We start from the raw sequence: 56,372 nt of genomic DNA, 5'->3' as shown, positions 1-56,372 counted from the left end.
GGTATCGAAGATAACGACTGGATCGAAGTGTTCAACAGCAACGGCGCCCTGACGGCACGTGCGGTGGTGAGCCAGCGTGTACCGGCCGGGATGACCATGATGTACCACGCGCAGGAACGTATCGTTAACCTGCCGGGGTCTGAGATCACCGAGCAGCGCGGCGGTATTCACAACTCCGTGACCCGTATTACGCCGAAGCCGACCCACATGATCGGTGGTTATGCCCAGCTGGCCTACGGCTTTAACTACTACGGCACCGTAGGATCGAACCGCGATGAGTTCGTGGTGGTACGTAAGATGAAGAATATTAACTGGTTAGATGGCGAAGGTAATGACCAGGTACAGGAGAGCGTAAAATGAAAATTCGTTCACAAGTCGGCATGGTGCTGAATCTGGATAAATGCATCGGCTGTCATACCTGCTCAGTCACCTGTAAAAACGTCTGGACCAGCCGTGAAGGTATGGAGTACGCCTGGTTCAACAACGTGGAAAGTAAGCCGGGCACCGGCTTCCCGACCGACTGGGAAAACCAGGAGAAGTGGAAGGGCGGCTGGATCCGTAAAATCAACGGCAAACTGCAACCGCGCATGGGTAACCGTGCCATGTTGCTGGGAAAAATCTTCGCTAACCCGCATCTGCCGGGCATTGATGATTACTACGAGCCGTTTGATTACGACTACCAGAACCTGCACAACGCGCCGGAAAGCAAACACCAGCCGATCGCCCGTCCTCGCTCGCTGATCACCGGCCAGCGCATGGACAAAATTACCAGCGGTCCAAACTGGGAAGAGATTCTGGGCGGCGAGTTCGAAAAACGCGCCAAAGACCAGAACTTCGAGAACATGCAGAAGGCGATGTACGGCCAGTTCGAAAACACCTTCATGATGTACCTGCCGCGCCTGTGCGAACACTGCCTTAACCCGGCGTGCGTGGCGACCTGCCCAAGCGGCGCCATCTACAAGCGTGAAGAAGATGGCATTGTGCTGATCGACCAGGACAAGTGCCGCGGCTGGCGTATGTGCATCACCGGCTGCCCGTACAAAAAAATCTACTTCAACTGGAAGAGCGGTAAGTCTGAGAAGTGCATCTTCTGCTACCCGCGTATCGAAGCCGGTATGCCGACCGTCTGCTCAGAAAGCTGCGTAGGTCGTATCCGCTACCTCGGCGTGCTGCTGTACGACGCGGACGCGATTGAAAATGCCGCAAGCACCGAGAACGAGAAAGATCTGTATCAGCGTCAGCTGGACGTCTTCCTCGATCCAAACGATCCGAAGGTTATTGAGCAGGCGCTGAAAGACGGTATTCCGCAGAGCGTGATTGACGCCGCACAGCAGTCCCCGGTGTACAAAATGGCGATGGACTGGAAGCTGGCCCTGCCGCTGCACCCGGAATACCGCACGCTGCCGATGGTCTGGTACGTGCCGCCGCTGTCTCCGATTCAGTCTGCGGCGGACGCGGGTGAACTGGGCAGCAACGGCATTCTGCCGGACGTGGAAAGCCTGCGTATCCCGGTTCAGTATCTGGCCAACCTGCTCACCGCAGGGGATACCCAGCCGGTACTGCTGGCGCTGAAACGTATGCTGGCGATGCGTCACTTCAAACGTGCCGAAACCGTTGACGGCGTTAACGATACCCGCGCGCTGGAGGAGGTTGGTCTGACCGAAGCGCAGGCGCAGGAGATGTACCGCTATCTGGCAATCGCTAACTACGAAGATCGTTTCGTGGTGCCGAGCAGCCACCGTGAACTGGCTCGCGAGGCCTTCCCGGAGAAAAGTGGGTGTGGCTTTACCTTTGGCGACGGTTGCCACGGGTCAGACAGCAAATTCAACCTGTTCAACAGCCGCCGCATTGACGCGATGGATGTGACCAGCAAAACGGAGCCGCACCAATGATTGAACTCGTCATTGTTTCGCGTCTGCTCGAGTACCCTGATGCTGCGCTTGTGCAGCATCAACAGGAACTCTTTGATGCACTCGCGTCATCTGAAAACCTGGATAAAGTGGATGCCCAGAAGCTGGGCGTTTTCCTCCGCGATCTGCTGGCACGCGATCTTCTTGATGCGCAGGCGGACTACAGCCAGCTGTTTGACCGGGGCCGTGCCACGTCTCTGCTGCTGTTCGAACACGTTCACGGTGAATCCCGCGACCGTGGTCAGGCGATGGTGGATCTGATGGCCCAGTACGAGCAGCACGGTTTGCAACTCGACAGCCGCGAGCTGCCGGATCACCTGCCGCTGTATCTGGAATATCTGGCACAGTTGCCGAAAGAGGAAGCGCTGGGCGGGTTGCAGGACATTGCTCCTATTCTGGCGTTGCTCGGCGCGCGTCTCCAGCAACGTGAGAGCAGCTATGCAGTCCTGTTCGATCTGCTGGTGAAACTGGCTAACGCCTCGGTTGACAGTCAAAAAGTGGCGGAAAAAATTGCGGATGAAGCCCGTGACGATACCCCACAAGCACTGGATGCCGTCTGGGAAGAAGAGCAGGTGAAATTCTTTGCTGACCAGAGCTGTGGCGAATCTGAAATCTCCGCGCATCAGCGTCGTTTTGCCGGAGCGGTGGCTCCGCAATATTTGAATATCTCTAACGGAGGACAGCACTAATGCACTTCCTGAATATGTTCTTCTTTGACATTTACCCGTATATCGCGGGCACCGTGTTCCTGGTGGGAAGCTGGCTGCGTTATGACTATAGCCAGTACACCTGGCGTGCTGCCTCCAGCCAGATGCTGGATCGTAAAGGGATGAACCTGGCGTCAAACCTGTTCCACATCGGGATTTTGGGAATTTTCGCCGGCCACTTCCTGGGGATGCTGACCCCGCACTGGATGTACGAAGCGTGGCTGCCGATTGAAGTGAAGCAGAAGATGGCGATGATTGCCGGCGGCGCCTGTGGCGTGATGACCCTGGTGGGTGGTCTGCTGCTGCTGAAACGACGTCTGTTCAGCCCACGCGTGCGGGCTACCACGACCGGAGCGGACATCCTGATCCTCTCCCTGCTGATGGTGCAGTGTGCGCTTGGTCTGCTGACCATTCCATTCTCTGCGCAGCATATGGACGGCAGCGAGATGATGAAGCTGGTGGGATGGGCGCAGTCTGTCGTGACCTTCCGCGGGGGCGCTTCTGAGCATCTGGACGGCGTGGCGTTTATCTTCCGCGTTCACCTGGTGCTGGGTATGACCCTGTTTGTGCTGTTCCCATTCTCTCGCCTGGTGCACATCTGGAGTGCGCCGGTGGAGTACCTGACGCGCAAATATCAGGTTGTGCGTGCCCGTCGCTGATTCGCTGTATTAATACAACCCCGCATTTGCGGGGTTTTTTTTGTCCCCGATCCAGGGGGGCGTGCGGATGCCGGGTGGCGGCTGCGCCTTACCCGGCCTACAGACCCTATTCGTAGCCCCGGTAAGCGAAGCGCCACCGGGGAAAACAGGCAGGGAAGGATTACTCCCGGCATCGAGGAATATGGAGCATTGTGCTTGAGTGAGTGCTTAAGAATCTGGAAGTGATGGTGGTGGGGGAAGGATTCGAACCTTCGAAGTCGATGACGGCAGATTTACAGTCTGCTCCCTTTGGCCGCTCGGGAACCCCACCAGGGGTAATTCATATTTTGAGGTAAAGCTGGAGATGGTGGTGGGGGAAGGATTCGAACCTTCGAAGTCGATGACGGCAGATTTACAGTCTGCTCCCTTTGGCCGCTCGGGAACCCCACCACGGGGTAATGCTTTTAACTGGCCTGCTTCCTGTTGGAAGCGGGGCGCATCATATCAAATGAGACGCCCCTGTAAAGCATTCCTTTAGGAAAATGAAGCTGTTTGCCTGCTTTTTATTCGTAAAGGCGTAAAGCTAATCAATTCATTTTCCGAGGGATTAAAGAATAATCGTTCTGTTGCCGTACACAAAGACGCGCTGAGCAAGTACCTGATACAGCGCACGGCTCAGTACATTCTTCTCAACGTCACGGCCAGCACGCATCATATCTTCTGCTGTATAGGTGTGATCCACGTGAATCACGTCCTGCATGATGATTGGACCTTCGTCCAGATTGTCATTCACGTAGTGCGCGGTTGCGCCAATGATCTTCACCCCACGCTCGTATGCCTGGTGATACGGACGCGCGCCAATAAAGGCGGGCAGGAAGGAGTGGTGGATGTTGATAATCTTGTTCGGGAAGCGCGCCACGAAGGATGGCGTCAGCACGCGCATATATTTCGCCAGCACCACGTAGTCCGGGTTATGCGCTTCAATCGCAGCTGCCATCAGGTTGTCGTGCTCTTCACGGGTATGGCCTTCGTGACTGACCAGCTCAAACGGAATGTCAAAACGTTCAACCAGCGTACGCAGCGTCTCGTGGTTGCCAATGACGGCGGCAATTTCGACGTCCAGGCCACCGTAGTTGGCTTTCATCAGCAGATCGCCCAGGCAGTGTGCCTCTTTGGTGACCAGAATGACAATGCGGCGACGGCCCGCCGGGTTCAGCTCGCGCACCGAGCCTTCCGGCAGGGCGCTGTCCAGATCGGCAAGCAGGGTTGTGTCGTTGAAAATGCCTTCCAGTTCGGTACGCATAAAGAAGCGACCGGTACGGTGGTCAACGAACTCGTTGTTCTGCACGATATTCAGTTCATGCTTGTAGCAAATGTTGGTAATTCGTGCGATCAGCCCTTTTTGATCGGGACAGATAGTGCGCAGAACTTTACGTTGTAATGATTGCATCGCCGGGAAATCCTGTTTATGTATTTGCGAAGTCTGAGTTGTCAGGCATTACTGCCGCAACACTTTTTAAATTTTTTTCCTGAACCACAGGGGCAGGGATCGTTACGACCGAATTGCGGACGTGTGCCGTCAATATAATACCATTGCCCGCTGTCCTTTAAGAACCGTGAGCGTTCAATGATGGCGCCGGGCTTGTTTTGTTCGCTAAAGCGGGCGACAAAACTGACATAGCCCTCGTTGGCATCGCGGCCGGGAGCGGCTTCAAAGATGGTGAGGCCCAGCCAGACGGTGTTGGCAAATCCGGCTTCAATCTCTTGGCGAAAATCGGCAGCATGGCAGGACGGATGCCAGGTTTTAATCAGGTAGTCTGCGTTTTTGATCACAAAAGCAGTATACCGCGAGCGCATAAGGTGTGACGGCTCTGGTGCAACCTGCTCGCCAGAAAGATATCGCTGGCAACATAGGCTATACTCCAGAGCGCTACCACAGGGGCAGAGTTGAGACACGATTCTCTTCCTGGAACAAAAAATAAGGCGTTAAACGCTTAAGGTAGCAATATGTTAACTGAGCAGGTGCGTTGACGCTATGTCGGGAATCCAGGGGAAGTAAAACAGGGCTAATGAGAAAGGTAAAAATTGGACTGGCGTTGGGCTCAGGTGCAGCCCGGGGTTGGTCACATATTGGCGTTATCAATACCTTAAACCAGATGGGGATTGACGTTGATATTGTCGCAGGATGTTCTATCGGGTCGCTGGTCGGATCCGCGTACGCCTGCGGTAAGCTCCCGGAGCTTGAAAGCTGGGTGCGCTCCTTCAGTTACTGGGATGTGCTGCGCCTGATGGATCTCTCCTGGCAGCGTGGCGGCCTGCTGCGCGGCGAACGCGTGTTCAATCAGTTTCGTAAGATAATGCCCCTCGCTGACTTCAGCCACTGCCAAATGCCTTTCGGTGCCGTTGCAACCAACCTCAGTACGGGCAGGGAGTTATGGCTCACCGAAGGGGATATTCATCTCGCCGTTCGCGCATCCTGTAGCATGCCGGGGTTAATGGCGCCTGTGCCTCACAACGGCTACTGGCTCGTTGATGGGGGCGTAGTGAATCCTGTACCCATCTCTCTGACCCGCGCCATGGGGGCGGATATCGTTATTGCCGTGGATTTACAGCACGACGCACACCTTATGCAGCAAGATTTGATGCCAGTTAATCTTCAGAGCGATGATGCGGAAGAAGAGAAACTTGCCTGGCATGCGCGATTACGCGGCAGAATAGGGCGCCTGACCGCCCGTCGCGCGGTGACCGCGCCGAACGCCATTGAAATCATGACGACCTCTATTCAGATCCTTGAGAATCGCCTGAAGCGAAACCGTATGGCTGGCGATCCTCCGGATATTCTTATTCAACCCTATTGTCCACAAATTTCTACCCTTGATTTCCACCGGGCTGAGGCCGCCATAGCAGCGGGCTCGTTAGCCGTCGAAAAGAAAATAGATGAACTGTTGCCTTTTGTGCGTACAGCACGTTGAGCACTTTTTTGATTACTTCAGCAAAATCTGACAGGCGATAGTACCAATAGCATGCCACTATTGAGTAACTGTCAGCCAGGGGAGGAACCATGACACAGCCATTGGCCGGAAAACATATTTTGATAGTAGAAGACGAGCCCGTTTTCCGATCGCTACTGGATTCGTGGTTATCCTCACTGGGGGCAACCACGTCCCTTGCCGAAGATGGCGTCGAGGCACTGGAAAAAATGGCCAGCATGGCGCCTGATCTGATGATCTGCGACCTTGAGATGCCGCGCATGGACGGATTAATGCTGGTGGAAAACCTGCGTAATGAAGGTTATCAGACACCGATACTGGTGATCTCGGCCACCGAAAATATGGCGGATATTGCTAAGGCGTTGCGTTTAGGTGTGCAGGATATTCTGCTCAAACCGGTTAAAGATTTGAACCGTCTTCGTGAAACGGTGTTGGCCTGCCTGTATCCCAATATGTTTAATTCCCGGGTGGAAGAAGAAGAACGTCTTTTCCAGGACTGGGATGCTTTAGTCAGTAATCCGCTCGCGGCCGCGAAGCTGCTTCAGGAACTTCAGCCGCCGGTGCAGCAAAATATCTCTCATTGCAGAGTAAATTATCGCCAGCTGGTAGCGGCTGACCAGCCTGGACTGGTGCTGGATATTGCGCCGCTATCAGATTCTGACCTCGCTTTTTATTGCCTGGATGTTACCCGGGCGGGAGATAACGGCGTTCTGGCGGCCTTATTACTCCGTGCGCTGTTTAATGGATTGCTACAGGAACAATTATCCCATCAGGGGCAACGACTTCCTGAGTTAGGCAGTTTACTAAAACAGGTCAACCAACTTTTTCGCCAGGCCAATTTGCCGGGGCAGTTCCCGCTTCTGGTTGGCTATTATCACAGCGGGTTGAATAACCTTATTCTGGTCTCTGCGGGTTTAAATGCCACGCTGAATACTGGCGAACACCATATTCAGGTGAGCAACGGCGTGCCGTTGGGTACGCTGGGAAATACTTACCTTAATCAAATTAGCCATCGCTGCACCTCCTGGCAGTGCCAAATTTGGGGTGCCGGAGGGCGGTTACGCTTAATGTTGTCCACGGAGTAAGCAGTCAGATTTTATTTTTCAGATTGCTTTACCTGTGTTTTTGCTGGCAGTGCTACTATCGCTGCAAGTTTCATGCGTATTTGTCTTAATTGATCGGCAACGCGTTCTTTTCAGACCCGTATTAGTGGCTGAGACTGTATACTCAACGCGTTATTCAATGCATAAAAGTTCAAAACTTGAACAGTTCAGGAGAATTTCAATGGCTGCCCTTAATTCGAAAGTCAGAAAGGCCGTTATCCCGGTGGCGGGATTGGGTACCAGGATGTTGCCAGCGACGAAGGCAATCCCAAAAGAGATGCTGCCTCTGGTTGATAAGCCATTAATCCAGTATGTCGTGAATGAATGTATTGCAGCAGGTATCACCGAAATTGTGCTGGTGACGCATTCATCTAAAAACTCTATCGAAAACCATTTCGATACCAGTTTCGAACTCGAAGCAATGCTGGAAAAACGCGTTAAGCGCCAGCTGCTGGAGGAAGTGCAGTCTATTTGCCCTCCACACGTTACCATTATGCAGGTTCGTCAGGGCCTGGCGAAAGGCCTGGGGCACGCAGTATTGTGTGCACACCCGGTAGTGGGTGATGAGCCGGTCGCGGTTATTCTGCCTGACGTGATTCTTGATGAGTACGAGTCCGATCTTTCCCAGGAAAACCTGGCGGAAATGATTAAACGCTTCGACGAAACCGGCAGCAGCCAGATTATGGTTGAGCCAGTCGACGACGTGACCGCTTACGGCGTGGTTGACTGCAAAGGCGTTGACCTGCAACCTGGCGAAAGCGTACCGATGGTTGGCGTTGTTGAAAAACCTAAAGCGGACGTCGCGCCGTCTAACCTTGCTGTCGTTGGTCGTTACGTCCTGAGTGCTGAAATTTGGGCTCTGTTGGCGAAAACGCCTCCGGGTGCGGGCGATGAAATCCAGCTGACGGATGCTATCGATATGCTGATCGAGAAAGAGACCGTGGAAGCCTACCATATGAAAGGTAAGAGCCATGACTGCGGGAATAAGCTCGGTTATATGCAGGCATTCGTCGAATATGGTATTCGCCATAACAGCCTGGGTGAAGAATTTAAAGCCTGGCTCAAAGGTAGCGTGGGTATTAAGTAATAAACTCACAGCCCAGTGAACAAGACCGGTGGAGCGATGCCCACCGGTTTTTTTATGCCTGTCGCTCCGTAATTGGCGGGGGATTGTCAAGGACGTTAAATAGGGAGCCTTACAATATGACAGAATGTAAGGAGATGTTCGGGCGAATATTACAGGCATAAAAAATCCCGCATTAAGCGGGATTTTTCAGAATCTTTCCAGATTAATCCTTGATCAGGAAGTCATCCAGTTGTTTACCTTGTTCGTCCATTGCTTTCTTGATTACAGCAGGAGTACGGCCCTGGCCGGTCCAGGTTTTCTCTTCGCCGTTCTCATCGATGTAGCTATATTTAGCAGGACGTGCCGCGCGTTTTGCTTTGGTACCGGTTTTAGCCGCAGCCATGCTGTTCAGCAATTCGTTTGGATCGATACCATCGGCAATCAGCATTTCACGATACTGTTGCAGTTTACGTGTACGTTCTTCGATTTCAGCCGCAGCAGCGCTTTCTTCTTCACGACGTTCGTTAACTACAACTTCTAATTTTTCGAGCATTTCTTCAAGCGTCTCAAGGGTACATTCTCTTGCCTGCGCACGAAGAGTACGGATGTTGTTCAGAATTTTAAGTGCTTCGCTCATTGTAGTAATCTCAAACTTATAATGGGGGTGGGTTTGTTGTCCTAATAATAGAGCCTTAATTTCACTTGTGCAATAGGTGGGAATGTAAGGAATTCAAAAAATACAAAATAAACGACGCTATTATTAATTACGCTAACTTAAATTTCATTGTTTGTTGGGTCTGTGAGATATCGTTTCAAACGGCAAAAGCGCGTCATTTGCGTGTATGTTTTGTGACTTTTACCTCAGGAATTATAGTTGCGGTTGATAAATATCAGCCTTTTGTATTACCCCGAGTAAGCGCAGCGAAGACAAGAATAGTTAATAAATAGTGAATTTTAATGAACGAAGAAGACACTATAAAAAGAAGTGTTATCTCTGGTTGCGGACTCACCTTATTGTCAGTGTTTAATGCCTTTACTGCCTGTTTTAACGCATTATTTTGCGCCACTCGCGAAGGATTTACTGATGCATGGCAGGCTGGAGAGCGCAGCCCGCCGCTGATGACGGTACAAAATATGGTACAATGATCCATCGGGAATATTACACATTGATTAGGGTTCTTCGGCCAATGGCACAACTTTATTTCTACTATTCGGCAATGAATGCAGGGAAATCGACGGCGTTACTGCAATCCTCATACAATTATCAGGAGCGGGGGATGCGTACCGTTGTTTATACCGCCGAAATCGACGATCGCTTTGGGGCAGGGAAGGTGAGCTCAAGAATAGGGCTCTCGTCGCCTGCAAGGCTGTTTAACCCTGAAACGGACCTGCTGGAGGACATTCGTGCCGAGCATGCCTCTAAGCCTGTCCATTGCGTGCTGGTAGATGAAAGCCAGTTCCTGACCCGAGAGCAGGTCCACGCACTTTCAGAGGTCGTTGATGAGCTGGATATTCCCGTTCTTTGCTATGGATTACGTACCGATTTTCGTGGGGAGTTATTTGCCGGCAGTCAGTATCTGCTCGCCTGGTCGGATAAGCTGGTTGAACTGAAAACGATCTGCTTTTGTGGCCGCAAGGCAAGTATGGTTCTTCGCCTGGACCAGTCGGGTAAACCCTATGCTGATGGCGAGCAGGTGGTGATAGGAGGCAATGAACGTTATGTCTCGGTCTGCCGCAAGCATTATAAAGAGGCGCTGGCTGTAGGCTCGCTGACGGCGTTACAGGGCGACAATCGAAAATAATAAGAATGTTTTACGGATCCTCAGATATAAAAAAACCCGCCAGCGGCGGGTTTTTTTATCATACTGTCAATCAAGCATTTTTCTTCGCTTTCTTGTCAGCCTTTACAACTGCGGGGATTTCAACTTTTACGGCAGCGACATCGCTTTCAGTGAAGTTACGACCGTAATAAGTATCCAGCAGGATCTGTTTCAGTTCGGAAATCAGTGGGTAGCGCGGGTTAGCACCAGTACACTGGTCATCGAATGCATCTTCAGACAGCTTATCTACGTGAGCGAGGAAGTCAGCTTCCTGAACGCCTGCTTCGCGGATAGATTTAGGAATACCCAGTTCAGCCTTCAGGCTCTCCAGCCATGCCAGCAGTTTCTCAATCTTCGCGGCAGTACGGTCGCCCGGTGCGCTCAGACCCAGGTGATCTGCGATTTCAGCATAACGACGGCGCGCCTGTGGGCGGTCGTACTGGCTGAATGCAGTCTGCTTGGTTGGGTTGTCGTTGGCGTTATAGCGGATAACGTTGCTGATCAACAGGGCGTTCGCCAGACCGTGAGGAATGTGGAACTGTGAACCTAGCTTGTGCGCCATGGAGTGACAGACACCCAGGAAGGCGTTAGCAAACGCAATGCCCGCGATGGTTGCCGCACTGTGTACACGTTCACGCGCAACAGGGTTTTTCGAACCTTCGTTGTAAGAAGCTGGCAGGTTTTCTTTCAGCAGTTTCAGCGCCTGCAAAGCCTGACCGTCAGAGAACTCAGAAGCCAGTACGGAAACGTAAGCTTCCAGAGCGTGAGTTACCGCATCCAGACCACCGAACGCACACAGTGATTTCGGCATTTCCATGACCAGGTTGGCGTCAACGATAGCCATATCTGGCGTCAGTGCGTAGTCAGCCAGCGGGTATTTCTGACCAGTTGCGTCATCAGTCACAACGGCAAATGGCGTCACTTCTGAACCGGTACCGGAAGTGGTGGTGACGGCGATCATTTTCGCTTTCACGCCCATTTTCGGGAACTTGTAGATACGTTTACGGATATCCATAAAGCGCAGCGCCAGTTCTTCGAAGTGAGTTTCCGGATGCTCGTACATCACCCACATAATTTTCGCGGCGTCCATTGGGGAACCGCCACCCAGCGCGATGATCACATCAGGTTTGAAGGAGTTCGCCAGTTCAGCGCCTTTACGTACAACGCTCAGGGTTGGGTCAGCTTCAACTTCAAAGAAGACTTCAGTTTCGACGCCAGCCGCTTTCAGAACAGAGGTGATCTGGTCTGCATAGCCATTGTTGAACAGGAAACGGTCGGTCACGATGAGCGCACGTTTGTGGCCATCAGTAATCACTTCATCCAGCGCGATTGGCAGAGAGCCGCGGCGGAAGTAGATAGATTTCGGAAGTTTGTGCCACAACATGTTTTCAGCTCGCTTAGCAACGGTTTTCTTGTTGATCAGGTGTTTTGGACCAACGTTTTCAGAGATGGAGTTACCACCCCAGGAACCACAACCCAGAGTCAGGGAAGGTGCGAGTTTGAAGTTGTACAGGTCACCGATACCACCCTGAGAAGCAGGGGTGTTGATCAGGATACGTGCCGTCTTCATTTTCTGACCGAAGTAAGCAACACGCTCAGGCTGGTTATCCTGGTCGGTGTACAGGCAAGAGGTGTGGCCGATACCGCCCATCGCCACCAGCTTCTCTGCTTTATCTACCGCGTCATCGAAATCTTTCGCACGGTACATTGCCAGCGTCGGGGAGAGTTTCTCGTGAGCAAACGGCTCACTTTCATCAACGACTTTCACTTCACCAATCAGAATCTTGGTGGTAGCAGGGACGCTAAAGCCAGCGAGCTCAGCGATTTTATACGCAGGCTGACCTACGATAGCCGCGTTCAGCGCACCATTTTTCAGAATCACGTCCTGAACGGCTTTCAGTTCTTTACCTTGCAACAGGTAGCCGCCGTGGCTGGCGAAACGTTCACGAACGGCGTCGTATACCGAATCAACCACGACAACAGACTGTTCAGATGCACAGATAACGCCGTTATCGAAGGTTTTAGACATCAGCACAGAGGCAACAGCACGCTTGATATCAGCCGTTTCGTCGATCACCACAGGGGTATTACCTGCGCCTACGCCGATGGCTGGTTTACCGGAGCTGTACGCTGCTTTAACCATACCAGGACCACCGGTCGCCAGAATCAGGTTAATGTCCGGGTGATGCATCAGGGCGTTGGACAGTTCAACAGAAGGTTGGTCGATCCAGCCGATGAGATCTTTTGGTGCACCCGCCGCAATGGCAGCCTGAAGCACGATATCTGCTGCTTTGTTGGTGGCGTCCTTCGCACGTGGATGCGGGGAGAAAATGATTGCGTTACGTGTCTTCAGACTGATGAGAGATTTGAAGATGGCGGTAGAGGTTGGGTTAGTGGTTGGAACGATACCGCAAATGATGCCGATCGGTTCTGCGATGGTGATGGTGCCGAAAGTATCGTCTTCTGACAGCACACCGCAGGTTTTCTCATCTTTATAGGCGTTGTAGATATACTCTGAAGCAAAGTGGTTTTTGATCACTTTATCTTCAACGATACCCATGCCGGATTCGGCAACGGCCATTTTAGCGAGAGGGATTCGAGCATCAGCAGCAGCCAGAGCGGCCGCGCGGAAGATTTTATCAACCTGTTCTTGGGTGAAATTGGCATATTCACGCTGGGCTTTTTTTACGCGCTCGACGAGGGCGTTCAGTTCAGCGATATTGGTAACAGCCATAATGCTCTCCTGATAATGTTTAAACTCTTTTAGTAAACCAGCGCTCGATACGTCTGACAGTATAGTCAGAGCCGATCCCACTTGCGTAACACACAGTAAAACAAAGGATTACTCACTGCTCCAGCTCACTAATTTACTAAAAGAGCCTTACCTTAGCATCATACCTTTTTGATAGGTGATCTCCCTGGCGGCGTAACCAAGATTACTCACTTCTGAGTACGAAAATTATGATCGAGATCAATTTTGTCCTAAGCTGATACCTTTCAGCAGGGTTATTTTGTGCTAATTATTCTACTGTTAAATAATTAAGTAACTATTGGAAGCAGCGATATCATTGATTACACAAATGTTTAACATCATGAATTGATAACGTTTAAGAACAGATTTCTGGTGAAGTATGCGGCTAAAAAGCGTATCTTCAGCGCGGATTTATCATGACACGCAGTTTCTCCCTGGCCATGCTCAATTGCGGAGCTTAATGTGATTCAAACGCTCTTTGATTTCCCTACATATTTCAAGTTTTTTATCGGCTTGTTTGCTCTGGTTAACCCGGTAGGGATCATCCCTGTCTTCATTAGTATGACCAGCTATCAGACGGCTGCGGCACGAAATAAAACCAACCTGACGGCAAACCTGTCGGTGGCGATCATCCTACTTACGTCTCTTTATCTCGGGGACGCCATTCTTCAGGTCTTCGGCATCTCGATTGATTCGTTCCGTATAGCAGGCGGGATCCTGGTGGTGACGATTGCCATGTCGATGATCAGCGGCAAGCTGGGGGAGGATAAACAGAACAAGCAGGAAAAATCAGAGACAGCTATCCGAGAGAGCATCGGGGTCGTGCCACTGGCACTGCCGCTGATGGCGGGCCCGGGGGCGATCAGTTCCACTATTGTCTGGGGAACGCGCTACCACAGCCTGATGCACCTGATTGGCTTTTCCGTCGCTATTGCGCTGTTCGCGCTGTGCTGCTGGGGTGTATTTCGTATGGCGCCATGGCTGGTTCGCTTGCTGGGACAAACGGGCATCAACGTGATTACCCGTATCATGGGTCTGTTGTTAATGGCGTTGGGCATCGAATTTATCGTTACCGGTATTAAAAGTATATTCCCCGGGTTAGTACACTGACTTTCATTTGAAAGAGCGGAGCCAGCGGCTCCGTTTTTTTTACGTGATTATCTGCAAATCATATAAATAAAGTTGAAATAGGCGCCAGTCATAATAAGTTCTACTAATAATCCTCTTCTGTTGTTTTTCAAGGGGTTGTTTATTTTCATTTCCCCTTGCCGCGCATAAATCCCTCAAACCCTCTGTTATTTTACTCACATGATACTCTGGGGCTTGCTGACAGATAACCGAAATGATATTAGTAATTTCGACGCTGGCTCAGACGAATGTGCTAAATAATAATCAATTGTTAAATTATCGTGAAAAATCGTTCAGCCAAGCTTTGTCGTCGCGTTTGTAGCAACAAAATTTCTTATCTGTATGAATTACTTCTCTTTTTGTTGATTTCGGCGTAAGCCAGGGTTGGCACCACAGTTATGCCAGCCATCGTAAAAGAGAAATGCTTAACAAATTTGCAAAATGTATTGGCGAGAGTTGGCACCATTTGGTACTTTCCGGCCTTATATTTTGCAGCATTAAACAAGTTGATGAGAACTATTTTCATATAGCCCTCACATAAGATATCCAACGCATCTCTCTGACAGGGGAGAGGTGTAAAGAATCGACGCAAGACCGCCGTACGAGCGGTCAGTAATAATGAAGTCGGTGATAGCAAGAAGTAAAAAAAGAACCTGACAGTAGCAAAAAAAACTCCTGCGCTGTACAGGCCCCAACAGGGGATTACACAACTGGCGAAGGCCGGTCATTATAATGAGTGGAGTATCAACACAATGTCCATCATCACAAAAAAAAATCTGGTAGCGGCGGGGATTTTAACTGCGCTAATCGCGGGCAACGCTGCAATGGCTGCGGACGTTCCTGCTGGTGTTCAGCTGGCTGAGAAGCAAACGCTGGTACGTAATAACGGTGCGGAAGTGCAGTCTCTTGATCCGCACAAAATTGAAGGTGTTCCAGAGTCTAACGTTAACCGCGATCTGTTTGAAGGTCTGCTGGTGACTGACGTAGACGGCCACCCGGCTCCGGGCGTGGCGGAAAAATGGGACAACAAAGATTTTAAAGTCTGGACCTTCCATCTGCGTAAAGATGCGAAATGGTCTGACGGTACGCCGGTTACCGCCGAAGATTTCGTCTATAGCTGGCAGCGTCTGGCGGATCCGAATACCGCCTCCCCGTATGCGAGTTACCTCCAGTATGGCCATATTGCCAATATCGATGACATCATCACGGGTAAAAAGCCAGTTACCGACCTGGGCGTAAAAGCCATCGATGCCAACACCTTTGAAGTGACGTTGAGCGAACCTGTTCCGTACTTCTATAAGCTGCTGGTTCACCCGTCCGTCTCCCCGGTACCAAAATCCGCAGTAGAAAAATTTGGTGAAAAATGGACGCAGCCTGCGAATATCGTGACCAACGGTGCATATAAGCTGAAGGACTGGGTCGTTAACGAACGTATGGTGCTGGAGCGCAACCCGCAGTATTGGGATAATGCGAAGACCGTTATCAATCAGGTCACCTACCTGCCAATCTCTTCTGAAGTGACGGACGTAAACCGCTACCGCAGCGGTGAAATCGACATGACCTATAACAATATGCCGATTGAACTGTTCCAGAAGCTGAAAAAAGAGATCCCTAAAGAAGTTCACGTCGATCCGTATCTGTGCACCTACTATTACGAAATTAACAACCAGAAAGCACCGTTCACCGACGTACGTGTTCGTACCGCACTGAAGCTGGCTCTGGATCGCGACATTATCGTGAATAAAGTGAAGAATCAGGGCGACCTGCCGGCTTACAGCTACACCCCGCCTTACACCGACGGTATGAAGCTGGTTGAACCTGAATGGTTCAAATGGTCCCAGGAAAAACGTAACGAAGAAGCGAAAAAACTGCTGGCTGAAGCTGGCTATACCGCCAACAAGCCGCTGACCTTTAGCCTGTTGTACAACACCTCCGATCTGCATAAAAAGCTGGCTATTGCCGTCGCGTCAATCTGGAAGAAAAACCTCGGCGTGAACGTGAAGCTGGAAAACCAGGAATGGAAAACCTTCCTCGATACGCGCCACCAGGGAACCTTTGACGTGGCTCGTGCAGGATGGTGTGCGGACTATAACGAACCGACCTCATTCCTGAACACCATGCTGAGCGACAGTTCGAACAATACCGCACACTATAAGAGCCCGGCGTTTGATAAGCTGATTGGCGAAACCCTGAAGGTGGCAGATGACGCCCAGCGCGCCGATCTGTACGCGAAATCAGAACAACAGCTCGATAAAGACTCTGCGATCGTTCCGGTTTACTACTACGTTAACGCCCGCCTGGTGAAACCATGGGTAGGGGGTTATACCGGTAAAGACCCGTTGGATAATATTTCCGTTAAGAATCTTTATATTATCAAGCATTAATGGCAATACGTGGGGCGAGCGAGCTTGCCCCACTGTGTCTATTTTGTAACATTCATCAGGCACACGCCAGAAGGTACGGGCAATGTTGAAATTTATCCTGCGTCGCTGTCTTGAAGCGATTCCAACGTTATTTATTCTAATTACAATTTCCTTCTTCATGATGCGTCTTGCACCGGGCAGTCCTTTTACCGGTGAACGCACGCTTCCGCCAGAAGTTATGGCCAACATCGAAGCGAAATACCATTTAAACGATCCTATCACCACGCAGTACTTCAACTATCTGAAGCAGCTTGCACACGGTGATTTTGGTCCGTCATTTAAATATAAAGACTATTCCGTTAACGACCTGGTGGCGTCCAGCTTCCCGGTATCGGCTAAATTAGGGGCTGCTGCATTTATCCTGGCCGTTGTTCTCGGTGTCACTGCGGGCGTTATCGCTGCGCTAAAACAAAATACCCGATGGGATTACGCCGTAATGGGGGTCGCAATGACCGGGGTGGTTATCCCCAGCTTCGTTGTCGCGCCGTTGCTGGTCATGATATTCGCCATAACCCTGAAATGGCTCCCCGGGGGCGGCTGGAACGGCGGGGCGCTGAAGTTCATGATATTGCCGATGGTGGCATTATCTCTGGCCTACATCGCCAGCATCGCCCGTATTACCCGCGGTTCAATGATTGAGGTCCTGCACTCGAACTTCATCCGTACCGCCCGTGCGAAAGGGCTGCCGATGCGCCGGATTATTTTCCGTCATGCCCTCAAGCCTGCACTGTTACCGGTACTCTCCTATATGGGTCCGGCTTTCGTCGGCATTATCACCGGCTCAATGGTGATTGAAACCATTTATGGCCTGCCAGGTATCGGGCAGCTGTTTGTTAACGGGGCGCTTAACCGTGACTATTCGCTGGTGCTGAGCCTGACGATCCTCGTGGGCGCGCTGACCATTCTGTTTAATGCCGTTGTCGATGTGCTGTATGCCGTTATCGACCCGAAAATCCGTTACTAACTGGAGCACGCCATGATGTTGAGTAAGAAAAACAGCGAGGCGCTGGAAAACTTCAGTGAAAAGCTGGAGGTCGAAGGTCGTAGCCTTTGGCAGGACGCCCGCCGTCGTTTTATGCATAACCGTGCCGCCGTTGCCAGCCTGGTCGTGCTGGTGCTTATCGCGCTGTTTGTAACCCTGGCGCCAATGCTCTCTCAGTTCACTTATTTCGATACGGACTGGGGCATGATGTCCAGCGCGCCGGATATGGAATCCGGGCACTATTTCGGTACCGACTCCTCCGGGCGTGATTTGCTGGTGCGAGTGGCGATTGGCGGCCGTATCTCCCTGATGGTTGGCATCGCGGCGGCGCTGGTGGCGGTGATTGTCGGCACGCTTTACGGTTCGCTTTCCGGTTACCTCGGCGGGAAAGTGGACTCCGTGATGATGCGTCTGCTAGAAATCCTGAACTCCTTCCCGTTCATGTTCTTTGTCATTCTGCTGGTGACCTTCTTTGGTCAAAATATCCTGCTGATCTTCGTGGCGATCGGGATGGTGTCCTGGCTGGATATGGCGCGTATTGTGCGCGGCCAGACGCTGAGCCTCAAACGTAAGGAGTTTATCGAAGCCGCACAGGTTGGCGGCGTTTCTACCGCCAATATTGTGGTGCGTCATATCGTTCCTAACGTGCTGGGCGTGGTGGTGGTGTACGCCTCCCTGCTGGTGCCAAGTATGATCCTGTTTGAATCTTTCCTGAGCTTCCTGGGATTAGGTACGCAAGAGCCGTTGAGTAGCTGGGGCGCTCTGTTAAGTGATGGCGCAAACTCCATGGAAGTGTCACCGTGGTTACTGCTGTATCCGGCGGGCTTCCTGGTCGTCACCCTGTTCTGTTTCAACTTTATCGGCGATGGCCTGCGTGATGCCCTCGACCCGAAAGACCGTTAAGGAGCGCCGTCATGACCATTATTGAAACGGCAACCGCGCCACAGGCGCAACAGCGGACCAGTGCACTGCTGGACGTTAAAGACCTCCGCGTGACGTTTAAAACCCCTGACGGTGATGTTACTGCCGTTAACGATCTCAACTTCGACCTGCGTGCCGGTGAAACGCTGGGCATTGTGGGCGAATCCGGTTCCGGTAAATCCCAGACCGCATTCGCGCTGATGGGCCTGCTGGCGTCAAACGGCGTGATCGGCGGTTCGGCGACGTTTAACGGGAAAGAGATCCTGAATTTGCCGGAACATGAGCTGAACAAGCTGCGCGCCGAGCAGATTTCAATGATTTTCCAGGATCCGATGACGTCCCTGAACCCCTATATGCGGGTGGGCGAACAGCTGATGGAAGTGCTGATGCTCCACAAGGGGCTGGGCAAAGCCGAAGCGTTTGAAGAGTCCGTCAAAATGCTGGATGCGGTGAAAATGCCTGAGGCACGCAAGCGCATGCGCATGTATCCGCACGAATTCTCCGGCGGTATGCGCCAGCGCGTCATGATCGCGATGGCATTGCTTTGTCGGCCAAAACTGCTGATCGCTGATGAACCAACCACCGCCCTGGACGTGACCGTCCAGGCGCAGATCATGACGTTGCTGAACGAGCTGAAGCGCGAGTTCAACACCGCCATCATTATGATCACCCACGATTTAGGCGTCGTTGCCGGGATCTGCGACAAAGTGTTAGTCATGTATGCAGGCCGCACGATGGAATACGGTAATGCCCGCGATGTGTTCTATCAGCCAGCCCATCCGTACTCTATCGGGCTGTTGAATGCCGTTCCGCGTCTTGATGCGGAAGGGGAGTCGCTGCTGACTATCCCGGGTAACCCGCCAAACCTGCTGCGTCTGCCAAAAGGCTGCCCGTTCCAGCCGCGTTGTCCGCATGCGATGGAAATCTGTAACAGCGCACCGCCGCTGGAAGCGTTTGCCCCAGGCCGTCTGCGCGCCTGCTTTAAGCCGCTGGAGGAGCTGGTATGAACGCGATCGACGAAAAAAGAAATGTGCTGCTCGAAATCGCTGACCTGAAGGTCCATTTCGATATCAAAGACGGTAAACAGTGGTTCTGGCAGCCTGCCAAAACCCTGAAAGCGGTGGATGGCGTCACGCTACGCCTGTACGAAGGCGAGACCCTGGGCGTGGTAGGCGAATCCGGCTGCGGCAAATCGACGTTTGCGCGTGCGATCATCGGCCTGGTGAAGGCCACCGACGGGAAAGTGGCCTGGCTTGGCAAAGATCTGCTGGGGATGAAGCCGGATGAATGGCGCGACGTGCGCAGCGACATCCAGATGATTTTCCAGGATCCACTTGCGTCCCTGAACCCGCGTATGACCATTGGCGAAATCATTGCCGAGCCGCTGCGCACCTATCATCCGAAGATGCCGCGCCAGGAAATTCGCGATCGGGTGAAAGCGATGATGCTCAAGGTGGGTCTGCTGCCTAACCTCATCAACCGCTACCCACACGAGTTTTCCGGCGGTCAGTGCCAGCGTATCGGTATCGCACGCGCGTTGATCCTTGAACCAAAACTGATTATCTGTGATGAGCCGGTTTCGGCGCTGGACGTTTCCATCCAGGCCCAGGTGGTTAACCTGCTACAGAAACTGCAACGGGAAATGGGGCTGTCGCTGATCTTCATCGCCCACGATCTGGCGGTGGTAAAACACATTTCGGACCGTGTGCTGGTCATGTATCTGGGCCACGCCGTAGAGCTGGGCACGTATGATGAGGTGTACCACAATCCTCTGCACCCTTATACCAAAGCGCTGATGTCTGCGGTTCCCGTTCCGGACCCCGATCTGGAAAAAAATAAAACCATTCAGCTTCTGGAAGGTGAACTGCCTTCGCCAATCAACCCGCCTTCAGGCTGCGTATTCCGTACTCGATGCCCAATAGCCGGGCCGGAATGTGCAAAAACACGGCCGGTTCTGGAGGGCAGTTTCCGACATGCGGTTTCCTGCCTGAAAGTAGACCCGTTATAATCGCAAGGGCTGACATGATGTCAGCCCTTATTTTTCGAGGTTAATGTGTCGCGATTATTCACGTCGGCCCGCCAGCGGCTGTATCACCTTTTATTTGATCCTGAAACGGTTTCCGGTCGCCGCTTCGAAGGTCTGTGTGGTTTATTTGCGCTGATTAGCGTCATTATTATCTTTATCGAATCCGGCGCCGGAACGCAGTACCACATGACGTATGAGGAGTGGCACGTTTTCGTCTGGCTGGAATTGATTGTCACGCTGGTGTTTACTGCGGAATATGTGCTGAGGGTCATTAGCTGGCCAAATCCGGCGAAATACGTTTTCAGCTTCTGGGGATTTATTGATTTAGCCACCATCCTGCCGCTGTATGTCATGTGGCTGTGGCCTGAGATCAGCTTGAATTATGTGTTTGCCTGGCGTGCAATGCGGGCGATTCGTGTGTTACGGATTCTCAAACTGCTGCGCTTTATGCCGTCGCTGCGGGTTTTTTGGGTTGCCATTGTCAGCGCCCGCCACCAGCTGATTCTCTTCTATTCGTTTATTGCTATCGTGATGATCGTTTTTGGCTCCCTTATGTATTTAATCGAAGGGCCGAAATACGGGTTTACCACGCTTAATGCGTCTGTTTACTGGGCTATCGTCACGGTGACCACCGTGGGCTATGGCGATATTACCCCGCATACGCCGCTCGGACGTATTGTGGCATCGGTTCTTATCCTGATCGGCTATTCGGTGATAGCGATTCCGACGGGGTTAATTACCACCCATATGAGCAGCGCCTTCCAGAACAGTAAGCAGCAACGCAAATGTCCGAATTGTCAGCAGGGGAATCATGAACCCGGCGCGCGGTTTTGTCACCGCTGTGGAAATGCCTTACCGGATTAAATAAAAAGGCTGCGCGGGCAGCCTTTTTTATTATTCGCGCCAGAGGATATGGCACAGTTTGTGATCTTTCTCGCGGCACAGCAGGACGCGGGCAAAGATGTCGTTAATTTCTCCGCCGTCTTCATCTGCAAGGCCAATCACCACCTCGGCGAAGAAGTCCGGGTTGAGATCAAAATCGACATGTTCGGCCCAGTCTTCAGCCGGATCGAACAGCTCAGCACCGCCACGCTCTTCAAATTGTAGGTTGAAAAGAATGACGTCAGCAGGGTCGAGATTATCGACCGCCAGCTCGAGAAAAATATCGTAGGCCTGTTCGAGCGTTTCGTCTTCGGTCAGGCGATTGTTCAGATCCATTTCCATGATGACTACCTGTTAAACATCGTTGGGCACGTTTTACAGCAACGGACTAAAGAAGTAAAACAGTCGTTCGGCAATTCGCTGCCACAGCGGACGTTTCGCCCACAGTCTGGCGTCCAGCAGGCGTGAGCGGGAGATATAATCGTCCTGAACCGCCGCCAGATCGCCACCGAACCCGGCGTCATCAATGACCAGCGTAATTTCAAAATTCAGCCACAGACTGCGCATATCGAGGTTGACGGTACCCACCAGGCTCAGCTCTCCGTCCACCAGCACGCTCTTGGTGTGTAACAGGCCGCCTTCGAACTGATAAATTTTAACGCCTGCGGCCAGCAGCTCACTAAAGAACGCGCGGCTTGCCCATCCCACCAGCAGCGAATCGTTCTTGCGCGGCATAATAATGCTCACATCCACTCCGCGCTGTGCCGCTGTACAGATGGCATGCAGAAGGTCGTCGCTGGGAACGAAATAGGGCGTGGTCATGATCAGATATTCCCGCGCGGAGTACGCGGCGGTCAGCAGTGCCTGATGGATCAGATCTTCCGGGAAGCCAGGACCGGAGGCGATAGTGTGGATAGTGTGCCCGCTGGCTTCCTCAAACGGCATGATATTGCCATCCGGCGGCGGGGGAAGAATGCGTTTACCGGTTTCAATTTCCCAGTCGCAGGAGTAGACGATGCCCATTGAGGTCGCGATCGGTCCCTCCATCCGCGCCATCAGATCGATCCATTGCCCCACGCCGGAATCCTGCTTGAAGAAGCGGGGGTCAACCATGTTCATGCTGCCGGTGTAGGCAATGTAGTTATCGATCAGAACCATTTTCCGGTGCTGGCGGAGATCCATGCGGCGCAGAAAGACGCGGAAAAGATTCACTTTTAGCGCCTCGACCACCTCGATACCGGCGTTGCGCATCATGCCTGCCCACGGGCTACGGAAAAAGGCCACGCTGCCGGCGGAGTCCAGCATCAGGCGGCAGTGGATACCGCGACGTGCAGCGGCCATTAGCGATTCGGCGACCTGGTCCGCCATGCCGCCCGGCTGCCAGATATAAAACACCATCTCGATATTATGCCGGGCGAGCTGGATATCACGGATCAGCGCCTGCATCACATCATCAGAAGAGGTCATCAGTTGCAGCTGATTGCCTTTTACCCCAGCAATCCCCTGGCGGCGTTCGCACAGCTTGAACAGAGATGCGGCCACGCTACTGTTCTCTTCAGCGAAGATATGCTTGCAGGCTTTAAGGTCGGCAAGCCATTTCGCCGTGGAGGGCCACATGGCGCGGGCGCGTTCGGCGCGGCGTTTACCCAGATGAAGTTCACCGAAAGAGAGATAGGCGATGATGCCCACCAGCGGCAGAATGTAGATAATCAGAAGCCAGGCCATGGCGGAAGGTACCGCTCTGCGTTTCATCAGAATGCGCAACGTCACCCCGGCAATTAACAGCCAGTATCCTAAAATGACCAGCCAACTCACCACGGTGTAGAAGGTTGTCATAAATAAAAAATCCTTTTGAAAGCGTATTGTTATGAGTTTACGCATCAGGATTCATCTGGCAAATAAAAACGGCAGATAAAAGCGCTGGTTTGCCGCCTGCTTAGGCATATAATGGCATCTCTGTTAGAGAAAGAGTTGTAGACATGAAGCGCAGTAGAACTGAAGTTGGGCGCTGGCGCATGTTGCGACAGGTGAGTCGTCGTAAGGCTCGTTGGCTGGAAGCACAATCCCGCCGCAATATGCGTATCCACGCCATCAGAAAATGTGGCCTGAACAGACACCGTAACGCGCTGTTGTTCGCGGTCCAGGACATCTGAAAAGCATGAAGGGCACCGTAAAGGTGCCCATTAAACATCCAGGCTATCAATTTTTGCAGTCTCTTCCCATCTGCTTTCCGCGATATACTAAGTCCCCGTAACGTCATGATATTAAAAGATGAATCCTTATCTCTGGATTTTTATTGTACTTTTGGCGCTGGATGCGCTCAGGGAAGATTTAGGACTTTCGTCATTTTCCTCATTGGCAGATTATGTTTTCGCATGGGGAATACATTTTTATTAAAGGAAAAAAGGATGAACGGAAAAGTAATGGCAGCACTCTTTGGGATTGCGATATTAAGCGGTTGTGCCAGCAGCAAAACCTCACCCGAACGGCACGCGTTTTATTTCGTGTCGCATCAGTCCAGCTTTACTGGCGGCAATTACACCTCCAGCGTGCAGAAAAATTATCAGCTGAACGTGGCGCAGTTCCGCGAGCTTTATGCCCGGGGCAAAGCTGACCGCGCGGAAGGGCGGACTGAGGCTGAAGCCAGTGTATACGCGCAAAGCATTCGCGATCAGCTAAAAGAAAATGCGAAGTCGCAGGAATTGTTCGCAGGCAACGCGAAGGATAAATGGTCTTCGGACATGGACAGTAAAGACGCCCTATTATTTGGTAACGAACTGGCCGCGACTTATCTTGATGGCTATAACGGCGTACAATAGCGCAACTGATTCAGGGGATACCGTAATTACCGGTATCCCCGCTGTTTTTGAGCGAAAGGAGTGAGACGTGTTTGCGGAGTTTGGTGTACTGAATTTCTGGACCTATGTTGTCGGCGCATTTTTTATCGTGCTGGTTCCAGGACCGAACACCTTGTTTGTGCTGAAAACAGGGATTGGCCACGGCGTTAAGAAAGGCTATCTGGCAGCCACCGGTGTGTTTATTGGTGATGCCGTGCTGATGTTTCTGGCCTGGGCGGGCGTCGCCGCGTTGATCCAGACCACTCCGGTTTTATTTAATATTGTCCGCTATCTGGGCGCGTTTTATCTGCTGTGGCTGGGCGGAAAAATGCTCTGGTCCGTTATGACGCGTCAAAAAAATGCGCACGAAAGTAGCGCCGAACCGGCAAGCGCTATCCTTAAGCGTTCGCTGGTGCTGAGCCTGACGAACCCGAAAGCGATTCTCTTTTACGTGTCGTTCTTCGTGCAGTTCATTGATGTCAATGCGAAGAATACCGGCACGTCGTTCCTGATCCTCGCCACAACGCTTGAGCTGATCAGCTTCATGTACATGAGCTTCCTGATTTTCTCAGGCGCGTTTGTCACGCGTTACCTCAAAACCAAAAAGAAACTGGCGAAGCTGGGGAACGGGCTGATAGGTCTGCTGTTTGTCGGATTTGCGGCGAGGCTGGCGTCGCTGCACTGAATGAAGAAAAGGCTCCCGAGGGAGCCTTTCGTTTCAGAATACTTTTTTATACGGACGAACCGTGACTTTCTCGTACACGCCGGCTGCGACGTACGGGTCTGCTTCTGCCCAGGCCTGCGCGGCTTCCAGAGATTCAAACTCGGCAATCACCGTGGAGCCGGTAAAACCCGCCGCGCCCGGATCGTTGCTGTCAACGGCAGGCATCGGGCCTGCGGTCAGCAACCGACCTTCATCCTGTAGCAACTGTAAACGCGCCAGATGAGCAGGGCGAACGGAAAGACGTTTTTCCAGAGAATCAGGTACATCTTCAGCGTAAATCACGTAAAGCACGGCAAAGCTCCTTAACCGGTAAAAGTGACAATTACGTTATGTGAAAGCACAAATGACTGCAATGTAAAGATAATAACAATGTTAAAACCCTGATCTGGATGCCCCTTTTTTGCCCTCATGTACGCTTAAATTGCGCCAGGACAAAGTGTCTTATTGAATATGATTGCTATTTGCATTTAAAATCGAGGTTCGGTTTTTTAACGTTGATGATTATGACTTCGATGACCCTTGATTTACCTCGCCGCTTTCCATGGCCGACGCTGCTTTCCGTCGTTATTCACGGTGCTGTCGTGGCGGGTCTGCTCTATACCTCGGTTCATCAGGTTATTGAAATGCCGGCGCCAGCGCAGCCAATTTCTGTGACCATGGTATCGCCTGCGGATCTTGAGCCGCCGCAGGTTGCGCCGCCGCCGCCACAGCCCGTTGTTGAACCCGAGCCGGAGCCAGAGCCCGAGCCGGTTCCTGAACCGCCGAAAGAAGCGCCGGTAGTGATCCATAAGCCGGAGCCGAAACCTAAGCCGAAGCCAAAACCCAAGCCGGTCAAAAAGGTGGAAGAGCGTCCGAAACGCGAAGTGCGTCCGGTTGAGCCACGCGCCACGCAGCCGGTTGAAAATGCCGCCCCGTCACGTCCGCTGATGAATAACACCACGACCGCGACAAAACCGACGGTAACGGCGCCAGCAGGCCCGCGCGCGCTGAGCCGTAACCAGCCGCAGTACCCGGCACGTGCCCAGGCGTTACGTATTGAAGGGCGTGTACGGGTGAAATTCGACGTTACGGCCGATGGACGTGTCGATAACGTGGAAATCCTGTCCGCACAGCCGGCGAATATGTTTGAACGCGAAGTTAAATCGGCCATGCGCAGGTGGCGCTATGAAGCCGGTAAACCCGGCAATGGGTTGATTGTGAACATTGTCTTCCGCCTGAACGGCGGGGCACAGATGGAATAAAAGAAGCCTCCGCAAGGAGGCTTTTTTTTACCTGAGGATCAGCTCCGTGGGAGCTGGCGGGGCTTACCGTCGCTATCCACCGCCACATAGATGAATAATGCCTCCGTCGCCTTATAGCGCTGACCAATCGGCTCAGAAGAGACTTTTTTCACCCATACTTCAATGTTGATGGAGACAGACGTATTGCCGCGTTTTACGCAGCGTGCGTAACAGCACACCACGTCCCCCACCGCGACAGGGCGCAGAAAGGTCATGCCATCGACCCGGACTGTCACCACGCGCCCGTGTGCAATCTCTTTTGCCAGGATTGCACCGCCCATATCCATCTGCGACATCAACCAGCCGCCAAAAATATCGCCATTGGCATTCGTATCCGCAGGCATTGCCAGTGTGCGTAAAACCAGTTCGCCCTGTGGGGCGTCATTTGTTGTCATTGTTTTTAAACTCGTAACTGAAGACTTCAGGCGGGATGCTACTATGATTTCTGGCTGGAGAGAATAGGGTTAGCGCCCGCAGAGCAGGCGCCAGCGGGTCAGAAGGACAGGGTCACGCCTGCGTAATACGCACGGCCTGGTTCGTTATAGGTCGATGCACCGTCATTTTCTCGGTAAATTTGCTTATCAAAGAGGTTGCTGATCCCGGCATTCAGGCGGAGATCTTTTGTCAGTTGATAGTTACTACCGATCCCAACGATGGAATAGGCGCTAATCTCTTTATCTGACATCGCATTCTGCTCTTTGCGGATTTCAGCATTTTCTCTTGGCTTCTGGCGGCCATACATCGTCCAGCTAAGGTTCGCTGAAAGTTTGCTGTTAACCTGCCAGTCGAGCATCGTGTTGACGGTATATTTTGGGATAATCGACAGAGGGTTGCCGGTGTCCTTACTTTCAGACTGAATCATATACGTCGCATTGGTACGCCAGGTTAGCGTGTCGCGAATAACCGGGACGGTGAGGTTGCCTTCCAGCCCCTCAACAACAGCCTTTCCTCCGTTCTGCCACTGAAGGATATTTGCGCCGCTGCTTGTCTGGCCCAGCACATCCGTTCCTGAAACAATCTTGTTTTTGTAATCGTTGCGGAACCAGGTTATGCCAGCCTCGTAGCCTTCCAGCGCGAAGGCCAGGCCAATCTCTTTGTTCACGCTGATTTCAGGATCCAGATCCGGATTACCTAACAGGTAACAGCTTCCTTCGGAAACGTTGTTCGGGCAGCCATTGCCGCGGGTGGAAAGCAGATAGCCTTCGCTGGATTGATACAGGTTTGGCGCTTTAAATACCCGAGCGATACCCGCTTTAACCTTGAACATGTCACCCAAATCCTGAGAGAGGTTCAGGCTAGGACTCCAGTTGCTGCCAAACTGATTGTGATAATCAAAGCGGAGCCCTGGGATCAGGTTGGTGCCCTGGCGCGCTTCAATATTGTCCTCAAGATAGATGCCAGTGAGGTCAGCGCTGTTTTTGCTGTTGCGCTCAGAAGCCGTACCGGGAACGCCGTTAATCACTTCTCCCGACACATTTGTCGCCTGCATTGAGGCCGGATCGTTCAGTTCATCACGGTTCCATTCTGCACCGACGGTTAGCGTCTGTTCGACCAGCCAGAAGAAAGGAATGTTCAGTTCACCCGTTGAACGGTATGACTCCAGCCGGCTGGTATCGTATTTATCGCTATTGATCATCCCCTCAACTTTGCCCGTAGAGCCTTCTTCCAGGCGGGTGTTGTTGGTCTTTTCATAATAAACACCGAACTTAGACTGACCCCAGTCCCAGATGCCGTTGTGCGTAATGCCATAGGACTGGCGGTACATTCGGTTCGTTTCGTGTCCATACAGGGACGACACCAGACCGTCAGGGCTGACGTTGCTGTTGCTGTATTGAGTATCACCCGCGTAGATATTGCCCTGGCGGCTGTAGCTGTAGTCGAAATCGATAATCTGCTGTGGCGTGAGTTTCCAGGAGAGCAGGGCATTAATGTCCTTGTTGCGCACGCCTTCACGTCCGGCGGCGTAAGAGCCGTTTTGCGCGGTGTTGATGTCCTGAGCATCTGCGTCAGTTTTGTTGATATTCCCGTACAGGCGCATCGTTAACGCATCGCCCGCAAGGGGGCCGCTCAGATCAAAATTAGCGCGTTTCGTCGCTCCCTCTTTATCATTTTCAGGCTGGTTAGTGTACAGGGAGAGCGAGCCGTGCCAGTCGTTAGTCGGGCGTTTGGTAATGATGTTGACGACGCCGCCGGCCGCCCCCGAACCATAGCGGGCGGCAGCAGGTCCCCGGAGCACTTCAATGCGCTCAACCATCTCTGGCGGAACCCAGTTGGTATCCCCGCGGGTGTCGCGCTCCCCGCGCCAGCTGTAGCGCACCGAGTTACGTGACGTCACCGGCACACCGTCAATCAGAATCAGCGTGTTCTCCGGCCCCATACCGCGGATGTCGATCTGGCGGTTGTTACCGCGGCTGCCTGTCGCGCTGTTTCCGGTGAGGTTAACCCCGGGCATTTTGCGAATAATTTCAGAAAGATCGTTAACCGGTGGATCCTTTTCTATGTCCTTTGCCGTGATGATGGAAACCCCCGGCTGTTGCTTCAGCGCCTCTTCAGCGGTGGCCTGAACAACCATTGTTTCACCATCGGCGAGAGGATCTTCCGCTGCGTGTGCGCTCTGGTATAACGTTGAAAGAATGGCGAGCGTAAGTGTAGCCGGGGCAAATCTTATTATGTTATTCATCAACTCATTTCCATTTGTTAAAAATGCGATGACGAATATTAATGATAGTCATTCTCATTACAATAAAGTGACAGCAATCTCCATAAAATCTTCATGATTCAGACATTTTCGCAGGGAGGATGTAGAGAAAAGAGAAGGCGGGAAAAGAGGCCAGACCGCGTGGCGATCTGGCCAGAAGGATCAGTGCTTGTCATCCTGCGGCATGTGGCGATAAATATAAACGCCGCTGAGCAGGGTGAAGATAAGAGTCAGCGCCGTCAGGCCAAACACCTTGAAGTTGACCCAGATATTCTGCGGCAGCCAGAATGCGATATAGATATTCGCCAGACCACACAGAATAAAAAATAGTGCCCAGGCGATATTCAGACGCCCCCACACAGCCTGCGGCAGGGTCAGTTCTTTCCCCAGCATGCGCTGGATCAGCGGCTTCTTCATCACCCACTGGCTGATGAGGAGTGCGCCCGCAAACAGGCCGTAAATCACCGTGACCTTCCATTTGATAAATTCATCATTGTGGAAGAACAACGTCAGACCACCAAACACCGCCACCATCAGGAAGGTGATGAGCGCCATCTTTTCAACTTTGCGATAGCGAACCCAGCTGTAAATCAGCACCACAGCCGTTGCCACAATCAGCGCCAGCGTGCCGGCATAAATGTCGTACAGCTTATAAAAAGCGAAAAATACGATCAGCGGTAAAAAATCAAGAAACTGCTTCATTCTGCGATCCCAGTTACTGACGAATTAACATGTACAGGCGGAACAAATAGACCAGCAGCACGGCTGAAATCAGATTGCTCAGCGTATTGGCGACAACCGCTCCGACGTTTGGCGTTAACACCGCAAAATTCGGCGCAAACAGCAACAGCAGAGTTTTGGCCAGCAGCCAGCTGATAACGGCCGGGGCGACCAGTCGCATATTGGCCCATGCGAGCCTGATGCTGCTGCGCATGGCGGTGAAAATGCCCATTTTGTCCTGCACAACCATTACTGGCGCGAATGAAAGCACGATAGCCAGCAGCACGCCCGGAACGACAACCAACATTATCCCCATCTGGACCAGCAGCGTGGTCAGGAAGATGAGGATAAACAGTTTTGGCAGCACCGGAGCGCTGGCCCCGATTGCACGTAACGCGCTGACGCGTTGGCCGGCAGACACCAGCTGGATCATCAGCAACACGCCACCCGCCAGAATGGCGTTGCCAATCAGGCCCGAGAAGGTAGATGCCGCAGATGCGCGCAGTAAGATTTGCTGTTGCTCTGGCGTCATATTCTGCACAAGGTCAAACAACCCTGCGCTGCCTGCAAGATTTTCCCCCTGGCTCAGCGTGGCAATCTGTTCATCACTGGGTGAGAACGCATGACCCAGCACCACCGTAATAAAGGCGCACAACAACGCGATCAGCAAAAAGGTAATGAACTGATTGCGGAAAAAATTTCCCGTGTCACGGTAGACAGACTTCGCCGTGATAGACATGCACTCTCCTTGAGTATTGCAGGTGTTAATTAGCCGGCAATTGTACACCGGATAACACGCTGGTGGCAGCATCAAGGCTTGTATGGAAAAGCATATCTTTGTAAAGCGGCGGTAATCCATAGCGGGCGCGGGCGCGATTGCATGCCTCATTGACCTGCCCATCCTCTCCCGACATCGCGAAAGTGCGACACGGGCTGGGGCGATCCGCGTAAATGGAACAGCGGGTGGATACCCCAGGTTCACCTTCCAGTGCCACACAGCGGCTCTGTTTTTGGTTGGTGCCGCGCATACAGCGCAGAAAAGGGGTCAAGGGTTCAGTGAGATCAACCGGAACGGTGCCGCCGCCATCGCTGGCTTCAGCCCAGTAAAAAGAGACTCGAAAATACGCACAACAGGCTCCGCACGTCATGCACGGGTTATGATCACTCATGGCACACCTGCAAAAGTAGAACGCATCAAATCACATTGTGAGAGCGATAAATTATCCAGCCGCTACAGGAAGCGCAAGAGAGGGAAAACAGAAAATTTTGTAACCATGAAATGCCAAAAATTGACGCGGTAACAACTTATTGCTTTATGAGGCGTCACCAAAAATTAACCTAGATCAATGAATGTTAACTTACTGGTTTTAATGTGATCTGTGTTAGATCACTTATTACTCATATGTGAGTATATTCTCCTCCGCAATTAAAACCACAACGATGGAGCGGATATGAAAAAATTAGCGGTGGCAGCCCTTATCTTAAGCAGTCTCTCTGGCGGCGCGTACGCGCATGAAGCAGGCGAATTCTTTATTCGTGCCGGTTCGGCAACGGTGCGTCCAACGGAAGGGTCCGATAATGTACTGGGTATGGGCGGGTTTAACGTCAGCAATAACACCCAGTTAGGCCTGACGTTCACGTATATGGCAACGGATAACGTTGGCGTCGAGCTTTTAGCCGCCACGCCATTCCGTCACCGCGTCGGTTTAGGACCGACCGGGGACATTGCCACGGTGCACCATTTACCACCAACGCTGATGGCGCAGTGGTACTTCGGCGATTCCAGCAGCAAGGTGCGCCCATATATTGGTGCAGGCGTTAACTACACCACCTTCTTTGATGAGAAATTTAACGATACCGGTAAAGAGGCCGGGCTCTCCGATCTCAGCCTGAAAGACTCGTGGGGCATGGCGGGGCAGGTTGGTCTGGATTATCTGATTAACCGTGACTGGCTGATCAACGCCTCGGTCTGGTATATGGACATTGATACGGACGTGCGCTTTAAAGCGGGCGGCCAGCAGCAAAGTATCAATACCCGTCTGGATCCGTGGGTATTTATGTTCTCAGCCGGCTATCGTTTCTGACAGAAGATATATCCCCTGCCAGTCGGTGATTGCTGTATGGTGGTTGTTCCACACACCTGGCTGGAGGGGATATCCCCAACATCAAATTTGAGTGTCCGGTTTGTGCAGGTAAACAGTTTCAGTTCACGACGTTCAGCCCAGCACATAGCCTACCTCACGGTGCTATCTGTTCCGTTTGCGGAACACGTCTCACCATTCATTCATGCCTGCCGAAGCTCAGACGACGGCGATGGCCAAAGCCAGTAAACTAGAAAAGGCCTCAGAGAGGCCTTTTTCGATCGTGAAATCACTTCTGAATTAAATAACGAATGGTTGGTCCGTCCTGCTGGATATCCAGCACGGTATAGCCGTGATTTTTGGCATCAAGCGGAATGTTATTGATCGACTGGGGGCAATCGCTCACCACTTCCAGAATTTCGCCTTTCTTTAACTGCGGTAGCGCTTCAAGCGTGGCGACGGCCGGGTAAGGACAAGGTTCACCCACCATATCGAGACGATAATCAGGCACGATCTCTTTCATGCGGCATTCTCCTGAGTTTCAGTTTTGGCGGTGGCGCGTCGGAAAAAGCGCTTCTCTTGTGCAACAACCAGTAAGAAGGCGATGAGCAGCAGGGCGTAGGTCACCAGGAGTCCCCCGAGTGGACCAAAGGTTTTCAGCAGGTTGACCTTGTCCCAGTTTGTTGCCAGTACCGGCGAGACGTCATCCCAGTAGTAGGCCAGAATTGTAGAGCCAATCACGTTACCCAGACCCACCCACCAGTAATGCACCTGGCCTTCCACGGCGCGATACATCCAGCCGGTTTCACACCCGCCCGCCAGCACAATGCCAAAACCAAACAGCAGTCCGCCAATGACGGCATTTGGGCCCGCCCACATGATTTTCGGCTCCACGCCGAGCTGAACATAGCTGAAGATGCCAATTGCGCTCACGGCCATACCAGCAATGATCGCCTTCGCCATCATGGTGCGTCCGGTGATCCACATATCGCGAAATGCGGAGGTAAAGCAGATCTGTGCACGTTCAATCAGCAAACCAAAGCCGACGCCGAACAGCATGGCCAGGCCGAGTTTGGGCTGATTCATTGCCGTGCAAATCGCCCAGGCAACCATGGCAAAAAAGACCAGCATACCGAGGCGGAAGCGACGACGCGCCTGATCGGGTTTTTGCGTTAACGGAGAGGCAGCGCTAACTTTCGTCATTTTCACCGGAATGCGGAACAGCGGCAGCAGGGTGAATTTAGCACCGAAGTAGGAGCCGATGGCGGTGGCGGCGGCAAAGAACCAGGCATGCAGCGAGAACTGCGGAATACCGGTAAAGAACGCGGCCAGATTACAGCCCATCGCCAGGCGGGCGCCAAACCCGGCAATGATGCCGCCGACCACGGCCTGCATAATGCGGATGCGGCTTTTCGGCATGCGCAACTTAACGTTGTTGGCCCACAGCGCGGCCGCAAAACAGCCGCCGAACATGCCAATGATCATCATCCCGTCGATGCGGGTCAGCGGTGTGCCCTCAAGATGGATCAGTTTGAAGTAGCCCCACTCTTCGGCATGGACGCCTGCCAGCTGTAATAGCTGCCCACCCCAGCGGGTAAACTCGCCCGTAACAGCCCAGAAGGTGCCGGTAATACCGAAATAATAAGTAGAGAGAATGCCTGCCGCGATAACGGCCGGAACAGGTGACCAGAACTTAACCAGGTAAGTCTGTTTGAAGGAATGCCATGACATGAATAACCTCTGAACTCAGAAGGGTAACGCTAAAAAGAGCCCAGATCATACGCTTACGCGAAAGTTTGGAAAGTCATTCACACCGAAAATATCGACAGGATCAATTTTGACCTGCTTCTTTCAGGAAGAGAGAAGGGAAAACCGCCTGACGCCGGGGCCAGACGGTGTTAACGGTTACGCCTTGCGCGTGGCCGCTTTCATGGATGTGACGAATGCGTGTAACTCAGCCAGCATCTGCTCTGGCTTATCCACGTTCTTCTCGATAATTTTCACGATAGCCGAACCCGAAATGGCTCCGGCGGCTTTCGCGTCAATCGCCGCAGTAACCTGATCCGGTGAAGAAATGCCAAAGCCCTGAAGCGGCGGTGCAGCATGGTATTCTGCCAGCTTCTCCACCAGATGATGCAGCGGCAGCGCGGCTTTGTTTTCCGCACCGGTGACGCCCGCACGGGAGAGCAGGTAGGTGTAACCTCGTCCGTAAGAGGCAATCTGGCGCAACAGATCGTCATCGGCATTCGGTGGACAGATGAAAATCGGCGCGACGTTGTGGCGCATTGCCGCCTGACGGAATGGCGCAGACTCTTCAACGGGCACGTCAGCCACCAGCACGGAGTCAACGCCCACGCGGGCGCACTCTGCGTAAAACGCATCAATACCGCGGCTGAACACCAGGTTGGCGTACATCAGCAGGCCGATCGGAATGGTCGGGTGCTTCTGACGGATCGCCGCCAGCATTTCAAAGCACTGGCTCGGCGTCACGCCCGCGGCAAACGCGCGTAGCGTTGCGTTCTGAATGGTCGGGCCATCCGCCAGCGGATCGGAGAACGGAATACCGAGCTCCAGCGCGTCGGCACCGGCATCAATCAGGGTGTCGATAATCTTCAGCGACTGCTCCGGGCCGGGGTCGCCCAGCGTCACGAAGGGAACGAAGGCGCCTTCCTGGCGAGCTTTCAGTTGTGCAAATGCGTTGTCGTAGCGTTCCATCAGATTTCCCCTCGTGCTTTCAGAATATCGTGAACGGTGAAGATATCTTTGTCACCGCGCCCGGAAAGGTTTACCACCAGCAGCTGCTCTTTTTCCGGGTTTTCCTTCATCATTTTCAGCGCGTGCGCCAGCGCGTGGGAAGACTCCAGCGCCGGGATGATCCCTTCATTGCGGCACAGCGTTTTGAAGGCCTCCAGCGCTTCGTCATCGGTGATGGAGACATAATCCGCGCGGCCGGTGCTGTTCAGGAACGCGTGCTGCGGCCCTACGGACGGGAAATCCAGCCCGGCAGAGATTGAGTAAGACTCCTCAATCTGCCCTTCATCGGTCTGCATCATCGGGGCCTTCATGCCGAAGTAGATCCCCACGCGGCCATGCTTCAGCGGCGCACCATGCTCGCCCGTTTCAATGCCGTGGCCGGCAGGCTCAACGCCAATCAGCCCAACGCTGGTTTCGTCGATAAAATCGGCAAACATGCCGATGGCGTTAGATCCGCCGCCAACGCAGGCGATCACCGCATCCGGCAGGCGACCCTCTTTTTCGAGGATCTGCGCTTTAGTCTCTTCGCCGATCATGCGCTGGAATTCACGCACGATGGTCGGGAACGGGTGCGGGCCCGCGGCGGTACCGAGCATGTAGTGGGCGGTTTCGTAGCTGCCAGACCAGTCGCGAAGCGCTTCATTACAGGCATCTTTCAGCGTGGCAGAACCGCTGTGCACCGGGATCACTTCCGCCCCCATAAGACGCATACGGAACACGTTTGGCGACTGGCGCTCAACGTCCTTCGCCCCCATGTAAATGCGGCATTTCAGACCGAGCAGGGCGCTGGCGAGCGCTGAGGCCACTCCGTGCTGTCCCGCGCCGGTTTCGGCGATGATTTCGGTTTTACCCATCCGCTTCGCGAGCAGCGCCTGGCCAAGCACCTGGTTAGTTTTATGCGCGCCACCGTGCAGCAGATCTTCACGCTTAAGATACAGCGTAGTTTTAGTGCCTTCGGTCAGGTTGCGGCACTTTGTCAGCGCCGTCGGACGACCGGCGTAGTTTTTCAGCAGGTCGGTAAACTCCGCCTGAAACGCCGGATCTTTCTGTGCGCTCACGAACGCTTCTTCCAGCTGGCGCAGCGCGGGCATCAGGATTTGTGGGACATACATCCCACCGAACTCACCAAAATACGGGTTAAGTAATGTCGTCATCTTCTCTTCCTTAATATGCACGCAGAGTTTTAAATACCGATGCCAGCTTGCTGGCGTCTTTAATGCCCGGTTGGGACTCTACGCCTGAATTGAAATCGAGGCCTGCGCAGCCGGTTTTGGCCGCTTCCACACAGTTATCGGGGCTTAATCCCCCCGCCAGCAGGACATTGTCCAGCACTTCGCCACGCAGCAGTGACCAGTCAAAACGCTGCCCCGTGCCGCCCTGGCCGTTGTCGAGCACGTATTTATCAACATGCTTCAGGTTACGCGCGGGCAGGGTGGCGCCAACGCTTTGCGCTTTCCAGATCTGAACCTGAGGCGCCAGAACATGTCGCAGAGCATCGATGTACGCCTGATCTTCATCGCCGTGCAGCTGGACCGCGCTCAGGGATAACGCGTCCGCTTTTGCCGCAACGTCGTTAATATCCGCATTGCGGAACACGCCCACGTAGCTCAGAGGCGCAGCCGCCATCACCTTGTGCGCCTGTTCCTCATTAACGGCGCGAGGAGAGGACTCAACAAAGATCAGACCACCATAGATCGCGCCCGCTTCATATGCGGCCTGCGCATCCTGTTCACGGGTCAGGCCGCAGACTTTGTTCTCACCCAACAGCACGCGGCGCACGGCCGCATTAAGATCGTCGTGTTCCATCATCGCGGAGCCGATCAGGAAACCGTTGGCAAAGTGGCTGAGTTCGCGCACCTGAGCGTAGCTGTTAATCCCGGATTCGCTGATCACCGTGACGCCCGCGCCCAGACGCGGCGCAAGCTGGCGCGTACGGTTGAGGTCAATCGACAGGTCGCGCAGGTCGCGGTTGTTAATGCCGACCACTTTGGCTTCCAGCGCGATGGCGCGCTCCAGCTCCTCTTCGTTGCTCACTTCGGTCAGCACGCCCATATTCAGGCTGTGCGCGACGGCGGAGAGCTGGCGATACTGCTCGTCATTCAGCACGGAGAGCATCAGCAGGCAGGCATCGGCCTGGTAAAAGCGCGCCAGCCAGATCTGATATGGGTCGATAATAAAGTCTTTGCACAGAATCGGCTGCGGCGCGATGCCGCTGACAACGGGCAGAAAATCAAAGCTGCCCTGAAAATATTTCTCATCCGTCAGCACAGAAATGGCAGACGCATGATGCTTGTAAATACCGGCAATACGCGCCGGGTCGAAATCGTCGCGGATCACGCCTTTGGACGGAGACGCTTTTTTACACTCCAGAATAAACGCAGTACGCGCGCCCTGGAGCGCATCATAAAAACGACGGCTGCTCGGAACGACGTCATTCTGAAAACTGGCGAGCGGCTGCTGTTGCTTACGGGCTTCCACCCAGATGGCCTTATCGGCGACGATTTTCGCTAAAACGGTCTGCATTATTTACCCTCTTGCCGCAAGTGCGGTAACGCGATCGTAAGCTGCACCGGAGCGCAGCACGTCCAGAACTTTTTGGGCGTTGGCTTTCAGATCTTCCTCGCCATGTAAACGCATCAGCATGGCTACGTTGGCCGCCACGGCGGCCTCATGGGCGGCCTCACCTTTACCTTGTAATAAGCGCGTGAGAATGTCACGGTTTTCTTCCGGCGTGCCGCCCGCCAGGGCGTCCTGATGGTACGGGGTCAACCCGAAGTCAGCGGCCTCAAGCTGATAGTTCAGCACTTCACCGTTATTCAGTTCCGCCACCAGCGTGGGCGCATGCAGGGATACTTCATCCATCCCGCCGCTGTGTACCACGGCGGCGCGTTGGTAACCGAGGACGCGCAGCGTCTCCGCAATCGGCAGGACCAGCTCCGGGCTGTAAACGCCAATCAGCGCCAGCGGCGGGTGCGCCGGGTTAATGAGTGGACCGAGCACGTTAAACAGCGTGCGGGTTTTGAGCTGCTGGCGAACCGGCATCGCGTGGCGGAAACCGGTGTGATACTTCGGCGCGAACAGGAAACAGACGCCCAGATCATCCAGCGCTTCACGGGAACGCTCGGCGTTCATGTCCAGGTTGATACCGAAAGCCGCCAGCAGGTCGGACGATCCGGAACGGCTGGACACGCTGCGGTTGCCGTGTTTCGCCACTTTCAGACCGCATGCCGCGGCCACAAAGGCGCTGGCAGTGGAAATATTGATACTGTTACTGCCGTCGCCACCGGTCCCGACAATATCGGCAAACGGATAGTCCGGGCGCGGGAACGGGGCGGCATTTTCCAGTAGCGCGGTTGCCGCACCGGCGATCTCCTGTGGGCTTTCGCCGCGTACCTTCATGCTCACCAGCGCAGCGGCCAGCTGCTCAGGCTTCAGCTCACCGCGCACGACGGCGGAGAACAGCTGGTGGCTCTCCTGCTGGCTCAGGGTCTGGGCCTGATACAGTTTTTCCAGAATCGGTTGCAGGGTGTTGGTCTGCTCCAGCTTTTGCAGCGCCCAGTCGAGCGTTTGCTCCAGCAGGCGCGCGCCGCTGGACGTCAGGATAGATTCCGGGTGGAACTGCATTCCGCAGACGCGATCCGCATCGTGACGCACCGCCATCACCATCCCTTCAAACGAGGCGTTAATGGTCAGCCCGGCCGGAATATTGCTGCCGACCAGCGAGTGGTAACGCGCTACCGGAAGCGGGTTCGGCAGCCCGGCAAACATCGCCTGACCGTCATGTTCAATACTTGACGCTTTACCATGCAGGATCTCCCCCGCCTGACCCACGTAGCCGCCGTAGGCTTCGACAATCGCCTGATGGCCGAGGCAGATGCCGATAATCGGCAGCTTGCCGCGCATACGGGTCAACAGCTCAGGCATACAGCCCGCTTCGCTCGGCGCGCCTGGTCCCGGGGAGAGCATCAGCACCGGGTTTTGCATGGTCGCCAGACGGTCAATCAACGTCTGGGCCGGAACGTGGTTGCGATAGATAACGACGTTATGACCATTCGCACGCAGCTGATCTGCCAGGTTGTAGGTAAAGGAGTCGATATTATCGAGCAGCAGAATGTCAGCCATCAGAAAATCTCCTGTGCATGGTGTGCGGTAGCAATAGCGCGCAGTACCGCGCGCGCTTTACTGCGGGTTTCGTCGGCTTCCGACTGCGGAACAGAATCCAGCACAATACCGGCCCCGGCCTGGACGGTAGCAATGCCGTCTTCAACGTAGGCGGAGCGGATCACGATGCAGGTATCGAGGTCACCGTGAGCGGTGAAATAGCCCACCGCACCACCGTAGCTGCCGCGACGGCGTCCTTCCGCTTCGGCGATCAGCTGCATGGCGCGGACTTTCGGCGCGCCGCTCAGGGTGCCCATGTTCATGCAGGCGCGGTAGGCGTGCAGAACGTCGAGGTCGTGGCGCAGTTCACCCACCACGCGGGAGACCAGGTGCATGACGAAGGAGTAGCGGTCGACTTTGGTCAGGTCCGCCACGTAGCGGCTGCCTGGCGTGCAAATGCGTGCCAGATCGTTACGCGCCAGGTCAACCAGCATCAGGTGTTCGGAGAGCTCTTTATGGTCGGTACGCATTTCCAGTTCGATGCGGCTGTCGAGATCGCGATCCAGGGAGCCATCGGCACGACGGCCGCGTGGACGGGTTCCCGCTATCGGGTAGATCTCAATCTGGCGGCTGGTGGCGTCGTACTTGAGGGAGCTTTCCGGCGACGCGCCAAACAGGGTGAAATCATTGTCCTGCATAAAGAACATGTACGGGCTTGGGTTGCTCTTTTTCAGCACATCGTAAGCCGCCAGCGGCGACGGGCAGGGCAGTGAAAAGCGACGGGACGGCACCACCTGGAAAATCTCCCCGGCACGAATCGCTTTTTGCATCTGACGCACCACTGCGCCGTACTGGTCGTCGGTCTGACTCACCTCGCAGGTCATCTTTTCAACACGCTGCACCGGGAGCGCGGGCGGTGCTTCTGACATCTGCTGTTGCAGTTGGGCGATGCGCTGCGCGAGGCGATTTTTCTCAGACTCAGACGGCGTGAAAAGGCTGGCCTGGATGCGGGTATATTTTTTCTGATGGTCGATCACCAGCAGGGTTTCGGCCAGGTAGAAACAGTAGTCCGGGCAGCGGTTTCCCTGCTCGGTTTCCGGTAAATTTTCAAAGCCAGCAACCAGGTCGTAAGCAAACAGCCCGCCAAAGAACATTGCTTCGCGCTCATCTTCCGGCACGGCCACCAGATTTTGCAGCAGGCGGAAGGCGTCAAAAACGGAGAGCGAGCAGAGGCGGGCGTCCTCATCCAGCAGCTGGCTTACCGGTGGGAAATGCAGAATTCGCAGGTCCGGATGACGCTCATTTTCAATGCCTGAAGGCAGCGCCGCATCCAGCAGCGGCAGGAGCGACGCGCCATTGTCAGACAACGCCCTGATAGTGACGGTGTCACCTAACGCGGTAATGCGCAGCGCGCTGTCAACCAGCAGCAGGCTTTTGAGGTCGTCCTTACTGTCGATATCAGCTGACTCCAGCAGCAGCGTCGCGGGACGTGCGCCGCACACCTGATGAAACAGCGCGGTAGGGTTATGGCGATAGGCCGCCTCGCAGGTCAGCAGTTCGAGATGAGGTTTGGCTGTTTGCATGTTGTTGTTCTCATATTCTGTTCAAAAAAAAGCCCGCTGGGTAGCGGGCCGGGTATCTGTTTGCATTTCGCAGACGCGTGACACTGCCCGAAGATCAGGAAGTACGCCACCAACCGTGCAGAGCGAAATGTGCTGTCATTTTCAGATACCTTTCTCGTGTGAACTTGCGTACTAGTTAACTAGTTCGATGGCGTGTTGTCAACCCCTGATTTCAGTATTTCACGGTTAGTCGGTATCATAGGGGCTTCGGATGTCTCCAACCTGTTATGGGAAGTGCTTTGAGCGATACCACCTACGCCGTAATTTATGATTTACATAGCCATACGCAGGCTTCAGATGGCCTGCTGACACCCGAAGCTCTGGTCCATCGCGCCGTTGAAATGCGTGTCGGCACGCTGGCAATAACCGATCACGATACCACTGACGGCATTCCCGCCGCGCGCGCCGAGATTGCCCGCAGCGGACTGGCGCTGGATCTGGTGGCCGGGGTTGAGATCTCGACGGTCTGGGAAAACCACGAAATTCATATCGTTGGCCTGAATATCGATACAGAACATCCGGCCATGCGTGCTTTTTTGCAAGAACAAAAAACACGCCGCAATCAACGCGCGGAGATGATTGGCGAACGTCTGGAAAAAGCGCATATTCCCGGTGCGCTGGAAGGCGCGCGAACGCTGGCGAACGGTGGGGCGGTGACGCGCGGCCATTTCGCCCGTTTTCTGGTGGACGCCGGTAAGGCGACGACCATGGCGAATGTCTTTAAAAAGTATCTGGCGCGCGGGAAAACCGGATACGTTCCCCCACAGTGGTGTACAATAAAACAAGCTATTGATGTGATTCATCATTCTGGCGGTAAGGCCGTGCTGGCCCATCCGGGGCGGTATAATCTTTCTGCTAAATGGCTGAAAAGACTGCTGGCACACTTTGCCGACTGCGGCGGTGAGGCGATGGAAGTTGCCCAGTGTCAGCAGGCACCCAATGAGCGTTTGCAGCTCGCGACCTACGCCCGTCAGTTTGGTCTGCTTGGGTCACAGGGTTCAGATTTCCATCAGCCCTGCGCGTGGATTGAACTGGGGCGCAAGCTCTGGTTACCCGCGGGCGTTGAGCCTGTCTGGCAGCTCTGGGAACAGCCACAGCAAATTGAAGAGAGGGAAGTATGAGTCAGTTTTTCTATATCCATCCGGATAACCCCCAGCCACGTCTGATTAATCAGGCCGTGGAGATCGTCCGCAAAGGCGGCGTTATTGTCTACCCAACCGATTCTGGCTACGCGCTGGGCTGTAAAATTGAGGATAAAGGGGCGATGGAGCGCATCTGTCGCATCCGCCAGCTGCCGGATGGCCACAACTTCACCCTGATGTGTCGCGATCTCTCTGAGCTGTCGACCTATGCTTATGTTGATAACGTGGCCTTTCGTCTGATTAAAAACAACACGCCGGGTAACTACACCTTCATTCTGAAGGGGACAAAAGAGGTGCCGCGTCGTCTGTTGCAGGAAAAACGTAAAACCATCGGCATGCGCGTGCCGTCGAACCCGATTGCCCAGGCGCTACTGGAAACCCTCGGCGAGCCGATGCTCTCCACATCGCTGATGCTGCCGGGCAGTGAGTTTACCGAGTCCGACCCGGAAGAGATCAAAGATCGTCTGGAGAAGGTGGTGGAGCTGATTATTCATGGCGGCTATCTTGGCCAGCAGCCGACCACCGTGGTGGATCTCACCGAAGACGCGCCAGAAGTGATTCGTGAAGGCGTGGGCGATGTTAAGCCTTTCTTGTAAGGGTGTAAGCAGATATACTACGCGGCCATCAAAGCAGGGCGCCGCCCTGTTTTTGACCTGATTCGACGCCTGTGAAGGCGACACCTGAGGAAGCTCAATGAGCGAGAAGTTACAGAAAGTGCTGGCGCGCGCCGGCCACGGTTCGCGCCGTGAAATCGAAGCCATTATTGAAGCAGGCCGCGTGAGTGTGGACGGTAAAATCGCCACGCTCGGTGACCGCGTTGAAATCGTACCGGGGCTGAAGATCCGCATTGACGGCCATCTTATCTCCGTGAAAGAGTCTGCTGAACAGATCTGCCGCGTACTGGCTTACTACAAGCCGGAAGGCGAACTGTGTACCCGCAACGACCCGGAAGGTCGCCCGACGGTGTTTGACCGTCTGCCAAAATTGCGTGGCGCCCGCTGGATTGCCGTAGGGCGTCTGGACGTGAACACCTGCGGCCTGCTGCTGTTCACCACCGATGGTGAACTGGCAAACCGTCTGATGCACCCGAGTCGTGAAGTGGAACGTGAATACGCCGTTCGTGTTTTCGGCCAGGTTGATGAGAACAAACTGCGCGACCTGTCGCGTGGTGTTCAGCTGGAGGACGGCCCTGCGGCGTTCAAAACCATCAACTTTACCGGTGGTGAAGGCATTAACCAGTGGTACAACGTTACCCTGACAGAGGGACGTAACCGCGAGGTGCGTCGACTGTGGGAAGCGGTCGGTGTCCAGGTGAGTCGCTTGATTCGCGTCCGCTATGGCGACATTCTGCTGCCGAAAGGCCTGCCACGTGGCGGCTATACCGAACTGGATCTGACGCAAACCAACTACCTGCGCGATCTGGTTGGCCTGACGCCAGAAACCACGTCGAAAGTGGCGGTAGAGAAAGATCGTCGTCGCATGAAGGCGAATCAAATCCGCCGTGCGGTGAAACGTCATAGCCAGGTCAGCAGCAATCGTCGCTCTGGCAGCCGTAATAACAACGGTTAATTGAAAAGCCCGGTGAATATACCGGGCTTTTTTTTCAGTAATCAATCCCAATTTGCGCTTTGATACCCGCATCGAACGCATGCTTAACCGGACGCAGCTCGCTGACGGTATCGGCCAGCTCCAGAATGTCCCGATGACACCCGCGCCCCGTGACGATCGCCGTCTGGTGTGCAGGGCGGTTCGTGAGGGCCTCCAGCACGGCTTCCAGCGGCAGGTAGTCATACGCCACCATATAGGTGATCTCATCCAGCAACACCATGTTCAGCGACGGGTCTGAAAGCATTCTTTTGGCATGCTCCCAGACGGCGAGGCAGGCTGCGGTATCGGTTTCCCGGTTCTGGGTATCCCAGGTAAAACCGGTTGCCATTACCTGAAACTCAACGCCATGCGGCTCGAGCAGATTACGCTCGCCGTTGGGCCATTCACCCTTGATAAACTGGATCACGCCCACTTTCTGCCCATGCCCGACTGCGCGGGTGGCGGTCCCAAATGCGGCGGTGGTTTTGCCTTTGCCGTTGCCGGTGAACACGATTAGGATACCGCGCTCGTCCTGAGCGGCCGCCACGCGTGCATCAACCTGTTCTTTCAGACGCTGCTGGCGCTGCTGATGACGATCATCACTCATTGCGATATCCCCGGTTTGCGGCCTGGCTGGGCATCGAAGGTCAATCCGGTTTTGCGACGGCTGTCGTCACCCATCAGCCACAGGTAAAGGGGCATGATATCGGCCGGGGTTTTAAGCTTCTGCGGATCTTCTGTCGGGAAGGCGCTGGCGCGCATTTTGGTGCGCGTACCGCCTGGATTAATACAGTTAACCCGCAGGTGGCGGCTTTGGTACTCTTCGGCCAGCACCTGCATCATTCCTTCGGTGGCAAATTTTGAGACGGCGTAAGCCCCCCAGTTCGCACGCCCCTGACGCCCCACGCTGGAGGAGGTAAATACCAGCGAGCCGGAATCGGAGTTGAGTAATAAAGGAAGCAAGGCCTGGGTCAGGAAAAACGTCCCGTTGACGTTAACCTGCATCACCTGTTGCCAAATTTCCGGATCCTGTTCATCCATCGGGCGCACTTCGCCCAGTAACCCCGCGTTGTGCAGTACGCCGTCCAGACGCGGATAATGTGTGCTGATCCGCTGGGCAAGGGCCTGACATGACGCTGGCGTGCAGGTCAGCAGATCGAGCGTATACCAGGGCGTGGGGGTACCGCCGGCGTTTTCGATTTCACGGGCGACGGCCTTGAGCTTTTCTTCATTACGTCCCAGCAGAATAAGGCTCGCACCGTATTCAGAATAGGTCAGCGCCGCTTCGCGACCAATCCCGTCGCTGGCACCGGTAACCAGAATGATGCGGTTCTGTAGAAGGTTTTTTTGTGGCTGATAATGCACGGTGGCTCCTCAGGCGCATTGGGCGTGACTTGCACCTTTATTTATGACTTTTCGGCTTTATGCCCGAAACAGCGTCAGAATTCAATCAGTCTACAGGACAGAACGCTGGGAAATTAACAATTTGCAAAGATTTAAACCAGAAGCGGGGGATTCCTGAAGCCGCCTCGCAGAGGTAATGTCCAGAGCGAGACGCCTGCGCAGGGCTGTTGTACACTGGCGTGAAAGATTCGTGGTTAAATCAAGGTGGAACGCGTGGAATTACTTTTTCAGTATGGGTTGTTTTTGGCCAAAATCGCGACGGTGGTTATTGCTGTCGCGGTGATTGCCGTCCTGATTGTCAACCTGACGCAGCGTAAGCGTCAGCGTGGTGAGTTACGCATTACCCGCCTGAGCGAGCAGTATAATGAGATGCAGGAGGAGATGTCTCTGGCGCTGCTTGACGATCATCAACAGAAGCTGTGGCTAAAAGCCCAGAAGAAAAAACATAAGCAGGACGCCAAAGCCGCGAAGGCGAAAGCTAAGCTCGCCACGCCACAGGCTGACGCAAAACCGCGCGTCTATGTGCTCGATTTTAAAGGTAGCATGGATGCGCATGAAGTCTCCTCTCTGCGTGAAGAAGTGACGGCGGTGCTGGCCGTGGCGACAGCCCAGGATCAGGTGGTGGTACGCCTTGAAAGCCCGGGCGGCGTAGTGCATGGGTATGGACTGGCGGCTTCGCAGTTACAACGTCTGCGGGATAAACAGATCCCACTCACCGTTGCGGTAGATAAGGTCGCGGCGAGTGGCGGCTATATGATGGCGTGCGTGGCGGATAAAATCGTCGCGGCACCGTTCTCCATTATCGGCTCGATTGGGGTGGTCGCGCAGATCCCTAACTTCAATCGTTTCCTGAAAAATAAAGAGATCGACATCGAACTGCATACGGCGGGTCAGTACAAACGTACGCTGACGCTGCTCGGCGAAAATACCGAAGAGGGACGGCAGAAATTCCGGGAAGATCTGAACGAAACCCACCATCTGTTCAAAGATTTCGTGCACCGCATGCGCCCAACGCTGGACATTGAGCAGGTGGCTACGGGCGAACACTGGTACGGCACGCAGGCGCAGGAGAAAGGGCTGGTGGATGAAGTGGGTACCAGCGACGACCTCCTGCTCAACCTGATGGAAGGCCGTGAGCTGGTGGGGGTGCGCTTCACCCGACGTAAGCGCCTGCTCGACCGTTTTACCAATAGCGCGGCAGAAAGCGCGGATCGCCTGCTGCTACGCTGGTTGCAGCGCGGCCAAAAGCCGCTGCTGTAAAGAAAAACGCGAGGCAGATGCCTCGCGTTTTCGTTTTAATCGACCAGGTGGTACTTCTCTGAGAGGGTATGCGCCAGGTATTTAAACATGTTAAACACGGCGGTGCTTTTCGGGGTGGGTAGCCCTTGTTCATCAAGGAAGTATTCACCGCTGAACACCAGCACGCCATTACGTTGTTCCACGCCAGTCGCTTCAATTCCCGCCAGGGTGTCTTCATGGTCGCGAATGAGTTTGTTTGCTTCGATAAGCAATGAAGCTCGGTCAATGGGTTGGGTCGTATTCTGCATATTCCACTCCTTAAACAGTGACAATAGTCTACGCCTGGGTCGCTTCGGGGGCAAATTTTCCCTGTTATCCGAGGGGATAAGAAACAGGGGCTGGCTGGCGGGATTTGCTTTTGCATGCTAATAAAGTTGCGTAACGAATTTTATCAGGTACAGTGTGCGCTTTCGTCATTCTGGCAACAGAATTGCTTGACATTCGACCGGGAATTCGTCACGAATGAACTTTGATGTGAGAAAAATACCCGAAAACTCAATGACCTGGATGTCGCCATTCTGACGTTCGGTAACACATAGGGGTTGATATCCCCTGACGATGTCGCAATATCAATGGCTCGTCGTCAGCGGAAGGGAAATCAACGTGCGGCGTATTCCTGGAAGAATTAAATTAGGTAAAGGTGAATATGGGTAAAGCTCTCGTCATCGTTGAGTCCCCGGCAAAAGCCAAAACGATCAATAAATATCTGGGCAATGACTACGTGGTTAAGTCCAGCGTTGGTCACATTCGCGATTTGCCGACCAGTGGCTCAGCCAGCAAAAAGAGCGCAGACTCTACCTCCACCAAAGGGGCTAAAAAGCCTAAAAAGGATGAACGTAGCGCGCTTGTCAACCGCATGGGTGTTAACCCATGGCACAACTGGGATGCACATTACGAAGTGCTGCCAGGCAAAGAAAAAGTCGTTAACGAGCTGAAACAGCTTGCTGAAAAAGCAGACCACATTTATCTCGCAACCGACCTTGACCGCGAAGGGGAGGCCATTGCATGGCACCTGCGGGAAGTGATCGGGGGTGATGACAAACGCTACAGCCGTGTAGTGTTCAACGAAATTACAAAGAATGCGATTCGTCAGGCGTTTGAAAAGCCGGGTGAACTGAATATCGACCGTGTTAACGCTCAGCAGGCGCGTCGCTTTATGGACCGCGTTGTAGGCTACATGGTCTCGCCGTTGCTGTGGAAAAAGGTCGCTCGCGGCCTGTCTGCGGGGCGTGTGCAGTCTGTGGCTGTTCGTCTTGTTGTTGAGCGTGAACGCGAGATCAAAGCGTTCGTCCCGGAAGAGTTCTGGGAAGTGGATGCGAATGTCACCACGCCGGGCGGCGATGCGCTGCCGTTGCAGGTGAGCCACCACAACGACAAACCGTTCCGTCCTGAAAATCGCGATCAGACCATGGCCGCCGTGGCGCTGCTGGAAAAAGCGCGTTATCAGGTTCTGGATCGTGAAGACAAACCGACCAGCAGCAAGCCTGGCGCACCGTTTATCACGTCAACTCTCCAGCAGGCGGCGAGTACGCGTCTGGGTTACGGCGTGAAGAAAACCATGATGATGGCCCAGCGTTTGTATGAAGCGGGTTACATCACCTACATGCGTACTGACTCCACCAACCTGAGCCAGGACGCTGTCAACATGGTGCGCGGCTATATCGAGGACAACTTCGGTAAGAAATACCTGCCGGACAGCCCTAATCAGTACGCCAGCAAAGAGAATTCTCAGGAAGCGCACGAAGCGATTCGTCCTTCTGACGTTTCCGTTCTGGCAGAATCGCTGAAAGATATGGAAGCGGACGCCCAGAAGCTGTATCAGCTGATCTGGCGCCAGTTCGTAGCCTGCCAGATGACGCCAGCGAAATACGACTCCACCACGCTGACGGTCGGCGCGGGTGATTTCCGCCTGAAAGCGCGCGGCCGCATTCTGCGCTTCGACGGCTGGACAAAAGTGATGCCAGCGTTACGTAAAGGTGATGAAGACAGAACGCTGCCTTCAGTCAACAAAGGTGACGAGCTGTCGCTGGTTGATCTGGTCCCGGCTCAGCACTTCACCAAGCCACCTGCGCGCTTCAGCGAAGCATCGCTGGTGAAAGAGCTGGAAAAACGCGGCATCGGTCGCCCGTCCACCTATGCGTCAATCATTTCGACCATTCAGGATCGTGGATACGTTCGCGTCGAGAACCGTCGTTTCTATGCTGAAAAAATGGGTGAGATTGTCACCGACCGTCTGGAAGCGAACTTCCGTGAGTTGATGAACTATGACTTCACCGCGCAGATGGAAGACAGCCTCGATGAGGTTGCCAGCCATAAGGCAGAATGGAAGAAAGTTCTCGACAGCTTCTTCAGCGATTTTACCAATCAGCTTGAGAAAGCCGAGAAAGATCCTGAAGAGGGCGGCATGCTGCCTAACCAGATGGTACTGACGAGCATCGACTGCCCAACCTGCGGCCGTAAAATGGGGATCCGTACCGCGACCACGGGCGTGTTCCTCGGTTGCTCTGGCTATGCACTGTCGCCGAAAGAGCGTTGCAAAACCACCATCAACCTCGTGCCGGAGAACGAAGTTCTCAACGTGCTGGAAGGTGACGATGCGGAGACCAACGCACTGCGCGCCAAACGCCGCTGTAAGAAATGCGGCACGGCGATGGACAGCTACCTGATCGATCCAAAACGCAAACTGCACGTTTGTGGCAATAACCCGACCTGCGATGGTTATGAGATCGAAGAAGGTGAGTTCCGTATTAAGGGCTATGACGGTCCAATCGTTGAGTGTGAGAAATGTGGTTCCGAAATGCACCTGAAAATGGGACGCTTCGGTAAGTACATGGCATGCACCAACGACGACTGTAAAAACACGCGTAAGATCCTGCGTAACGGTGAAGTTGCGCCGCCGAAGGAAGATCCGGTTCCGCTTCCTGAGCTGCCGTGCGAGAAGTCAGACGCGTATTTCGTGCTGCGTGACGGTGCTGCTGGGGTATTCCTGGCGGCCAACACCTTCCCGAAATCGCGCGAAACCCGTGCGCCGCTGGTAGAAGAGCTGTACCGCTTCCGCGACCGTCTGCCGGAGAAACTGCGTTACCTGGCCGATGCGCCACAGCAGGATCCGGAAGGCAACAAAACCGTGGTGCGCTTCAGCCGTAAAACGAAGCAGCAGTACGTGGCGGCAGAGAAAGAGGGCAAAGCGACCGGATGGTCAGCCTTCTTTGTCGACGGGAAATGGGTTGAAGGCAAGAAATAATCTTCCCTTACCGTAACTTACCTGTAAAAGGGCCGGACTTCCGGCCCTTTTTTATTACGTAGTTATTATTTTTTGTTCCGTACTATACAGCCTGGCTATAAATGATATAGTGGTTATAGTTAACCCGTTTCTTATTATCAAATCGTCTTAAGCGATTGACGCATGCGCTAAATCGGATGGTCTGGCATGAAATTACAGCAGCTTCGCTATATCGTTGAGGTCGTCAATCATAACCTCAATGTCTCTTCCACCGCAGAAGGTCTTTATACCTCTCAGCCCGGCATCAGTAAGCAGGTGCGTATGCTGGAGGATGAGTTAGGTATTCAGATATTTGCCCGCAGCGGTAAGCACCTGACTCAGGTCACGCCGGCAGGACAGGAAATCATACGCATCGCACGGGAAGTGCTCTCCAAAGTCGACGCCATTAAATCCGTCGCCGGGGAACATACCTGGCCGGATAAAGGCTCTCTGTATATTGCCACCACGCATACACAGGCGCGTTATGCGCTTCCCGGGGTGATCAAAGGCTTCATAGAACGCTATCCCCGCGTTTCCCTGCATATGCATCAGGGCTCACCGACGCAAATCGCAGAGGCCGTGTCTAAAGGCAATGCAGACTTCGCTATCGCGACGGAAGCGCTCCATCTGTACGATGATCTGGTCATGCTCCCGTGCTACCACTGGAACCGCTCTATTGTCGTGACCCCGGATCACCCGCTGGCGGGGAAGGGCGAAGTGACAATCGAAGAACTGGCGCAATACCCGCTGGTGACCTATACGTTCGGCTTTACGGGCCGGTCTGAACTGGACACCGCGTTTAACCGCGCCGGATTAACGCCAAGGATTGTCTTTACGGCGACGGATGCGGACGTCATAAAAACGTATGTGCGTCTGGGCCTGGGCGTTGGGGTTATTGCCAGCATGGCGGTGGATCCTGTCTCAGACCCGGATCTGGTGCGTCTGGATGCGCATGATATTTTCAGTCACAGCACCACCAAGATAGGTTTTCGTCGCAGCACGTTCCTGCGCAGCTATATGTATGATTTTATTCAACGCTTTGCGCCACATTTAACGCGCGATGTGGTGGATACAGCTGTGGCGTTACGCTCCAATGAAGACATCGAAGAGATGTTTAAAGACATTAAACTTCCCGCCAAATAATCACTCCCGGTATCTTTCTCTTGCGGAAAGATACCGTCATTCCGCTTTAAACCTGAATTAGAATTATCATCATCTACGCCCACTGTCATATATCGTCATAACCCATTTGATGACTATGGTTTTACTGTCGCAAATTTGCGACAAAAGTAGAAACTAATTTACAGCTGTGCAAATTATTCTTTTCAATTATTTATTTCGGGTCAAAAGATTGAATTTTCCCGGGCTCGGATACGTAAATTCACTGGCTTTTCGGCTAAAGTTTCTTTAGGATTTATCTCATCGGATGATTACTTGTGCCAATTGTTTGGTCTCTAAATGATAAGCGATATCGATTGTATGAGGTTAGCAATGCCGTCAGGAAGTGAAGAACCGCAAAGGGATCCCGCGCTTAAGCGTAAAGCCTGGCTGGCGGTCTTTCTTGGCTCTGCCCTGTTCTGGGTGGTGGTTGCTCTTCTTGTCTGGAATTACTGGGGTTGATTATGGTCATGACGGTGCGTACAGAAGCGAGAAAAGAGATGTGTCAGCTTCGTGACAATGCTCACAAAGCCCGTAAGGCGCCAGCAACCAGCGTGCCAGCTTCCTGGAAACTGACGCCGCAGCAGCAGGCCTTTATTGATGTGTTCGCGGAAGACGAACCCAAAAAACAATAATTTTGATTTTTGCGTAATGATGCAAATAGTCTGAATATAGACTGTGCACTTTTGTACTCCTTAATAAATACACATCAGCAATATAGAACGAGGGCAGACCTCGCAACCTTAAATAATTAAAGTCTGGTGTCCCTATGATGAATAACATGACAACCGTAAAATACTGGTCATGGCTCGGCGTATTCTCAGCGTCTATCCTCTTCTGGTGTCAGCTCCTCTGGCTGGCCTTGCACTAAATCGTAAAACCTCGCCACGGCGGGGTTTTTTGTTTTATCCCTCGCGTTGGACCATTCCTAAATTTATCAATTTGGGTTGTTATCAAAACGTTACGACATCTTTGTGTTATCTTTAATTACAGCCCTGATGATTGTCAGGACATCCCTGTTTTTAAGGAGGAGCTTATGTCGTTAACCCTACGCGAAGCCAGTAAGGACACATTACAGGCGGAAAATAAAACCTGGCGCTACTACAGCTTACCGCTGGCTGCCAGAACGCTTGGGGACATTTCGCGGTTACCCAAGTCGTTGAAAGTCTTACTGGAAAACCTCTTGCGCTGGCAGGATGGCGACTCGGTTACCGAGGAGGATATCCAGGCTCTGGCAGGGTGGCTGAAAAATGCTCATGCAGACAGAGAAATTGCCTATCGCCCGGCCAGGGTGCTAATGCAGGATTTCACCGGCGTGCCAGCGGTTGTGGATTTGGCTGCCATGCGTGAAGCCGTTAAGCGTCTCGGGGGCGATACTGCTAAGGTTAACCCCCTGTCCCCGGTAGACCTCGTCATTGACCACTCCGTCACCGTCGATCACTTTGGTGACGACGATGCTTTCGGCGAAAACGTCCGTCTGGAGATGGAACGTAACCATGAACGCTACGTATTTCTGAAATGGGGTCAGCAGGCGTTCAGCCGCTTCAGCGTTGTTCCACCGGGCACCGGCATTTGTCACCAGGTCAACCTGGAATATCTTGGCAAAGCCGTCTGGAGTGAATTGCAGGATAAAGAGTGGGTGGCTTACCCGGATACGCTGGTGGGTACCGATTCACACACAACCATGATTAACGGCCTTGGCGTTCTGGGCTGGGGCGTCGGTGGTATTGAAGCGGAAGCGGCCATGCTCGGCCAGCCGGTATCAATGCTCATTCCCGATGTGGTGGGCTTTAAGCTGACCGGTAAATTATCCGAAGGCATTACCGCCACGGATCTGGTTCTGACGGTCACCCAGATGCTGCGTAAGCATGGCGTGGTGGGCAAATTCGTTGAATTTTATGGCGATGGTCTGGATTCACTGCCGCTGGCGGACCGGGCCACCATCGCCAACATGGCACCGGAATATGGCGCGACCTGCGGCTTTTTCCCGATTGATAGCGTTACGCTGGAGTATATGCGCCTCAGCGGTCGCAGCGAGGAGCAGGTGGCTCTCGTTGAGGCTTATACCAAAGCGCAGGGCATGTGGCGTAACCCGGGTGACGAGCCGGTATTTACCAGTACGCTGGAACTGGATATGGGCACCGTTGAGGCAAGCCTCGCAGGGCCAAAACGTCCGCAGGACCGCGTCGCCCTGAGCAACGTTCCGAAAGCCTTTGCCGCCAGCAATGAGCTGGAAGTTAACGCCGCACAAAAAGATCACCGTCCGGTGGACTATGTTCTGAACGGGCATCAGTATCAGCTCCCTGACGGCGCCGTGGTGATCGCCGCTATCACTTCCTGTACCAACACGTCCAACCCGAGTGTGTTAATGGCTGCCGGGCTGCTGGCAAAAAAAGCGGTAGAGCTGGGGCTCAAGCCACAGCCTTGGGTTAAAGCCTCCCTGGCGCCTGGTTCGAAAGTGGTATCCGATTACCTGGCACAGGCCAGACTCACGCCTTACCTCGACGAGCTGGGCTTTAACCTGGTGGGCTACGGCTGTACGACCTGCATCGGTAACTCTGGTCCACTGCCTGAACCTATTGAAATGGCGATCAAGCAGGGGGATTTGACCGTTGGCGCGGTACTTTCCGGTAACCGAAACTTTGAAGGGCGTATTCATCCGCTGGTGAAAACCAACTGGCTGGCCTCGCCGCCGCTGGTTGTAGCCTATGCGCTGGCCGGAAACATGAACATTAACCTGGCGACCGATCCGATTGGTCACGATCGCAAAAATGAACCGGTCTATCTGAAAGACATCTGGCCATCATCGCGCGAAATTGCGCGCGCGGTAGAGAAAGTTTCCACCGAGATGTTCCGCAAAGAGTATGCGGAAGTGTTCGAAGGCACAGCGGAATGGAAAGCGATCGACGTGGTGGGTTCCGATACCTATGACTGGCAGGATGATTCCACCTATATTCGCCTGTCGCCATTCTTCGACGAAATGCTGGCGGAGCCTGCACCGCTGAAAGATATTCACGGCGCGCGCATTCTGGCGATGCTGGGCGATTCCGTCACCACCGACCATATCTCCCCTGCGGGTAGCATCAAGGCGGACAGTCCGGCAGGTCGGTATCTGCAAAGTCGTGGCGTGGAACGTCGCGATTTCAACTCCTACGGTTCGCGCCGCGGTAACCACGAAGTGATGATGCGCGGGACCTTTGCCAACATCCGCATTCGCAATGAAATGGTCCCAGGCGTGGAAGGGGGTATGACGCGCCACCTGCCGGATACAGAGGTCATTTCAATTTATGACGCAGCCATGAAGTATCAGCAGCAGGGTACGCCGCTGGCCGTTATTGCCGGTAAAGAGTACGGCTCCGGTTCCAGTCGCGACTGGGCGGCAAAAGGTCCGCGTCTGCTCGGGGTTCGCGTGGTGATTGCCGAATCCTTTGAACGTATCCACCGCTCAAACCTGATCGGGATGGGGATCCTGCCGCTGGAGTTCCCGCAGGGTGTAACGCGTAAAACGCTGGGTTTGACCGGGGAAGAGCAGATTGATATCAGCGGTCTGCAAAATCTGCAACCGGGTAAAACCGTTCCGGTGAAGTTAACGCGCGCAGATGGAACGACAGAAGTGCTGGATTGCCGGTGTCGTATTGATACGGCAACAGAGCTGACCTATTATCAGAACGACGGCATTTTACATTATGTGATTCGTAAGATGCTGGACTGAACAAACTCGCCCGGCACATGTGCCGGGCGTTTTGAGTTTACTCGCTCAGCAGATGCCCCATTTTGGCAGCTTTGGTATCGAGGTAGTGCGCGTTTTTCGGGTTGCGGCCGACAATCAGCGGTACGCGTTCCACAATATTGATGCCCGCTTCAGTGAGGATTTCCACTTTTTTCGGGTTATTGGTCAACAGACGCACTTCGTCCACGCCCAGCAGCTTGAACATATCCGCGCACAGGGTGAAATCGCGCTCGTCAGCAGCAAAGCCGAGCTGATGGTTCGCTTCGACGGTATCGTAGCCCTGATCCTGCAACGCATAGGCGCGGATTTTATTCAGCAGGCCAATATTGCGACCTTCCTGACGGTGATACAGCAGAACGCCACGTCCTTCCTCTGCGATATGAGAAAGGGCGGCTTCAAGCTGAAAACCGCAGTCGCAGCGCAGGCTGAACAGCGCGTCACCGGTCAGACACTCTGAATGAACGCGGGACAGCACCGGCGTTTGCCCCGAAATGTCGCCGAACACCAGGGCGACGTGATCTTGCCCGGTTGCCAGTTCTTCAAAACCCACCATCAGGAAATCGCCCCATGGGGTTGGCAGTTTGGCTTCTGCCACACGTTTAAGCTGCATGTGATTCTCCAGACCAGGCTGACACGTTTCGTGCCGTTGCCCCATTATGCTTTCTGTATCGGACTATTTTGCCACAAGCCCGGCAACTTCACCTAATCACCACCACGCTTTACAAACGTTAAACGCACAATCCGACATATCCACCAGAATGATGAAATTCAGTTATGATTGTGGTGCTTAGTGAAAAAGGAGAGGACATGCTTTCAATTGCCAGACGAACGGCCGCAGGAGCCGCCGTATTGCTCGTTATACCCCTGGTCGTTTGGTTCTCCGGCTGGATATGGCAGCCCGGACAAAACGAGACGTGGCTGAAAGCCTTATACTGGATAACCGAGACGGTCACCCAGCCGTGGGGGATTATTACGCACGTGTTGCTCTGTGGTTGGTTCCTGTGGTGCCTGCGCTTTCGCCTTCGCGCGGCGCTGGTACTGTTCGCTATTCTCGGCGGCGCCATACTTATCGGACAAGGGGTGAAGTCGTGGGTCAAGGATCGCGTGCAGGAACCCCGTCCTTTCGTCGTCTGGCTGGAAAAAACGCATCATGTTCCGGTGGATGAGTTCTACAATTTAAAGCGTAAAGATCGCGGTACGTTGGTAAAGGAGCAGCTTGCAGAACAGCAGGATATCCCGACCTTTTTACGCAAACACTGGCAAAAAGAGACCGGCTTTGCGTTTCCTTCCGGGCATACGATGTTTGCTGCCAGCTGGGCGCTACTTGGCGTGGGACTGCTGTGGCCGCGTCGGCGTACCCTCACGATTGCGATTTTGCTGGTCTGGGCGACAGGCGTAATGGGCAGCCGGATGCTGCTGGGGATGCACTGGCCGCGTGATTTGGTGGTGGCAACACTGATCTCGTGGGTACTGGTGACGCTGGCGACCTGGCTTGCACAACGTTTTTGTGGACCATTGACGCCGCCGCCGGAAGAGAAGGAAGAAATAGCCGAAAGGGAGTCTGGCGGAACCTGAAGGTTGATATTCCGCATTTTGACCATAAATCCATGTAGGGCGCGTTACTTTTTCCATTTCGCGCCCGCCACTAAAATGGTAGCTTATAAGGCTGATTGCAGTGAGTTGAACACGCTTTATACGCTCGAACCACATAACGGGAAGTCATGTGAAATATTTACTCATTTTCTTACTGGTGTTGGCGATTTTTGTCATTTCAGTCACATTGGGCGCGCAAAACGATCAACAGGTAAGTTTTAACTATCTGCTGGCGCAGGGCGAGTACCGGGTGTCGAGCCTGCTGGCGGTGTTATTCGCGGCGGGTTTTGTCATCGGCTGGCTTGTATGCGGCCTGTTCTGGCTTAAGGTTCGTGTTTCTCTTGTTCGCGCTGAACGTAAAATTAAACGACTTGAACATCAACTTACGCCTGCGTCTGACATTCCGGCGAGCTCTGGTGTGCCGGTAGTCAAGGAATAATCGAATATGCTGGAGTTGTTGTTTCTGCTTTTGCCTGTCGCCGCAGCCTATGGCTGGTATATGGGCCGCAGAAGCGCGCAACAAACAAAACAGGATGAAGCAAACCGACTCTCCCGTGACTACGTAGCGGGGGTGAACTTCCTGCTGAGCAATCAGCAGGATAAAGCGGTGGATCTGTTCCTCGACATGCTTAAAGAGGATACCGGCACCGTTGAGGCGCATCTCACCCTGGGAAACCTGTTCCGCTCGCGCGGAGAGGTTGACCGTGCCATTCGTATCCACCAGACCCTGATGGAAAGCGCTTCGTTGACCTATGAGCAACGGTTGCTGGCCGTGCAGCAGCTTGGGCGGGATTACATGGCCGCGGGGCTTTACGATCGCGCCGAGGATATGTTCTCTCAGCTGGTGGATGAGACGGACTTCCGTATCGGTGCGCTTCAGCAGCTTCTGCAAATCTATCAGGCCACCAGCGACTGGCAAAAAGCGATTGATACCGCCGAACGGCTGGTCAAACTCGGTAAAGACAAACAACGCGTCGAAATTGCCCACTTCTATTGCGAGCTGGCTCTCCAGCAGATGGGTAGCGATGACAT

Annotated in this window: 58 protein-coding genes, 2 tRNA genes, 1 pseudogene and 1 other annotated feature (2 of these 62 cut by a window edge); of the genes and pseudogenes, 35 read left to right on the top strand and 26 right to left on the bottom strand. The window is 53.7% G+C overall.

Translation table 11 applies throughout. From position 1 onward, the window contains the following. The 4 genes in view from L463_RS06425 to narI are tightly spaced (each overlapping or abutting the next) and all read left to right on the top strand, a layout consistent with a single transcriptional unit that may run on beyond the window. On the top strand, positions 1-360 hold the 3' portion of the coding sequence (locus L463_RS06425; RefSeq protein ID WP_032104497.1) for a nitrate reductase subunit alpha. 3,384 nt of this gene lie to the left of the window's left edge; only the last 360 of its 3,744 coding nucleotides appear in the window; the start codon falls outside the window, past its left edge; its stop codon occupies positions 358-360. Further along, positions 357-1,892, top strand: a complete 1,536-nt coding sequence (gene narH, locus L463_RS06430) for a nitrate reductase subunit beta (RefSeq protein WP_017384243.1) — start codon at positions 357-359, stop codon at positions 1,890-1,892. Before L463_RS06425 ends, narH begins: the two co-directional genes overlap by 4 nt. Further along, complete coding sequence (gene narJ, locus L463_RS06435; RefSeq protein WP_023296754.1) at positions 1,889-2,599, top strand: nitrate reductase molybdenum cofactor assembly chaperone; 711 nt, start codon at positions 1,889-1,891, stop codon at positions 2,597-2,599. The genes narH and narJ overlap by 4 nt, the downstream gene beginning before the upstream one ends. After that, positions 2,599-3,276 carry a respiratory nitrate reductase subunit gamma gene (gene narI / locus L463_RS06440; RefSeq protein WP_032673240.1) on the top strand — a complete coding sequence of 226 codons (678 nt, stop codon included), beginning with the start codon at positions 2,599-2,601 and terminating at the stop codon, positions 3,274-3,276. The genes narJ and narI overlap by 1 nt, the downstream gene beginning before the upstream one ends. A 225-nt stretch (positions 3,277-3,501) precedes the next feature. Here narI and L463_RS06445 read toward each other — a convergent pair. From L463_RS06445 to L463_RS0122860, 4 genes are all read right to left on the bottom strand, one after another. Further along, positions 3,502-3,586: transfer RNA gene (locus L463_RS06445), tRNA-Tyr, on the bottom strand. A gap of 34 nt (positions 3,587-3,620) precedes the next feature. Further along, a tRNA-Tyr gene (locus L463_RS06450) sits at positions 3,621-3,705 on the bottom strand. 157 nt (positions 3,706-3,862) lie between these two features. Then, a complete protein-coding gene (gene purU, locus L463_RS06455) occupies positions 3,863-4,705 on the bottom strand; it encodes a formyltetrahydrofolate deformylase (protein WP_003856715.1) in 843 nt (280 codons plus the stop codon). Between the two features lie 41 nt (positions 4,706-4,746). Then, the gene (locus tag L463_RS0122860) at positions 4,747-5,211 is read right to left on the bottom strand and encodes a YchJ family protein (protein WP_032104495.1); all 465 of its coding nucleotides are present in this window, start codon (positions 5,209-5,211) and stop codon (positions 4,747-4,749) included. Positions 5,212-5,324: 113 nt separating this feature from the next. Between L463_RS0122860 and rssA the strand changes: the two genes are divergently transcribed. From rssA to galU, 3 genes are all read left to right on the top strand, one after another. Then, a complete protein-coding gene (gene rssA, locus L463_RS06460; protein ID WP_017384239.1) occupies positions 5,325-6,227 on the top strand; it encodes a patatin-like phospholipase RssA in 903 nt (300 codons plus the stop codon). Positions 6,228-6,316: 89 nt separating this feature from the next. Then, a complete protein-coding gene (gene rssB, locus L463_RS06465) occupies positions 6,317-7,330 on the top strand; it encodes a two-component system response regulator RssB (protein WP_003856721.1) in 1,014 nt (337 codons plus the stop codon). 199 nt (positions 7,331-7,529) lie between these two features. After that, positions 7,530-8,435 (top strand): UTP--glucose-1-phosphate uridylyltransferase GalU, encoded by a 906-nt coding sequence (galU, locus tag L463_RS06470; protein ID WP_003856723.1) that lies wholly within the window; start codon positions 7,530-7,532, stop codon positions 8,433-8,435. A 202-nt stretch (positions 8,436-8,637) separates the two neighbouring features. On the opposite strand, the gene hns is transcribed toward galU, so the two are convergent. Next, entirely contained in the window at positions 8,638-9,051 is a 414-nt protein-coding gene (gene hns / locus L463_RS06475; RefSeq protein ID WP_003856724.1) for a histone-like nucleoid-structuring protein H-NS, read from the bottom strand. Between the two features lie 320 nt (positions 9,052-9,371). Here hns and L463_RS24430 point away from each other — a divergent pair, with 320 nt between their 5' ends. Continuing rightward, positions 9,372-9,560 (top strand): hypothetical protein, encoded by a 189-nt coding sequence (locus L463_RS24430; protein ID WP_123906382.1) that lies wholly within the window; start codon positions 9,372-9,374, stop codon positions 9,558-9,560. A 41-nt stretch (positions 9,561-9,601) separates the two neighbouring features. Then, entirely contained in the window at positions 9,602-10,216 is a 615-nt protein-coding gene (gene tdk, locus L463_RS06480) for a thymidine kinase (RefSeq protein ID WP_003856726.1), read from the top strand. A 70-nt stretch (positions 10,217-10,286) separates the two neighbouring features. Here the strand turns inward: tdk and adhE are convergent, their stop codons facing one another. Continuing rightward, positions 10,287-12,968, bottom strand: coding sequence for a bifunctional acetaldehyde-CoA/alcohol dehydrogenase (gene adhE / locus L463_RS06485; protein WP_032103375.1), 2,682 nt, complete (start codon positions 12,966-12,968; stop codon positions 10,287-10,289). Positions 12,969-13,448: 480 nt separating this feature from the next. On the opposite strand from adhE, the gene L463_RS06490 reads away from it, so the two are divergent. From L463_RS06490 to L463_RS06525, 7 genes and pseudogenes are all read left to right on the top strand, one after another. After that, complete coding sequence (locus L463_RS06490; protein ID WP_017384236.1) at positions 13,449-14,096, top strand: YchE family NAAT transporter; 648 nt, start codon at positions 13,449-13,451, stop codon at positions 14,094-14,096. A gap of 770 nt (positions 14,097-14,866) precedes the next feature. After that, positions 14,867-16,498 carry an oligopeptide ABC transporter substrate-binding protein OppA gene (gene oppA / locus L463_RS06500; RefSeq protein WP_023296749.1) on the top strand — a complete coding sequence of 544 codons (1,632 nt, stop codon included), beginning with the start codon at positions 14,867-14,869 and terminating at the stop codon, positions 16,496-16,498. Between the two features lie 82 nt (positions 16,499-16,580). Then, a complete protein-coding gene (oppB, locus tag L463_RS06505; RefSeq protein WP_003856738.1) occupies positions 16,581-17,501 on the top strand; it encodes an oligopeptide ABC transporter permease OppB in 921 nt (306 codons plus the stop codon). 12 nt (positions 17,502-17,513) lie between these two features. Beyond that, a complete protein-coding gene (gene oppC, locus L463_RS06510) occupies positions 17,514-18,422 on the top strand; it encodes an oligopeptide ABC transporter permease OppC (RefSeq protein ID WP_003856740.1) in 909 nt (302 codons plus the stop codon). Positions 18,423-18,433: 11 nt separating this feature from the next. Continuing rightward, entirely contained in the window at positions 18,434-19,447 is a 1,014-nt protein-coding gene (locus L463_RS06515) for an ABC transporter ATP-binding protein (RefSeq protein WP_017384234.1), read from the top strand. Further along, positions 19,444-20,448, top strand: coding sequence for a murein tripeptide/oligopeptide ABC transporter ATP-binding protein OppF (gene oppF, locus L463_RS06520; protein WP_017384233.1), 1,005 nt, complete (start codon positions 19,444-19,446; stop codon positions 20,446-20,448). Before L463_RS06515 ends, oppF begins: the two co-directional genes overlap by 4 nt. 14 nt (positions 20,449-20,462) lie before the next feature. Beyond that, positions 20,463-21,330, top strand: a pseudogene (locus L463_RS06525) (ion transporter). 30 nt (positions 21,331-21,360) lie between these two features. Here L463_RS06525 and L463_RS06530 read toward each other — a convergent pair. Then, positions 21,361-21,690 (bottom strand): HI1450 family dsDNA-mimic protein, encoded by a 330-nt coding sequence (locus L463_RS06530; RefSeq protein ID WP_003856748.1) that lies wholly within the window; start codon positions 21,688-21,690, stop codon positions 21,361-21,363. 33 nt (positions 21,691-21,723) lie between these two features. Then, positions 21,724-23,184: a cardiolipin synthase gene (cls, locus tag L463_RS06535; protein WP_003856750.1), complete on the bottom strand. Its 1,461-nt coding sequence runs from the start codon at positions 23,182-23,184 to the stop codon at positions 21,724-21,726. Between the two features lie 143 nt (positions 23,185-23,327). On the opposite strand from cls, the gene L463_RS24335 reads away from it, so the two are divergent. From L463_RS24335 to leuE, 4 genes are all read left to right on the top strand, one after another. Next, a complete protein-coding gene (locus L463_RS24335) occupies positions 23,328-23,501 on the top strand; it encodes a YciY family protein (RefSeq protein WP_017384232.1) in 174 nt (57 codons plus the stop codon). Positions 23,502-23,619: 118 nt separating this feature from the next. Then, the gene (locus L463_RS24745) at positions 23,620-23,745 is read left to right on the top strand and encodes a KPN_01571 family protein (protein WP_208971014.1); all 126 of its coding nucleotides are present in this window, start codon (positions 23,620-23,622) and stop codon (positions 23,743-23,745) included. Between the two features lie 11 nt (positions 23,746-23,756). Next, complete coding sequence (locus L463_RS06540; protein ID WP_032103377.1) at positions 23,757-24,167, top strand: Exc2 family lipoprotein; 411 nt, start codon at positions 23,757-23,759, stop codon at positions 24,165-24,167. Positions 24,168-24,234: 67 nt separating this feature from the next. Further along, on the top strand, positions 24,235-24,870 hold the full coding sequence (gene leuE, locus L463_RS06545) for a leucine efflux protein LeuE (RefSeq protein ID WP_006810877.1): 636 nt from the start codon (positions 24,235-24,237) through the stop codon (positions 24,868-24,870). Positions 24,871-24,903: 33 nt separating this feature from the next. Here the strand turns inward: leuE and L463_RS06550 are convergent, their stop codons facing one another. Then, positions 24,904-25,200, bottom strand: a complete 297-nt coding sequence (locus L463_RS06550) for a YciI family protein (protein ID WP_003856755.1) — start codon at positions 25,198-25,200, stop codon at positions 24,904-24,906. Positions 25,201-25,421: 221 nt separating this feature from the next. Between L463_RS06550 and tonB the strand changes: the two genes are divergently transcribed. Further along, the gene (gene tonB / locus L463_RS06555) at positions 25,422-26,150 is read left to right on the top strand and encodes a TonB system transport protein TonB (RefSeq protein WP_017384230.1); all 729 of its coding nucleotides are present in this window, start codon (positions 25,422-25,424) and stop codon (positions 26,148-26,150) included. Positions 26,151-26,188: 38 nt separating this feature from the next. Here the strand turns inward: tonB and yciA are convergent, their stop codons facing one another. From yciA to L463_RS06580, 5 genes are all read right to left on the bottom strand, one after another. Then, positions 26,189-26,584: an acyl-CoA thioester hydrolase YciA gene (gene yciA, locus L463_RS06560; protein WP_003856759.1), complete on the bottom strand. Its 396-nt coding sequence runs from the start codon at positions 26,582-26,584 to the stop codon at positions 26,189-26,191. A gap of 98 nt (positions 26,585-26,682) precedes the next feature. Next, positions 26,683-28,869: a TonB-dependent siderophore receptor gene (locus L463_RS06565; RefSeq protein ID WP_032673239.1), complete on the bottom strand. Its 2,187-nt coding sequence runs from the start codon at positions 28,867-28,869 to the stop codon at positions 26,683-26,685. A gap of 180 nt (positions 28,870-29,049) precedes the next feature. Next, complete coding sequence (locus L463_RS06570) at positions 29,050-29,589, bottom strand: septation protein A (RefSeq protein ID WP_003856762.1); 540 nt, start codon at positions 29,587-29,589, stop codon at positions 29,050-29,052. 13 nt (positions 29,590-29,602) lie between these two features. Beyond that, entirely contained in the window at positions 29,603-30,346 is a 744-nt protein-coding gene (locus L463_RS06575) for a YciC family protein (protein ID WP_015570376.1), read from the bottom strand. 25 nt (positions 30,347-30,371) lie between these two features. Then, a complete protein-coding gene (locus L463_RS06580; protein ID WP_003856766.1) occupies positions 30,372-30,776 on the bottom strand; it encodes a YkgJ family cysteine cluster protein in 405 nt (134 codons plus the stop codon). 282 nt (positions 30,777-31,058) lie between these two features. Between L463_RS06580 and ompW the strand changes: the two genes are divergently transcribed. Continuing rightward, positions 31,059-31,691, top strand: a complete 633-nt coding sequence (ompW, locus tag L463_RS06585) for an outer membrane protein OmpW (RefSeq protein WP_017693317.1) — start codon at positions 31,059-31,061, stop codon at positions 31,689-31,691. A gap of 286 nt (positions 31,692-31,977) precedes the next feature. Here the strand turns inward: ompW and yedF are convergent, their stop codons facing one another. The 8 genes from yedF to trpL form a co-directional block, all read right to left on the bottom strand. Next, complete coding sequence (gene yedF / locus L463_RS06590; protein ID WP_003856774.1) at positions 31,978-32,211, bottom strand: sulfurtransferase-like selenium metabolism protein YedF; 234 nt, start codon at positions 32,209-32,211, stop codon at positions 31,978-31,980. After that, complete coding sequence (gene yedE / locus L463_RS06595) at positions 32,208-33,419, bottom strand: selenium metabolism membrane protein YedE/FdhT (RefSeq protein WP_032103378.1); 1,212 nt, start codon at positions 33,417-33,419, stop codon at positions 32,208-32,210. The genes yedF and yedE overlap by 4 nt, the downstream gene beginning before the upstream one ends. A gap of 174 nt (positions 33,420-33,593) precedes the next feature. After that, positions 33,594-34,403 (bottom strand): tryptophan synthase subunit alpha, encoded by an 810-nt coding sequence (gene trpA, locus L463_RS06600; protein ID WP_015570379.1) that lies wholly within the window; start codon positions 34,401-34,403, stop codon positions 33,594-33,596. Next, positions 34,403-35,596 (bottom strand): tryptophan synthase subunit beta, encoded by a 1,194-nt coding sequence (trpB, locus tag L463_RS06605; RefSeq protein WP_003856780.1) that lies wholly within the window; start codon positions 35,594-35,596, stop codon positions 34,403-34,405. Before trpB ends, trpA begins: the two co-directional genes overlap by 1 nt. Positions 35,597-35,606: 10 nt before the next feature. Beyond that, entirely contained in the window at positions 35,607-36,965 is a 1,359-nt protein-coding gene (trpCF, locus tag L463_RS06610) for a bifunctional indole-3-glycerol-phosphate synthase TrpC/phosphoribosylanthranilate isomerase TrpF (RefSeq protein ID WP_023296720.1), read from the bottom strand. Positions 36,966-36,968: 3 nt separating this feature from the next. Next, on the bottom strand, positions 36,969-38,564 hold the full coding sequence (trpD, locus tag L463_RS06615; protein WP_023296719.1) for a bifunctional anthranilate synthase glutamate amidotransferase component TrpG/anthranilate phosphoribosyltransferase TrpD: 1,596 nt from the start codon (positions 38,562-38,564) through the stop codon (positions 36,969-36,971). Next, positions 38,564-40,126, bottom strand: a complete 1,563-nt coding sequence (locus L463_RS06620; protein WP_023296718.1) for an anthranilate synthase component 1 — start codon at positions 40,124-40,126, stop codon at positions 38,564-38,566. Before L463_RS06620 ends, trpD begins: the two co-directional genes overlap by 1 nt. A gap of 23 nt (positions 40,127-40,149) precedes the next feature. After that, positions 40,150-40,244: a sequence feature (Trp leader region), on the bottom strand. Next, positions 40,221-40,265 carry a trp operon leader peptide gene (gene trpL, locus L463_RS24330; protein ID WP_071524153.1) on the bottom strand — a complete coding sequence of 15 codons (45 nt, stop codon included), beginning with the start codon at positions 40,263-40,265 and terminating at the stop codon, positions 40,221-40,223. Its footprint overlaps the feature before it by 24 nt. A gap of 127 nt (positions 40,266-40,392) precedes the next feature. Between trpL and rnm the strand changes: the two genes are divergently transcribed. The 3 genes from rnm (at position 40,393) to rluB (ending at position 42,876) form a co-directional block, all read left to right on the top strand. Further along, positions 40,393-41,286, top strand: a complete 894-nt coding sequence (gene rnm / locus L463_RS06625) for an RNase RNM (RefSeq protein ID WP_032103379.1) — start codon at positions 40,393-40,395, stop codon at positions 41,284-41,286. Then, positions 41,283-41,903: an L-threonylcarbamoyladenylate synthase gene (locus tag L463_RS06630; RefSeq protein ID WP_003856793.1), complete on the top strand. Its 621-nt coding sequence runs from the start codon at positions 41,283-41,285 to the stop codon at positions 41,901-41,903. Before rnm ends, L463_RS06630 begins: the two co-directional genes overlap by 4 nt. 97 nt (positions 41,904-42,000) lie before the next feature. Then, positions 42,001-42,876 carry a 23S rRNA pseudouridine(2605) synthase RluB gene (gene rluB / locus L463_RS06635; protein WP_032673238.1) on the top strand — a complete coding sequence of 292 codons (876 nt, stop codon included), beginning with the start codon at positions 42,001-42,003 and terminating at the stop codon, positions 42,874-42,876. Positions 42,877-42,910: 34 nt separating this feature from the next. Here rluB and cobO read toward each other — a convergent pair whose 3' ends face one another. Both cobO and L463_RS06645 read right to left on the bottom strand, forming a co-directional pair. Next, entirely contained in the window at positions 42,911-43,501 is a 591-nt protein-coding gene (gene cobO / locus L463_RS06640) for a cob(I)yrinic acid a,c-diamide adenosyltransferase (protein WP_032103380.1), read from the bottom strand. Then, positions 43,498-44,259 carry a YciK family oxidoreductase gene (locus L463_RS06645; protein WP_032673237.1) on the bottom strand — a complete coding sequence of 254 codons (762 nt, stop codon included), beginning with the start codon at positions 44,257-44,259 and terminating at the stop codon, positions 43,498-43,500. The genes cobO and L463_RS06645 overlap by 4 nt, the downstream gene beginning before the upstream one ends. Positions 44,260-44,511: 252 nt before the next feature. On the opposite strand from L463_RS06645, the gene sohB reads away from it, so the two are divergent. After that, on the top strand, positions 44,512-45,558 hold the full coding sequence (sohB, locus tag L463_RS06650; RefSeq protein WP_032103382.1) for a protease SohB: 1,047 nt from the start codon (positions 44,512-44,514) through the stop codon (positions 45,556-45,558). A gap of 35 nt (positions 45,559-45,593) precedes the next feature. Here the strand turns inward: sohB and L463_RS06655 are convergent, their stop codons facing one another. After that, on the bottom strand, positions 45,594-45,845 hold the full coding sequence (locus L463_RS06655) for a YciN family protein (protein ID WP_003856804.1): 252 nt from the start codon (positions 45,843-45,845) through the stop codon (positions 45,594-45,596). 398 nt (positions 45,846-46,243) lie between these two features. Here L463_RS06655 and topA point away from each other — a divergent pair, with 398 nt between their 5' ends. From topA to acnA, 6 genes are all read left to right on the top strand, one after another. Continuing rightward, positions 46,244-48,841, top strand: coding sequence for a type I DNA topoisomerase (topA, locus tag L463_RS06660; protein WP_003856806.1), 2,598 nt, complete (start codon positions 46,244-46,246; stop codon positions 48,839-48,841). Positions 48,842-49,027: 186 nt separating this feature from the next. Further along, positions 49,028-50,002, top strand: coding sequence for an HTH-type transcriptional regulator CysB (cysB, locus tag L463_RS06665; RefSeq protein ID WP_006810844.1), 975 nt, complete (start codon positions 49,028-49,030; stop codon positions 50,000-50,002). A gap of 336 nt (positions 50,003-50,338) precedes the next feature. After that, entirely contained in the window at positions 50,339-50,479 is a 141-nt protein-coding gene (locus L463_RS06670; protein ID WP_213083754.1) for a YmiA family putative membrane protein, read from the top strand. A gap of 8 nt (positions 50,480-50,487) precedes the next feature. Next, positions 50,488-50,652: a hypothetical protein gene (locus L463_RS24425; RefSeq protein WP_162183706.1), complete on the top strand. Its 165-nt coding sequence runs from the start codon at positions 50,488-50,490 to the stop codon at positions 50,650-50,652. Positions 50,653-50,789: 137 nt separating this feature from the next. Beyond that, positions 50,790-50,888, top strand: coding sequence for a small membrane protein YmiC (gene ymiC, locus L463_RS24610; RefSeq protein WP_032103392.1), 99 nt, complete (start codon positions 50,790-50,792; stop codon positions 50,886-50,888). 165 nt (positions 50,889-51,053) lie between these two features. Further along, a complete protein-coding gene (acnA, locus tag L463_RS06675; RefSeq protein ID WP_017693321.1) occupies positions 51,054-53,729 on the top strand; it encodes an aconitate hydratase AcnA in 2,676 nt (891 codons plus the stop codon). A 37-nt stretch (positions 53,730-53,766) separates the two neighbouring features. On the opposite strand, the gene ribA is transcribed toward acnA, so the two are convergent. Then, positions 53,767-54,357: a GTP cyclohydrolase II gene (ribA, locus tag L463_RS06680; RefSeq protein ID WP_003856813.1), complete on the bottom strand. Its 591-nt coding sequence runs from the start codon at positions 54,355-54,357 to the stop codon at positions 53,767-53,769. 197 nt (positions 54,358-54,554) lie between these two features. On the opposite strand from ribA, the gene pgpB reads away from it, so the two are divergent. The 3 genes from pgpB to lapB form a co-directional block, all read left to right on the top strand. Continuing rightward, positions 54,555-55,322 carry a phosphatidylglycerophosphatase B gene (gene pgpB, locus L463_RS06685; RefSeq protein WP_032103383.1) on the top strand — a complete coding sequence of 256 codons (768 nt, stop codon included), beginning with the start codon at positions 54,555-54,557 and terminating at the stop codon, positions 55,320-55,322. 148 nt (positions 55,323-55,470) lie between these two features. After that, entirely contained in the window at positions 55,471-55,779 is a 309-nt protein-coding gene (locus L463_RS06690; RefSeq protein ID WP_003856817.1) for a LapA family protein, read from the top strand. 6 nt (positions 55,780-55,785) lie between these two features. Continuing rightward, on the top strand, positions 55,786-56,372 hold the 5' portion of the coding sequence (gene lapB / locus L463_RS06695) for a lipopolysaccharide assembly protein LapB (protein WP_003856819.1). It continues 583 nt past the right edge of the window; 587 of the gene's 1,170 nt are visible here — the first part of the coding sequence; the start codon lies at positions 55,786-55,788; its stop codon lies off the right edge, out of view.

The sequence above is a fragment of the Enterobacter sp. BIDMC 27 genome (assembly GCF_000534415.1).
Classification (GTDB): domain Bacteria; phylum Pseudomonadota; class Gammaproteobacteria; order Enterobacterales; family Enterobacteriaceae; genus Enterobacter; species Enterobacter hormaechei_C.
This window is presented reverse-complemented; position numbering and strand designations above follow the sequence as displayed.

Excerpts from the sequence above, each read along its gene's own strand:
- hns (WP_003856724.1), bottom strand. The coding sequence starts at position 9,051 with ATGAGCGAAGCACTTAAAATTCTGAACAACATCCGTACTCTTCGTGCG.
- L463_RS06630 (WP_003856793.1), top strand. The coding sequence starts at position 41,283 with ATGAGTCAGTTTTTCTATATCCATCCGGATAACCCCCAGCCACGTCTG.
- cysB (WP_006810844.1), top strand. The coding sequence starts at position 49,028 with ATGAAATTACAGCAGCTTCGCTATATCGTTGAGGTCGTCAATCATAAC.
- galU (WP_003856723.1), top strand. The coding sequence starts at position 7,530 with ATGGCTGCCCTTAATTCGAAAGTCAGAAAGGCCGTTATCCCGGTGGCG.
- L463_RS06575 (WP_015570376.1), bottom strand. The coding sequence starts at position 30,346 with ATGTCTATCACGGCGAAGTCTGTCTACCGTGACACGGGAAATTTTTTC.
- tonB (WP_017384230.1), top strand. The coding sequence starts at position 25,422 with ATGACCCTTGATTTACCTCGCCGCTTTCCATGGCCGACGCTGCTTTCC.
- cobO (WP_032103380.1), bottom strand. The coding sequence starts at position 43,501 with ATGAGTGATGATCGTCATCAGCAGCGCCAGCAGCGTCTGAAAGAACAG.
- oppB (WP_003856738.1), top strand. The coding sequence starts at position 16,581 with ATGTTGAAATTTATCCTGCGTCGCTGTCTTGAAGCGATTCCAACGTTA.
- tdk (WP_003856726.1), top strand. The coding sequence starts at position 9,602 with ATGGCACAACTTTATTTCTACTATTCGGCAATGAATGCAGGGAAATCG.
- L463_RS06515 (WP_017384234.1), top strand. The coding sequence starts at position 18,434 with ATGACCATTATTGAAACGGCAACCGCGCCACAGGCGCAACAGCGGACC.
- yedF (WP_003856774.1), bottom strand. The coding sequence starts at position 32,211 with ATGAAAGAGATCGTGCCTGATTATCGTCTCGATATGGTGGGTGAACCT.
- rssA (WP_017384239.1), top strand. The coding sequence starts at position 5,325 with ATGAGAAAGGTAAAAATTGGACTGGCGTTGGGCTCAGGTGCAGCCCGG.
- trpA (WP_015570379.1), bottom strand. The coding sequence starts at position 34,403 with ATGGAACGCTACGACAACGCATTTGCACAACTGAAAGCTCGCCAGGAA.
- trpCF (WP_023296720.1), bottom strand. The coding sequence starts at position 36,965 with ATGCAGACCGTTTTAGCGAAAATCGTCGCCGATAAGGCCATCTGGGTG.
- pgpB (WP_032103383.1), top strand. The coding sequence starts at position 54,555 with ATGCTTTCAATTGCCAGACGAACGGCCGCAGGAGCCGCCGTATTGCTC.
- L463_RS24425 (WP_162183706.1), top strand. The coding sequence starts at position 50,488 with ATGACGGTGCGTACAGAAGCGAGAAAAGAGATGTGTCAGCTTCGTGAC.
- ribA (WP_003856813.1), bottom strand. The coding sequence starts at position 54,357 with ATGCAGCTTAAACGTGTGGCAGAAGCCAAACTGCCAACCCCATGGGGC.
- cls (WP_003856750.1), bottom strand. The coding sequence starts at position 23,184 with ATGACAACCTTCTACACCGTGGTGAGTTGGCTGGTCATTTTAGGATAC.
- L463_RS06570 (WP_003856762.1), bottom strand. The coding sequence starts at position 29,589 with ATGAAGCAGTTTCTTGATTTTTTACCGCTGATCGTATTTTTCGCTTTT.
- L463_RS24745 (WP_208971014.1), top strand. The coding sequence starts at position 23,620 with ATGAATCCTTATCTCTGGATTTTTATTGTACTTTTGGCGCTGGATGCG.
- L463_RS06565 (WP_032673239.1), bottom strand. The coding sequence starts at position 28,869 with ATGAATAACATAATAAGATTTGCCCCGGCTACACTTACGCTCGCCATT.
- narH (WP_017384243.1), top strand. The coding sequence starts at position 357 with ATGAAAATTCGTTCACAAGTCGGCATGGTGCTGAATCTGGATAAATGC.
- topA (WP_003856806.1), top strand. The coding sequence starts at position 46,244 with ATGGGTAAAGCTCTCGTCATCGTTGAGTCCCCGGCAAAAGCCAAAACG.
- oppF (WP_017384233.1), top strand. The coding sequence starts at position 19,444 with ATGAACGCGATCGACGAAAAAAGAAATGTGCTGCTCGAAATCGCTGAC.
- rluB (WP_032673238.1), top strand. The coding sequence starts at position 42,001 with ATGAGCGAGAAGTTACAGAAAGTGCTGGCGCGCGCCGGCCACGGTTCG.
- narI (WP_032673240.1), top strand. The coding sequence starts at position 2,599 with ATGCACTTCCTGAATATGTTCTTCTTTGACATTTACCCGTATATCGCG.
- oppA (WP_023296749.1), top strand. The coding sequence starts at position 14,867 with ATGTCCATCATCACAAAAAAAAATCTGGTAGCGGCGGGGATTTTAACT.
- purU (WP_003856715.1), bottom strand. The coding sequence starts at position 4,705 with ATGCAATCATTACAACGTAAAGTTCTGCGCACTATCTGTCCCGATCAA.
- L463_RS06620 (WP_023296718.1), bottom strand. The coding sequence starts at position 40,126 with ATGCAAACAGCCAAACCTCATCTCGAACTGCTGACCTGCGAGGCGGCC.
- L463_RS06580 (WP_003856766.1), bottom strand. The coding sequence starts at position 30,776 with ATGAGTGATCATAACCCGTGCATGACGTGCGGAGCCTGTTGTGCGTAT.
- narJ (WP_023296754.1), top strand. The coding sequence starts at position 1,889 with ATGATTGAACTCGTCATTGTTTCGCGTCTGCTCGAGTACCCTGATGCT.
- ymiC (WP_032103392.1), top strand. The coding sequence starts at position 50,790 with ATGAATAACATGACAACCGTAAAATACTGGTCATGGCTCGGCGTATTC.
- yciA (WP_003856759.1), bottom strand. The coding sequence starts at position 26,584 with ATGACAACAAATGACGCCCCACAGGGCGAACTGGTTTTACGCACACTG.
- L463_RS06655 (WP_003856804.1), bottom strand. The coding sequence starts at position 45,845 with ATGCAGAATACGACCCAACCCATTGACCGAGCTTCATTGCTTATCGAA.
- rnm (WP_032103379.1), top strand. The coding sequence starts at position 40,393 with ATGGGAAGTGCTTTGAGCGATACCACCTACGCCGTAATTTATGATTTA.
- L463_RS06540 (WP_032103377.1), top strand. The coding sequence starts at position 23,757 with ATGAACGGAAAAGTAATGGCAGCACTCTTTGGGATTGCGATATTAAGC.
- rssB (WP_003856721.1), top strand. The coding sequence starts at position 6,317 with ATGACACAGCCATTGGCCGGAAAACATATTTTGATAGTAGAAGACGAG.
- ompW (WP_017693317.1), top strand. The coding sequence starts at position 31,059 with ATGAAAAAATTAGCGGTGGCAGCCCTTATCTTAAGCAGTCTCTCTGGC.
- trpB (WP_003856780.1), bottom strand. The coding sequence starts at position 35,596 with ATGACGACATTACTTAACCCGTATTTTGGTGAGTTCGGTGGGATGTAT.
- L463_RS24335 (WP_017384232.1), top strand. The coding sequence starts at position 23,328 with ATGAAGCGCAGTAGAACTGAAGTTGGGCGCTGGCGCATGTTGCGACAG.
- trpD (WP_023296719.1), bottom strand. The coding sequence starts at position 38,564 with ATGGCTGACATTCTGCTGCTCGATAATATCGACTCCTTTACCTACAAC.
- L463_RS24430 (WP_123906382.1), top strand. The coding sequence starts at position 9,372 with ATGAACGAAGAAGACACTATAAAAAGAAGTGTTATCTCTGGTTGCGGA.
- acnA (WP_017693321.1), top strand. The coding sequence starts at position 51,054 with ATGTCGTTAACCCTACGCGAAGCCAGTAAGGACACATTACAGGCGGAA.
- L463_RS06530 (WP_003856748.1), bottom strand. The coding sequence starts at position 21,690 with ATGGAAATGGATCTGAACAATCGCCTGACCGAAGACGAAACGCTCGAA.
- adhE (WP_032103375.1), bottom strand. The coding sequence starts at position 12,968 with ATGGCTGTTACCAATATCGCTGAACTGAACGCCCTCGTCGAGCGCGTA.
- L463_RS06670 (WP_213083754.1), top strand. The coding sequence starts at position 50,339 with ATGAGGTTAGCAATGCCGTCAGGAAGTGAAGAACCGCAAAGGGATCCC.
- oppC (WP_003856740.1), top strand. The coding sequence starts at position 17,514 with ATGATGTTGAGTAAGAAAAACAGCGAGGCGCTGGAAAACTTCAGTGAA.
- yedE (WP_032103378.1), bottom strand. The coding sequence starts at position 33,419 with ATGTCATGGCATTCCTTCAAACAGACTTACCTGGTTAAGTTCTGGTCA.